Origin of the sequence: Burkholderia sp. MSMB1072 (assembly GCF_001524725.1) — a bacterium.
Classification (GTDB): domain Bacteria; phylum Pseudomonadota; class Gammaproteobacteria; order Burkholderiales; family Burkholderiaceae; genus Burkholderia.
Genome location: NZ_LOYC01000006.1, coordinates 1 through 56,651, shown reverse-complemented (window position 1 = coordinate 56,651; position 56,651 = coordinate 1). Strand labels below are relative to the sequence as shown.

Below are 56,651 nucleotides of genomic sequence, written 5' to 3'. Positions count from 1 at the left end.
TCGAGCTGCTGGATCTGCCGGCTCAGCGGCGGTTGCGCGATATGCAGCCGTTCCGCCGCCCGCGTGAAATTCCGCTCTTCGGCCACCGCGACGAAGTAGCGGAGGTGTCTCAACTCCATGTTCGATGCCTCCCGGCGAGCGATCCGGCGCCCAACCCCGGCCGGATGATGTCGCCACGATACCGCAGGCACGGCCGATCGCCACGTGCGCCGCCCAAAGCAAAACGGGAAGCCTGCGCGCTTCCCGTCGTTTCATCGCCGCCTTGCGGCGGCGGCGCGACCGCGCATCACACCTCGGTCGCGTACAGCGCGTCGCGCTGCTCGTGGCTCAGCGAGTCGAGCGGCACGTCGGGCAGTCGATAGCAGATCATCGTGCCGTACAGCTCGGCCAGGCAGTTGCTGCCGGCGTCGAGCGCGTAGCCGTCCTCGCCGTCCGGCGCCGGCGGGTACACTTCGCGCCACGCGTTGATCGCGGCTTCGATTCGCACGATGGAAACGGGTCCGGCCTTCCGCTCGGCGGGTGATGCACTCATGAATTCCTCTGGGTTGCGCGCTCCGCGGGCCGTGCCGGCCCGGATGGAGCGATGAAAACGCCGGTCGCTCGCCGGCCGCCGCGCCGCGCGCGCCGGATGCCGATCCGCGCCGCGCCTGTCGCGCCGGCCGGGCCGCGGCCCGGTAGGGTCGGGCAATATAACCGGCTTTGACCCCGTGCAGGCAAAAGCCGGGCAAAAAAAACGGGAAGCGCGCGGCTTCCCGTTTCGTCGTCCGCCGCGCGGCCGCTGCCGCGCCGGCGCGTCAGCCCGCGGTTTCGCGGTTCGCCACCGGCTGCCGCTGCGCGCCGCGATTCGCGGCGACCCACGGCGCGATCTCCATGTCCTCGTAGCGCACGAACCGGCTCTTCTTCAGGAACCGGTAGCCGAGCCACACGACGACGAACAGCGGAATGCCGACGTAGGTCGCGGCCACGCCGGCCCAGTCGATCCGGTTCGCGAGGAACGCCTGGTAATCCTGGCCGAGCGCGATCACGAGGCACAGCACGAACGCGAACAGCGGGCCGAACGGAAACCACTTCGACTGGTACGGCAACTGGTCGAGCGCATAACCCTGCTTCACGTAACCCTTGCGGAAGCGGTAGTGGCTGACCGCGATGCCGAGCCACGCGATGAAGCCCGTCATCCCCGACGTGTTCAACAGCCACAGGTACACGGTCTTGTCGCCGTACAGCGACGTGAAGAAGCACAGCGCGCCGACGGCGGTGGTCGCATACAGCGCATTGCGCGGCACGCCGCCCGGCGACAGCTTCGCGAACACCTTCGGCGCGCGGCCTTCGGTGGCGAGGTTGTAGAGCATCCGCGTCGACGCGTACATGCCCGAGTTGCCGGCCGACAGCACGGCCGTCAGGATGACCGCGTTCATCACGCCGGCCGCGAACGCGAGGCCCGCGTGGCGGAACACGAGCGTAAACGGGCTCACGCCGATGTCGGTCACGTCCGTCTTCAGCAGGTTCGGGTCGGTATACGGAATCAGCACGCCGATCACGAAGATCGCGAACACGTAGAACAGGAGGATCCGCCAGAACACCTGGCGCACCGCGCGCGGAATCGTCGTGCGCGGGTTTTCCGATTCGCCGGCCGCGACGCCGATCAGTTCGGTGCCCTGGAAAGAGAAACCCGCGATCATCGCGACGCCCATCAGCGCCGGCAAGCCGCCGGCGAACGGCGCGTCGCCGATCGTCAGGTTGCCCCAGCCGTTGGCCGGCGCGCCCTTCAGAATGCCGAAGATCATCAGCAGGCCGACGCCGATGAACGCGACCACGGTGACGACCTTGATCAGCGCGAACCAGTACTCGGCTTCGCCGAAACCGCGCACGGTGAGCGCATTGAGCAGGAACATCACGGCGAGGAACGCCGCGCTCCACCACACGCCCGGCACGTCCGGAAACCAGTAGTGCATCACGAGCTGCGCGGCGACGAGCTCCACCGCGATCGTCACCGCCCAGTTGTACCAGTAGTTCCAGCCGAGCGCGAAGCCGAAGCCTTCGTCCACGTATTTCGCGCCGTAGGTCGCGAACGAGCCCGACACCGGCATGAACGCGGCCATCTCGCCGAGGCTCGTCATCAGGAAGTAGACCATCAGGCCGATCAGCATGTACGCGACCATCGCGCCGCCGGGGCCGGCCTGCGAGATCGAGGCGCCGGACGCGACGAACAGGCCCGTGCCGATCGAGCCGCCGATGGCGATCATCGTCAGGTGGCGCGCCTTCAGCGCGCGATGAAGCTTGGGTGGGTTCGCGGGCGAACCGGATGGGTCGGAATTCGGAATGGCGGACATAAACGAGACGAACGTTGAGCGGGCCGGCATCCGTGGCCGGCGCATGCGGAATCGGAGCGCGGTGCGCGTCCTGCGATGCATTCGATGCGGCCCCGATACGCGTTGCGCGGCGGGCGCCTGCGGCGAAGCGCGGATTCTACCTGATTCGACAGGCGGACAGCCAAGGTCGCCCCGAGCGCCGCCACGCCGGAGATTTCGCGGAATCGACGGGTTGGCCGCTTCGGCCGCCGCATGCCGTCGCCCAAAAACCGATTACGTCCGGGTCATTCGATTTTTCATTTCTCGTCGGCGGCACCCGATCCTGTCCCGATCCGCCAAATACCGCGTCAATACGCAAAATCGACCGATCGACGCGCCATTAATCAGACGAAAAAGCCGATACTGGTCATTGATTCAAATCAAATTGCCCGCGCACAAAGCGGTAATGATGCGTAACCGTTTCGAATCGCCGTCTTCGCATGCATGTTTTGCATGTGCCCACGAAATTCAGGAATTCGCGGGATAATGACGATTAATTCGAAATAATCAGCGTACGGAATCGCCAACCACGCGAGTACCCGCCGCCCGCCACCCCCGAGGATGAAGTCATTCCCGCTGCCCGCCACGCTGCGCCGCCATACCGCGTCGATCGTGGCACGCATTCTGTCGCCCCGCGGCGTACTCGTGGCGGGTATCGTCCTGCTGATGTTCAGTTGGGGACTTTCCACGTCGCTCTTGATCGAGGCACGGCGCGACGCGTATGACCATGCGGTCGAAAATGCGCGCAACCTGATGCTGCTGATCGAACGCGATATTGCGCGCAATATCGAACTCTACGATTTGTCGCTGCAAAACGTCGTCGACGGCGTGGCCGATCCGGAATTGACGACATTGCCGCCGCGCCAACGCCACCGGCTGCTGTTCGACCGCGCGGCGACCGGCGCCTATCTCGGCTCGATTTTCGTGATGGATGCGCACGGCAATATCGCGATCGATTCCAGTGCATCGCCCGCACGGCAAGGCAATTTCGCCGACCGCGACTATTTCACCGTGCATCGCGACCGGCTCGTCCCCGGCCTCTACATCAGCCGGCCGTACGCGTCGCGGCTGCGCGGCGGCGCGCTGACGATCGCGCTGAGCCGCCGGATCACCCGGCCCGACGGCAGGTTCGGCGGCGTCGTCGTCGGCACGCTCAGCATCGACTACTTCCGCGCGCTGCTCGACGGCCTCGCGGTCGGCCGGCACGGCAGCGCGGCGATCGTCGAGGACAACGGCACGCTCGTGTCGCGCCTGCCGTACGACACGCGGGTGGTCGGCCTCGATCTGCACGACTCGCCGCTGTTCATCGACGCGCAGCGCAGCCGCAACGGCGAGCTGGCCGGCGTCGGCGCCATCGACGGCGTACGGCGCATCTATGTGTACAAGCATCTCGCCGGGCTGCCGCTGATCGTCGACGTCGCGCCCGCCGAGATCGACATCTACGCGTCGTGGTACCACCGCGCGGTCTGGACCGTCGTGCTGATGGGCCTGTTCACGGCGTTCATCGCGTGGGGCTCGCTCGCCCTGTCGCGCGAGCTGAAGCGCCGGCAGGACGCCGAATCGAAGCTGTACCGGCTCGCGCACACCGATTCGCTGACAGGCCTCGACAACCGCGGCACGTTCGACACGGTACTCGCGAAGGAGGCGCAGCGCGCGTCGCGCAGCGGCCGCCCGTTGTCCGTACTGTTCGTCGACGTCGATCACTTCAAGGCGTTCAACGACTACTACGGCCACCCGGCCGGCGACGACGTGCTGCGCCAGGTCGCGCAGTCGCTGTCGCGCTGCCTGCGCCGCGACGGCGATCACGTCGCGCGCTACGGCGGCGAGGAATTCGTCGTCACGCTGCCCGACACCGACGCGCCGGGCGCGGCGACCGTCGCGGAAGGCATCCGGCGCGCGATCGCGGGGCTCGACATCGAACACGTGAAAAGTCCGTACGGACGCGTCACGGCCAGCATCGGCACGGCCACCGCCGCCGACGGCCGGATGAACGCCGCGACGCTGCTGCGGCGCGCCGACGAAGCGCTGTACCGCGCGAAGTCAGGCGGCCGCAACCGCGTGCTGGACGCGCAGTCGAGCGCAGCCGACGCGTGACGCGCCGCGATGCGCCTTGATGCACCTTGATTCGCCTCGATACGACCAGCCGCGTGATCCGATGCGGCCGCCTGCCGCCCCGCTCGGCGGCCGCGCCGTGGACAGCCCGCGCGCGTTCGGCTAGCGTTACGTCAGCTGCGCATGCGGCGCGGCGCCGGCCCGCGCGAGCCGCCGTGCGCGTTCCGGCCACCCTCAGCTCCGCCATGACCGCCCCGCTCCCCACCCGCCTGCCACCGCTCGTGCGCCACGCGCTTCGCCCGCTGCTCGACCCGTATCGCCGCTACCGGCATGCGAAGCTGATCCATGCGGCGCGCGTCGCGCTCGCGATTCTCGTGTCGATCGCGCTGTCCACGGGGTTGAACGTGCCGCATGGCGAATGGTCGACAATCACCGTGCTGATCGTCGTCGGCGGGCTGCAGCACCACGGCAACATCCGCAAGAAGGCGGCCGAGCGCGCGCTCGGCACATCGATCGGCGCACTGGCGGGGCTCGGGCTGATCCTCCTCTACTCGTTCCTGCACGCGCCGTTCGCGATCTACCTGCTGATGGCCGTCGGGTGCGGCGTCTGCGCGTATCACGCGATCGGCAAGGCCGGCTACATCGCGCTGCTGTCGGCGATCACGATGGTGATCGTCGCCGGGCACGGCGACAACGAGATCGTCGACGGCCTGTGGCGCGCGGTGAACGTGCTGGCCGGCATCGCGATCGCGCTCGCGTTCTCGTTCGCGCTGCCGCTCTACGCGACCTATTCGTGGCGCTACAAGCTCGCCGACGCGCTGCGCGCGTGCGCGGCCGTGCATGCGCGGCTCGCGGGCGACCGCCACGTGAGCGACGACGCGCACCTGAAGGAAATGGCCGCGCTGAGCGCGCTGCTCGTGCAGTTGCGCTCGCTGATGCCGTCGGTGGCGAAGGAATGCGAGACGTCGATGGCGCAACTCGAGGCGATCCAGCGCAGCCTGCGCCTGTGCATCGGCTATCTGGAGATCCTGTCGAGCGCGCTGCCGGCCCACGACGACGCGGCGGCCCGCGAATACATGCGCGTCGAGATGAAGACGGTGAACCGGCGCATCCGCGACACGCTGGTCGGCGCGAGCCGCGCGCTCAAGTTCGGCACGCCGAGCCGGCTCGCGCCGCGCCGCCGGCCGGCCGACGCGCCGCACGACGCGGTGCCGCCGCAGTTGTCCGGCTACGTGTCGATCACGGCCAAGCTGGCCGGCGAAGTCGACCAGTTGCGGGAGCGGCTGCTCGATACCGCGCGGTCGTGGAATATCTGAAGCCCCGGTTTTACACGCCAGCCTTTCATATGCCTTTCATTGCGGCAAGGCGACGCGCTGGCAACCGCGCCCCGGCTCGACGGCCGATCCGGCCCTGGAAATCCGGCCGGCCCTTGGCTCGTCCGCACGTGTTTCGGCGGCGCGACGACGCCGTTCCGCAGACGGTTCTCCAGCCGGTTAACCGCCCGTCAGGCCCGCCGCGACGGGCGCGACGACGGTGCCGCACCAAAATCAACCCTTGCCCCATCTTCCCGGACAGCCGATACTCGCATATTCCGCGAAATACGATCCCACCGGCTTCAATCCACGGTAATTCCTATGAGCACGATTCTCGAAAGCCTCCCGACCGGCCAGAAGGTCGGTATCGCCTTCTCCGGCGGCCTGGACACCAGCGCCGCGCTGCACTGGATGAAACTGAAGGGCGCCGTCCCGTACGCATACACGGCGAACCTCGGCCAGCCCGACGAAGACGATTACGACGCGATCCCGAAACGCGCGATCGAATACGGCGCAGCCGGCGCCCGCCTGATCGACTGCCGTGCGCAGCTCGTCGCCGAAGGCATCGCGGCGCTGCAAAGCGGCGCGTTCCACATCACGACCGCCGGCGTCACGTACTTCAACACGACGCCGATCGGCCGCGCCGTGACGGGCACGATGCTCGTCGCCGCGATGAAGGAAGACGGCGTCAACATCTGGGGCGACGGCAGCACGTACAAGGGCAACGACATCGAGCGCTTCTACCGCTACGGCCTGCTCGTGAATCCGGATCTGAAGATCTACAAGCCCTGGCTCGACCAGACGTTCATCGACGAGCTCGGCGGCCGCGCCGAAATGTCCGAATTCATGAACCAGGCCGGCTTCGCGTACAAGATGTCGGCCGAGAAGGCGTATTCGACCGATTCGAACCTGCTCGGCGCGACGCACGAGGCGAAGGATCTGGAAAGCCTCGAAAGCGGCATCAAGATCGTGAACCCGATCATGGGCGTCGCGTTCTGGCGCGACGACGTGAAGATCGCCGCCGAGGAAGTGACGGTGCGCTTCGAAGCCGGCCAGCCGGTCGCGCTGAACGGCGTCGAGTTCAAGGATCAGGTCGAGCTGCTGCTCGAGGCGAACCGCATCGGCGGCCGCCACGGCCTCGGCATGAGCGACCAGATCGAGAACCGCATCATCGAGGCGAAGAGCCGCGGCATCTACGAAGCTCCGGGCCTCGCGCTGCTGTACATCGCGTACGAGCGTCTCGTCACCGGCATCCACAACGAAGACACGATCGAGCAGTACCGCGAAAACGGCCGCCGCCTCGGCCGCCTGCTGTACCAGGGCCGCTGGTTCGACCCGCAGGCGATCATGCTGCGCGAAACCGCGCAACGCTGGGTCGCACGCGCGATCACCGGCGAAGTGAAGATCGAACTGCGCCGCGGCAACGACTACTCGATCCTGAGCACGAAGTCGCCGAACCTCACGTATCAGCCGGAGCGCCTGTCGATGGAGAAGGTTGCGTCGACGTTCTCGCCGCGCGACCGGATCGGCCAGCTGACGATGCGCAACCTCGACATCACCGATACGCGCGACAAGCTGCGCGTGTACTCGCAAGTCGGGCTGCTGACGCCGGGCGAAGCGTCGGCACTGCCGCAGATCAAGGGCGACGGCGACAAGTAAGTCGCTTCGTTCGACGCCGTGCCGCATCGCTTGCATGCGGCACGGTCGGGCAGGCTGCACATGTGGCGCCTCATTACGCATGCAGCCTGCCGCCTCCCCTCTCCCCCGCCTTTCCGCTTCCTTCCGCATTCGCATCCCGCCGCGTGACGCGTCGACGGCACTGCATCGCCGCGCCGGTCATGGCAAGCTGTCGGCTCGGGAGCAGGATCGGATGGCCAGTACATTCCGCCTCGCAACCGCTTGACGGCTTGCCGGCCCCATACCGCCGTCAGGCCACCGCTACCAGCCCGCCATAACGGTCGCACGCAGCGACGACTGCCTGCGCCGGCCGCCACCCCACTGCCCCCGCCACCGCCAGCCCCGTGTGTTCCTTCACGGCCTGCACGAAACGCTCGGCAATCCAGTCGACGAACGCGCGCACGCCGGGCGATACATGCGGGCGCTTCACGTAGACGGCCGACACGGCGAGCGCATCGGGTTGCCAAAGCGGCAGCACCTCCCGCAATCGCCCGGCCTCGATCAGCGGCTGCGCGGCGACGCGCGTCGGCTGGATCAGCCCGAGGCCGTGCACGCCGCATGCGAGATACGCCTGCTCGTCGTCCACGCCGACGATGCCGTCGAGCCGCACCTTGCGCACGGCGTCGTCCACCGCGAACTCGAGCTCGGCCGGACGCTGGCCGAACACGTGCGACGCGCCTACCGCGCGATGCGCGCCCAGATCGTCGGGCGTGCGCGGCACGCCGAAGCGGTCGAGATACGCGGGGCTCGCGCACGTCACGCGCTCGAGCGAGCCGAGCCGGCGCGCGACGAGCGACGAATCGGGCAGCGCACCGAGTCGGATACTGCAGTCGATCGCGTCGCCGATACGATCGACCGCGCGCCCGGCCACGGCGAGCATCAGTTCGAGATCGGGATGCCGTGCGTTGAATTCGCCGAGCGCCGGCAATACGATCGCGCCCGCCACCGACGCCGGCAACTCGACGCGCAACGGCCCGCTCGGATGCAGCGCGGCGCCGCGGATGCTGGCTTCGAGCTCGTCGACGTCGGCCGTGATGCTGACGCAGCGCCGGTAGTACGCGTCGCCTTCGGGCGTCGCCCGCAACGCGCGCGTCGTGCGCACCAGCAACGGCATGCCGAGCGCCGCTTCGAGCTCCTGCACGGTGCGCGTCGCGGTGGCGCGCGAAATGCCGAGCGCCTGCGCCGCGCGCGTAAAGCTGTTCATTTCGACGATGCGCGTGAAGATGCGCATCGCGCGGATCGGATTGTCCACCCAACACCTCTGCGTGGTTGCGATATACCGCGGCACGCGTTCGCGCACCGTGCCTCCGTGTCGATGTCGACGCAAGCCGCGCGGCTCGCGCCGCCGTCGGGTCAGGCGTTCGCCGCCGCGATGCTGCGCGCCGGTTCGGCGAGCAGCCGTTGCGCGAGCGCCAGCGCGTCGTCGCGGCTCGCCGCCGCATTCAGCGGATACCCCCAGACCTTCTCGAAGGCACCCGAAAAAGCATTGAGCGCCACGCGCCGCGCCGCGTTGGGCTCGATCGCGATCATCCCGGGGATCCATTCGCGCGACAGCGCGCGGTTGGCCTTGCTCCATTTCGCGAGCTGCTTGCGTATCTCGTGATCGTTGTCGGCGCGATCGTCGCCGGACGGCGCATCGTCGGTCAGAAGAACGAAGCGTTCGCGGCGCGCGAGCAGCGCGTCGAGTTCGGCAATCAGGCGGGCGGGATCGGTCGGTGGCGAGCCGCTGTAACGCAGCCAGACAAACGGGAATTCAGTCGTGACGATTTGCATGTCGGCCTCCAGATGAGAACGATTCTCATTCTATGGAGCGGGACCTCATGCGTCATTTCTCATCCCGGCCAACTGCTTTTTCAATCCGGCCAAACGTGCGCGGGCGCGAAGTCCGGCCGTTCAGCGCTGCCGGTCGGTCAGGAATTGCGTCGGCGACTTGCCGGTCGCCTTGCGGAACATCGTGACGAAGCTGCTCGCGCTCTCGTAGCCGAGATCGATCGCGATCTGATGCACGCGGCGGCCGGTCGTCAGCATCCGCAGCGACAGCGCGACGTGCAGCCGCCGGCGCCAGTCGCCGAGGCTCATCCCGAGTTCCTTCGTCGCGAGGCGCGTGAGGCTGCGCTCGCTGATGCCCGCGCGCCGGGCGAGTTCGGGCAGCGGCGACTTGTCGGCCGGATCGTCGAGCAGATGGTCGATCAGCTTGCGCAGCCGGCGATCGGCCGGCATCGGCAGGTACAAGTCCTCGACCGGCGCCGCGACGAGTTCGTCGAGCAGCGTCGCCACCAGCCGCCCTTGCGGCCCGTCGACGTCGTACAGGTTCGGGAAGCTGGCCGCCTTCAGCAGCAACTCGCGCAACAACGGCGACATGGCCAGCGTGCAGCAGCGCGTGGGCAGGTCGAGCGCCGCGTCGGGTTCGACCAGGACCGCGTAGAAGGTCGCGCCGGCCGAGCCGCGCGCCGCATGCGGGACGTCGCCCGGAATCCAGACCGTGCATTGCGGCGGCGCGCTCCACACGCCGCCGTCGATCTCGCAATAGACGACGCCGCTCAGCGTGTAGAGCAGTTGGGCCTGACGATGGCTGTGCCGCTCCAGCCGCCATTCGGGCTCGACGACCGAGCCGCCGAACACCACGAGCGGACGCGGCACGTGATAGACGTCGGCGTCCGCGGCGGGATCGGTAATCGGTGGAAGGTCGCGCATGGAACGACGGGCTGTGGAAAAGGCCGGACGCCGACGCGTCCTTTCGTGCTTATACCAGAAAGGCGCCGGCGCAGCCGTGCCGTTCGACGAGGCGTCTGCGGCCGCGCGACGAACCGAATACAATGCGGCGATCCCCCGTCGCTGCGCCAACCTGCCGAAGCCGCCATGTTCGACCTGACCACGCTGACCACCTTCACGGCCGTCGTCCTGGGCCTGTTCCTGATTCCCGGCCCCGCCGTGCTGCTCGTGCTGAGCCGCACCGTGCAGGGCGGGCGCAAGACCGGCATCCTGACCGGCCTCGGCGTCGCGAGCGGCGACTTCGTGCATACGCTGTTCGCGGCCGTCGGGCTGTCCGCGCTGCTGATGACGTCGGCGCTCGCGTTCAACGTCGTGAAGCTGGCCGGCGCAGCGTACCTGATCTATCTCGGCGTGCGCGCGCTGCTGGAGAAAGCTGCCGATCCGTCGCTGCCGCAAGTATCGCCGGTCACGCCGCTCAAGGCGTACCTGCAGGCGATTCCCGCCGAAGTGCTGAATCCGAAGACGGCGCTGTTCTTTCTCGCGTTCATGCCGCAGTTCGTGCATCCGGAGCGCGGCTCGACGTTCGTGCAATTCGCGGTGCTCGGGCTGATCTTCGTCGTGCTCAGCTCGCTCTATACGACGCTGATCGCGTGCTCGATCCGCCCGCTCGGCCGCATCGTGAAGCGGCTCACGTGGCTCACGCGCTGGCAGGGCAAGATCATCGGTTCGATCTTCATCGCGCTCGGGCTGCGCGTGGCCGTGCAGCAGCGCTGATGCGCGCGGCCGCATGACGCGCGCCGGCGCGGACCTGCTCTACACCGACCCGCGCCTCGTCGCGGTATACGACCTGTTCAACGCCGGCGATCGGGACTTCGCGTTCTACGCCGCCGAGATCGGCGCCGCCCCGCAACGCATCCTCGATCTCGGCTGCGGCACCGGCACGTTCGCACGACGGCTCGCGGCGGCCGGGCATGACGTCGTCGCGATCGATCCCGCTTCGGCGATGATCGATTACGCGCGACGCCAGCCGGGCGCCGATGCCGTCCGTTGGTTCGCGTGCGCGCTCGACGGCCTGCCGCCCGGTGCGCCGTTCGATGCGGTCGTGATGACCGGGCACGCGTTCCAGTGCCTGCTGACCGACGACGACATCGACGCGACGCTGCGCGGCGTGCGGCGCGTACTCGCCGACGGTGGCCGCTTCCTGTTCGAGACCCGCAACCCGCGCACCGAACCGTGGCGGGCATGGACGCCCGCGCAGTCGGCGCGCAGCGTCGAATCGCACGCATTCGGCATCGTCGATCTCCATCACGCGGTGCGGGCGATCGACGGCGCGATCGTGACGTTCGACACGCACTACCGCTTCCGTCGCGACGATACGGTGCTGACGAATACGAGCCGGCTGCGTTTCATCGCGCACGCCGAATTGGAGGCGCGCGTGGCGGCGGCCGGTTTCGCGTCGGCCGACTGGTGCGGCGACTGGGACCACGCTCCGTTCGACGAAGCGACCAGCGCGGAGATCATCGCGATCTGCCGCGCGTGAGCGCGGGTGCGTCGATTGCGCCGGCGGTGGGCAGCGTGTTCATCGCATACGCATCCCGGATCGTGCGGCGCGACCGTCGGACGCGGCGCGGCCGGCAGTCGACGAAACGAACGGCGCGGTGCCTGCCGGCATCGCGCCGCTTGCGCGTCGATCGGCCACGTGCTGCGTGCCCGCACACCGTTTCGTCACATCGTTCCTCCCCATTGCAGCGGTATACTGGATGCCGTTCGCGCCACTGCACTCGACCTGCACCGCTTGCTGACGATGCGCTTGCAGTCCGGCATCATCCGCCCGCCTCCTCCCAGTCGATCCGAACCGCCATGTCGCACCGTTTTTCGCTCGCCGTCGCCGCCCTCCTCGCCGCTTCCCCGATCGTCACGCACGCCCGTCCGCTGTCGCGGCCGCCGGTCGAACGCGAGTTCAAAAGCTGGTCGGTCGTCTGCGACAACGGCAATCGCTGCATCGCGGAAAGTCACGCCGACGATATCGAGGATGCACGCGCCGGCCTGATCCTGCGCGTGACGCGCGACGCCGGCCCGGACGCGCAACCGTCGCTCGACCTTTACGCATCGGCGCCGATCGACTTGCGCACGGCCCGCGTCGACGGCCGACCGTTCGATGCGATGCCGGCGCAATGGCATACGTTCGGCGACAAGACCGACGACGAAGCCCGCCCGTTCCGGATCCGGACCAACGATCCGGCCACGGTGGCCGCGTGGCTGGCCGCGGCGCGTAATGCCCAACTGCTGAGCCTCGGCGATCCGGCATCGGCGCCCACCGCGCGTACGCCGTTGTCGGGATTGAATGCCGCGTTGCTGCTGATCGACGATACGCAGGGCCGCGTCGGCACGGTCACGGCGCTGTCGCGCCCCGGCGCCCGGCCTGCGTCGTCGGTGCCGGCCGCGCCCGCGTTGCCGCCCGCGGTCACGCCCGCGCCGCCGGCCGACTCGACCCTGTCGAGCGCCGAACAGCGGCCGCTCGTCGACGCCGTCTTCGCGAAATTCGGCGCCGACGTGAAGCAATGTGCGGCCGAGGTCGAAGACGAAATGTCGGCGAGCGACCGCAGGAAAGCGTCGCGCGCCGTCGCGATTTCGTCCGACGAGGCGCTCGTCGCGATCCCGTGCCAGACCAGCAGCCTGTATAACCACACCGACCTGTGGTATCGCGTGCGCCGCACCGCGCCGTACATGCCGGCCGCGATGAATTTCGGCGAGAACGCGAGCGCGGGCCTCGATTCGGCGTCGTTCGCGAACGAGCTGACCGACGCCAGTTACGATTCCGCCCGCGCGACGCTGTCGAGCACGGTCAGATTGCGCAGCGCCGGCGATTGCGGCTCGACCGCATCGTGGGTCTTCGACGGCCGGCGCTTCGTGCTCGACGGCCTCGCCACGCACAGCACCTGCAACGGCCTGTTCGAGGCTCGATGGCCGCGCCTGTATCGCCGGGCCGACGCGGCCGGCAGCCCGCACTGACGCGTCACGTCACGCGGCACCGACGATCGAGATCGAGAATCCGTCCCAGCCCTTCTGCCCGACCGTCTGCACGGCGGTCGTCATGAGTGCGGGCTCGGCCGCGAGGCGCGCGAACCCGTCGCGCACGCCGACCACGTCCGGCTCGCGATTGCCCGGATCGGCGACGCGCCCGTTTCGCACGACGTTGTCGACGACGATCACCGTGCCGGGCCGCGACAGCTTCAGCGCCGCGTCGAGATAAACGGCGTTGTTGTCCTTGTCCGCATCGATGAAGACGAAATCGAACGGCGCCTCACCGGCTTCGACGAGCCGCGCCAGGCTGTCCTTCGCACTGCCGACCACCACCGACACGACCGCCGCCAAGCCGGCGCGCGCGATGTTCTGCGTCGCGACCTTCGCGTGTGCCGGGTTCAGCTCGAGCGTCACGAGCGAGCCGCCCGGCGGCAACGCGCGCGCCAGCCAGATCGTGCTGTAGCCGCCGAGCGTGCCGACTTCGAGAATCCGCCGCGCGCCGCGGATCGTCGCGAGCAGTTGCAACAGCTTGCCCTGATTCGGCGCGACGTTGATCGCGGGCAGCCCGGCCGCGTCGCTCGCCGCCAGCGCGGCATCGAGCGCAGCGTCGGACGGCACGAGCGTCGCCGACAAATACGCATCCACCTGGTTCCATCGATCCTGATCCATCGCGCACCTCTCGTCTGCGGAAAAAAACATTCTATGCGCCGCGCCCGATAAGCAACACACCATTCGTTCTAAGGGCAGCCGCGCACGTGCTCCTATAATCGCCGGACGGCAGGACCCTCGACCTTCACAACAACAAACGGAGCACCCATGACCGATCAGGCCAATTCGAACTGGCGCCTCGAAACCATCGCCGTGCATGGCGGTTATCGTCCCGACCCGACCACGCGCGCGGTCGCCGTCCCGATCTACCAGACCGTTGCGTACGCATTCGACGACACGCAGCACGGCGCCGACCTGTTCGACCTGAAGGTCCAGGGCAACATCTACACGCGGATCATGAATCCGACGACGGACGTGCTCGAGCAGCGGATCGCCGCGCTCGAGGGCGGCATCGGCGCCCTCGCGCTCGCATCGGGACAAGCCGCCGTCACGTATGCGATCCAGACGATCGCCGAAGCAGGCGACAACATCGTGTCCGCGAGTTCGCTGTACGGCGGTACCTACAACCTGTTCGCGCATACGCTGCCGCAATACGGGATCGCCACGCGCTTCGCCGATCCGCGCGATCCTGCATCGTTCGCACCGCTGATCGATGCGCGCACGAAGGCGATCTTCGCGGAATCGGTCGGCAACCCGCTCGGCAACGTCACCGACATCGCCGCGCTCGCGGAGGTCGCGCATCGCCACGGCATCCCGTTGATCGTCGACAACACGGTGCCGTCGCCATACCTGCTGCGCCCGTTCGAACACGGCGCGGACATCGTCGTGCACTCGCTGACGAAATATCTCGGCGGGCATGGCACGAGCCTCGGCGGCGCGATCGTCGATTCGGGCAAGTTCCCGTGGGCCGAGCACGCGGACCGCTTCAAGCGGCTCAACGAGCCGGACGTCAGCTATCACGGCGTCGTCTATACCGATGCGTTCGGGCCGGCAGCCTATATCGGCCGCGCCCGCGTGGTGCCGCTGCGCAACATGGGCGCGGCGATCTCGCCGTTCAATGCGTTCCAGATCCTGCAGGGGATCGAGACGCTCGCGCTGCGCGTCGAGCGGATCAGCGACAACGCGCTGAAGATCGCGCAACACCTCGCGCGCCACGAGCACGTCGAATGGGTGAACTACGCGGGCCTGCCCGATCACCCCGACCATCCGCTCGTCGCGCGCTACCTGTCGGGCCGTGCGCCGGGCATCCTGACGTTCGGCGTGAAGGGCGGACGCGACGGCGGCGCGAAGTTCCAGGATGCGCTGAAGCTGTTCACGCGGCTCGTCAACATCGGCGATACGAAGTCGCTCGCGACGCACCCGGCATCGACCACGCACCGTCAACTGTCGCCGGCCGAACTCGCGAAGGCCGGCGTGAAGGAAGAAACGGTGCGGCTGTCGATCGGCATCGAGCATATCGACGACCTGCTCGCCGATCTCGACCAGGCGCTCGCGCAGCTTTGACCGGAACGGGCGGGCCGGATTGCAGGTGCGCCCCGCATCAAACCGCTTGACCCTGGAGCGGCTTCAAGGTGTTCAATCTCCGGTTGATGCCGGAGCGACGCCCGGCGCGTACGATCGTGCCACGCAGCCTCCGCTGCGACACGCCAACCGCCGAGAGGCCTCATGACACCGACCGCGAAGCTTGCGCTGCTCACGTTACCGCCCGTGCTGGCGGCCTGTCTCGGCGCCCTCGCGGCCGCGTGGCGCGCGCCCGGCCCGAAAACGTCGAGCGTGATCCAGCATTTCACCGGCGGCATCGTGTTCGCGGCCGCCGCGCTCGAACTGCTGCCGCAAGACCGTGCGCATGCGCTGTTTCCAGTCGTCGTCGGCTTCGTGCTCGGGATCGCGCTGATGCTGGCGATTCGCGCGCTGTCGGGTGCGATCGAGACGCGCTTCGAGGACGCGCGCTTGCCCGTGAGCCTGATCGTCGTCACGGCGATCGACCTCGTCGTCGACGGCCTTGTGCTCGGCATCGCCTTTTCCGCGAGCGACGCAAGCGGCATCATCCTTGCCGTCGCGCTGACGCTCGAGGTGCTGTTCCTCGCGCTGTCGGTCAGCGCGGCGCTGGCCGCGGCCGGCACCGGCCGCACGCCGTCGATCGTCGTGCCGGTCGCGCTCGCGGCGCTGCTGAGCCTCGCGGCCGTTGCAGGCAATGCGGCGTTCGCGGGACTGCCGGCGAATATCTATGCGGCGCTTCTGGGGCTGGGCACCGTCGCGCTGTTGTACCTCGTCGTCGAAGAACTGCTGGTCGAAGCGCACGAGGTACCCGAAACGCCGTTCGCGACGGCCTCGTTCTTCATCGGCTTCATCGCGTTCTTCCTGATCGAGGGATCCGTGAAGGCCGGGTAGGCCGCGCGCGACGGCGTGACGGTGTGACGGCTACCACGTCGTCGCGCCGGTCGGCCAGGTATCGACGATGCGCGTGCCGTTGACCGGCGTGACACCCTCGCTGCGCAGCGCGGTCCACAGGTCGATCGCATGTTCGCGCGATTTTCGGGTGCCGTCGTCGGTCAGCACGTTCAACGCGATCACTTCGTCGCGTGTCGTCAGTTGCAATTGCTCCTTCAGCTTGCGCGACTGATGCGACACGGTACGAACGTCGCCGAGCACGATCCGTTTCGCCGCGACGGTCGACGCGTCGCCGGCATCGGCCGGCACGAACGTCAGCCAGCCAGCGGCGACTTCGCATTGTCCGCGCGCGAACGTCGCGGTCCACGCGCCAGCCGGCACGGCCGCCAACTCGCAGCGCATCCGCTCGCTCGCGCGGCGACCGACGTCGTGCGCCGGCGCGTGCGACAGCGCACGTTCCGGCCAGCCTGCCGCCATCGCGGCCGTCGACATCAGGTACGCGGCCAGCACGATCCCTTTCGCGACATTGCGCATCGCACTCTCCTTTCCGTGCATGAACGATCAAAGCCCCGCGAAGCGGTTGTCGTGCGCATCGACCAGCGGCGACTTCTCGCCGCGATGAACGGCCGCGCGATGAATCTCCCGATTGCGAGCGACGGCGGCCGGGCTCGCCGGATAGTCGTGAGTCGGGCTCGGGATCACGCCGTCGTGACGCGCGCGCACCAGCTCCTGAATCACGTCCTGACGGCGCTTCGGCTGCGCGGCCACGGCCTGCGAGAAGGCCACGATCGACAGTGCGGCAACGGTGACGGCGATCGTCGGGCGTGGAATGTTCATCTGGATAGCTCCTTATTGGAATGCCGTGACGGGAGCGCTCACTTTGATCCTGCGGCGGTGCGGATTCGTGATCGCTTCATGACGGTTTCGTCACCGTTCCGCCACGCGCGCCACGTGACGAAAATTTCATGTTCCGATCAGGTTCGCGATGGGCCGTGCCGCTACGATCGGAACGGTAGCGGGCCCTGCCCGTTCCCATCCACGCAGCGGGTCGCTGCCGTACGGCACGATCGCGCATTAGGCCCGGGCTCGTCGAGTGCCGGGCCGTTTTTTACGCGTGTCCGACGATTCACCGCGCGGATTGGCGCTGCGGGAACAGGCATGGATGCGTTTTCACATACAGGTTCGGATTGCCGCAGCGGTGCCCCGCATAGTCGATCTGCTCGCCAGGCATCGTGCCGGCCGGCACCGGCTTGCGCGTGGCGGCCGGCGCAGTTGCCGTGGTACTGGAGCGTGTCGACGATGCGCAGCCCGCGAACGACGGAACGGTCAGGACCGCGATCAAGGCGAGACGAATGGCAGGACGGTGCAATTTTCGATCCGGAATGAGGCTTGAACGGCGCCGCCCGCTATCGGTACTGCAGTGGCGACCGGCACGAACGCCGCCGGCTCGGTCGGCCAACGGCAGACTTCATGTTCCGCTTCCCGCTCATCGCACCGATGACGCGAACATGACGGTTGCGTCATGTCGAACGAGTCCGCACGGCGCACTGGCGCGCGCCGCAATCTGACGCATTTTTCATCTCGCGATCACGATCGCGCACGGCCGCTTTCGCATACTGGGTCCATGGTTCGCCACCCGGCGGCCGCGATCAAGGAGAGCATCGATGAAAACCGCAAAACTCGCAGCATGGTTCGTCACCGCCACGCTGTCGCTCGGCATGGCCACGCAGGCCGCGCTCGCCCAAACGCAAACGCAAACGCAAGGCAAGTCCCGCTCGCAGGTCGTCAACGAACTGAAGCAGGCGCAGCACGACGGGGTCGTGCCGACGAGCAAGACGCAGTACCCGCCGACCGGCGAGATCGTTGCACGCAACAAGGAACTGCACGGAATTTCGGTGCATGGCGGCGAGAAGAAGCCGCAGACCGACAATCACGACGACCTGACCGCGAAGCAATGACGCCCAGCCCCACGGCCGCAGGCAACGCGCCGCGCGCGGCTGCCTTGCGGCGAACGCGCGGGCGTGTGCGCCCGCGCCGTCAGGTGCCGATGGCGGCCGGCCGTTCAGGCGCGGCCGGCCGTCGCGGAAAGCGCAGCCAGAAGGTCGTGCGGCGACCCGGCTCGCTGTCGACGCCGCATTCGCCGCCGTGATTGTCCATGATCGACCGGACGATCGCGAGGCCGAGCCCCGTGCCCGACGCCGAATCGTGCCGCGACGGATCGACGCGATAGAAGCGCTCGAAAATCCGCCCGACGTGCTCCGCCGCGATGCCGGGCCCCGTGTCCGACACGGCGATCGTCGTCGCGCCGCCCTGCTCGACGCAATCGATCGTCACGACGCTGCCGCGCGGCGCATAGGTCAGCGCATTCGACAGCAGGTTGCTCAACGCGCGCTGGTACAGCGTCAGATCCGCATCGACCCATGCATGGCCGTCGACCTTCACCGTCACGCCCTCGTCTTCCGCAAGCGGCTCGTAGTAGCCGGCCACCCGCCGGGCCTCCTCCGCCGCATTCAGGCGCCGCACATCGATCGACGTGCCGGCCTGCTCCGAACGCGCGAGAAACAGCATGTCCTCGATCATCCGCGACAGCCGCTGGTATTCGTCGATGCTCGACTCGATCACGCTCCGGTATTCGTCCGCGCTGCGCGGTTGCGACAGCACGACCTGCGCGGCCGCCTGCAGGTTCGTCAGCGGCGTGCGCATGTCGTGCGCAAGATTCGACGAGAACTGGCTCAGCCGCGTGAACGATTCGTTCAGCCGCGCAAGCATCCCGTTGAACGCATGCTCGAGTTCCTTCAGCTCGCCTGACGTATCGAGTTCCGGCAGCGGATGCGCGAGCCGGCTCGTCGACATCTGCTCGGCGCGCGCCGCGAATCGTCGCAGCGGGCTCAGCCCGAGCGCCGCGACGCCGTATGCGATCGCGGCCGCGAGCACCACGCCGAACACCTCGATCACGACGATCGTATAAGCGTGCGTGCGCAACAGCAGCACGTCGGCGCTGCGGTCGTATTGCACGGCGACGCGCACCACGGGCGCCCCGGCGCCGGCGAGCGGCACGCCCGTCAGCAGATACCGGTGCCGCACGCCGGGCGCGGCGATGCCGACCGGCACGCGCCCGGCGTTCGTCGACAGCAGCGGCGCATACGGGCGGAAGCCCGGCGTGCCGACGAGGCGCGCACCGCCGGCATCGAAGATCGCGAGATCCATGTTCGGATGCCCGTGCAACTGGTCGATCCAGATATCGGCGTTGCGCGCGACGTCGGCCGTCGTGCGCGCCTCGGCCAGATGCGCCCCCAGTGCGGCGGAAATGCCGGCCATCTGCTCGGCCGCCGTGGCTTCGACGCGGTTGCTCAGCGCCTCGTACAGTGCGACGCCGCTCGACGCGAGGATCACCGACGTCGACAGGATGATCAGCGCGGTCAGGCGGCCGCGCAGCGTGCGCGGCAGCAGGCGCGCAATCATGCGGCCGCGCCGCCGCGCGTTTCGAGCACGTAGCCCATCCCGCGCACCGTGTGGATCAGCTTCGGTTCGTACGCGTCGTCGATCTTCGAGCGCAGCCGGCGAATCGCCGAATCGACGACGTTCGTGTCGCTGTTGAAGTTCATGTCCCACACCTGCGACGCGATGGTCGCGCGCGGCAGGATCTCGCCTTCGCGGCGCATCAGCAGCCACAGCAGCGCGAACTCCTTCGCGGTCAGCAGGATCGTGTCGCCCTGCCGCGTGGCCTTGCGGCGCGTCAGGTCGAGTTCGAGATCGGCCACGCGCAGCGTGTTCGAGTCGCGCGGCTGGCCGCGCCGCAGGATCGACTTGATGCGCGCGGTCAGCTCGACGAAATCGAACGGCTTCGCGAGATAGTCGTCCGCGCCGAGTTCGAGCCCCTTCACGCGATCGCCGACGTCGTCGCGCGCGGTGAGGAACAGCACGGGCGTCGACTTGCTGCGCCGCAGGTTCTGCAGCAGCGTCCAGCCGTCCTGCCCGGGCAGCATCACGTCGAGTACGAGCAGGTCGTACTCCTCCGTTTCGGCCTGGTGCTGGCCCGTGATGCCGTCCTCGACCCAGTCGACGACGTAGCCGGCCTCGGTCAGGCCCTTGCGCAGATATGCGCCCGTCTTCGGTTCATCCTCGACAATCAGAATTCGCATCACGCATTACCCTTGAAGAAACCCAGCCGGCGCAGCACGCGCGCACAGACGCCGCCGCGCAACGCCGTGCGCCACGACACCGCATGGCTGACACGGTACAGCACCGGCAGCACCAGCAGCGTCAACGCCGTGGACGACAGGATACCGCCGATCACGACCGTTGCGAGCGGGCGCTGCACCTCGGCGCCGGTGCCGGTCGCGAACGCCATCGGCAGGAAGCCGAGCGATGCGACCAGCGCGGTCATCAGCACGGGCCGCAGCCGCGTGAGCGCGCCGTCGCGCACGGCCGCGTCGAGCGGCATCCCTTCGTCGCGCAGGTTGCGGATGAACGAGATCATCACGAGCCCGTTGAGCACGGCCACGCCGGACAGCGCGATGAAACCGACCGCCGCCGTGATCGACAGCGGAATCCCGCGCAGCCACAGCGACACGACGCCGCCGCTCAACGCGAACGGAATGCCGGTGAACACCAGCAGCCCGTCCTTCACGTTGTTGAACATCACGAACAGCAACACGAACACCATGAACAGCGCGAGCGGCACGACGAGCTTCAGGCGCTCGCTCGCGCTTTGCAGCTGCTCGAATTGCCCGCCCCACGACACCCAGTACCCGGCCGGCACACGCACGTCCTGCTGCAACTGCTCGCGCGCATCGGCGACGAACGAGCCGACGTCGCGGCCGCGCACGTTCGCGCTGACCACCACCCGCCGCTTGCCGTCCTCGCGGCTGATCTGGTTCGGGCCCGGCGCCACGTCGATCGTCGCGAGCTCCGCGAGCGGCACGTACGGCGCCGCCGCGAGCGGCGCGCTGGCGCCCGCGGCCGGCGCGGGCAGCGCGATCGGCAGCCGCTTGATCGCCTCGATGTCGGAGCGCAGCTCGTCGGGCAACCGCACGACGATGTCGAAGCGGCGGTCGCCCTGGAACAGCGTGCCGGCCTTCCGCCCGCCGACGGCCGCGGCCACCGAATCCTGCAGGTCGGCGACGCTCACGCCGTAGCGCGCGAGCTTGTCGCGGTCGAGGTTGACGGTCAGCACCGGCAGGCCCGTGGTCTGCTCGACCTTCACCTCCGACGCGCCCGGCACCTTCTGCAGTGCAGCCGCGATCTGCTCGCCCGTCCGGTTCAACACGGCCATGTCGTCGCCGAAGAGCTTCACGGCGACGTCGCTGCGCACACCCGAGATCAGCTCGTTGAAGCGCAGCTGGATCGGCTGCGAAAACTCGTACGCGTTGCCCGGCAGCTCGGCGAGCGCGTCCTCGATCTCGCGCACGAGCCGGTCGCGCGGCTTCTTCGGATCGGGCCACGTGTCGGCCAGCTTCAGCATGATGTAGCCGTCCGACAGGTTCGGCGGCATCGGGTCGGCCGCGATCTCGGCCGTGCCGGTGCGTGCGAACACGCGCTCGATCTCGGGGAAGCGTGCCTTCAGCGTCTTCTCGATCGACTTCTGCATCTCGACCGACTGCGACAGGCTCGTGCCGGGAATCCGCAGCGCGGACACGGCCAGGTCGCCCTCGTTCAGGCTCGGGATGAACTCGCTGCCGAGGCGCGTCGCCAGCCCCAGCGTGACCAGCACGATCGCGCCCGCCCCGGTCATCACGCGCGCCGGGCGCGTCATGAACGCGGCGAGCACCGGTTCGTACGCGCGCCGCGCCCAGCCCATCAGCCGGTTTTCCTTCTCCTCGACCCGCTCGCCGATGAACAACGCGACGGCCGCCGGGATGAACGTGACGGTCAGCACCATCGCGGCGGCGAGCGCCATCACGACGGTCGTCGCCATCGGGTGGAACATCTTGCCTTCAACGCCGGTCAGCGCGAAGATCGGCAGGTACACCACCATGATGATCAGTTGCCCGAAGATCAGCGCGCGGCGCGCCTCCTGCGAAGCGCCGAACACTTCGGCAAAACGCTCGGCGCGCGTGAGCGGCCGCCCGGCCGCCGCCTGCGCATGCGCGAGCCGCCGCACGCAGTTCTCGACGATCACCACCGCGCCGTCGACGATGATCCCGAAGTCGAGCGCGCCGAGGCTCATCAGGTTGGCGCTCACCTTCGCGTTGACCATCCCGGTGAAGGTCATCAGCATCGACAGCGGAATCACGAGCGCGGTGATCAGCGCCGCGCGGATGTTGCCGAGGAACAGGAACAGCACGGCTATCACGAGCACCGCGCCTTCGAGCAGGTTCTTCTTCACCGTCGCGACGGCCTTCTCGACGAGCACCGTGCGGTCGTACACCGGAATCGCCCTCACGCCGGCCGGCAGCGTGCGGTTCACGTCCTCCATCTTCGCGGCGACGGCCTTCGACACCGTCCGGCTGTTCTCGCCCATCAGCATGAACACCGTGCCGAGCACGACTTCCTCGCCGTTCGACGTCGCGGCGCCGGTGCGCAGTTCGCGGCCGATGTCGACCGCGCCGACGTCCTTCATCCGCACCGGCACGCCGCCGACGTTGGTCAGCACGATGTTCGCGATGTCGTCGACGGTGCGCGCCTGGCCCGGTACGCGCACGAGATACTGCTCGCCGCGCTTTTCGATGTAGCCGGCGCCGACGTTGTCGTTGTTGCGCTCCAGCGCGCGCACGACGTCGGCGAGCGTCAGCCCGTACGACATCAGCTTCGCCGGGTTCGGTGCGACGCGGTACTCCTTCACGTAGCCGCCGATCGAGTTGACCTCGGTCACGCCGCGCACGTTGCGCAACTGCGGCCGCACGGCCCAGTCCTGCAGCTCGCGCAGGTCGGCCGCCGTATAGCGCGTGCCGTCGGGCTTGCGCGCGCCGGCGTCGGCCTCGACGGTCCACAGGTAGATCTCGCCGAGGCCCGTCGACGTCGGCCCCATCGCGGGCGCGATGCCGGCCGGCAGCTTGTCCTTCGCTTCCTGAATGCGCTCGTTGACGAGCTGCCGCGCGAAGTAGATGTCGGTGCCGTCCTTGAAGATCACGGTGACCTGCGACAGCCCGTAGCGCGAGATCGAGCGCGTCTGCTCCAGCGCCGGCAGCCCGGCCATCGCGGTCTCGACCGGATAGGTGATGCGCTGCTCGGCCTCGAGCGGCGAGTAGCCGGGCGCGGACGTGTTGATCTGCACCTGCACGTTGGTGATGTCGGGCACCGCGTCGATCGGCAGGCGCTGGTAGCTGAACACGCCCAGCGCGGCCACGGCCGCGATCGCCAGCATCACGAGCCAGCGGTGCGCAATCGCAAAGCGGATCAGGCGCTCAAACATGTCGGGATTCCTTGAAGCGGAGCACGGACGTCCTCACCGGACGGGCCGAGCGGCCGGTCGACCGGCCGCTCGGAAAGCAAGCCGCATGAAGAGCCGCCAGCCTCGCCACGGCGCATGCGTATTGCCGCTCATTCATGTTCCGCGCTCCCCTTGCCGAGTTCCGCCTTCAGCACGAAGCTGTTCGACGCCGCGTATTCCTGGCCAGGCTGGAGCCCCTTCAGCACTTCCGTCGCGCGTTCGTCGCGCCGCCCCGTCTCGACGGCTTGCGCGACGAAGCCTTTCGGCGAGCGCACGAACACCGACGGCGCGCCGTCGACGTCCTGCAGCGCGTCGCTCGCGACCGCGAGCGGCACGCCCTGCGCACCCGCATCGACCGACACGTTCACGAACATCCCCGGGCGCCACACGCGGTCCGGGTTCGGCAGCACGACGCGCGCCGGCGCGGTGCGCGTCTGCTCGCCGAGCAGCGACCCCACGTACGCGATCGGGCCGCTCGAACGCGATTCGAACGCGGTCGCGATCACCGTCGCGTCGCGGCCGACGCGTACGTCGTCGAGCCGCTGCGCGGGCACCGCCATCTCGGCCCATACGGTGGACAGGTCGGAAATCACGAACATGCTCGCGTCGGCGGCGATCGCCTCGCCGGGCGTCGCATGTTTCTCGACGATCGTGCCCGCGAACGGCGCGCGCAGTTCGTAACGGTTCAGCGCGCCCGCGCCGACTGGCGCGTTCAGCGCGGCGAGCTTCTGCCGCGCGTTCTGCACGGCGATCTCGGCCTCGCGCAACTGCACCTGGGCCTGCTGGTAATCCTGCTCGGCCGAAATCCGTTCCTGCCACAGCGTGCGTTCGCGCTCGTAGGTCGCGCGCGCCCCCGCCAGACGGCGCTCGGCCGTCAGCAACTCGCTGCGGCGGTCGGCCAGATCGGTGCTCGCGATCACCGCGAGCACCTGCCCCTTCGCGACGTTCTGCCCGAGCGACGCCGACACCTGCTCGACGATGCCGGCCACGCGCGGCACCACGTGCGCGGTGCGATCCTCGTTGAACTTGATCTCGCCCGGCAACTGGAACGGCGTCGCGATCTGCGCGGGGCCGGCCTTCGCAAGCGCGATCCTCGACGTCGCGAGTTGCGCGTCGCTCAGCGCGATCGCACCGTCGGCGCGCGCGAACGGGAACGATGCCGCATCGTTGCCAGCCTTCACGTCGATCGTCGCATCGAACACGTGCGGCTTCGCGATCGACTGCGCCGACACGAACTTCCGGCCGGCCACGTCGAACCGCAACGGTTCGCGCGTACGGTCGTACCGCACCAGCGTGCCGGACACGGTCACGCCGTCGATCGCAGGCTTGCCGTCGACGAATGGATAGACGACGAGCCGCGCGTCGCCGGGCTTTTCCGTCATCACGATCTCGACCGACAGCTTGCCGCGCTCGAGCACGACACCGCCGCGCGCGCCGGCGCCCTCGGCCGGTTGCGCGGCATCGGCGGCCGTCGGCGCCGATGCGCCGCCGCCGCCCCGCGCGACGGCGAGCGCGCCGATCACGATCCCTGCGCCGCCGAGCACGGCGGCCGCCATAACGAAGATTCTGCTGCGTGACATGATGATCCTTCCGGTGAGAGCGGCGCTTAGCGCGCGACGGCCGCGAGCGGCGTGCCGACGAGCCGGCCGATATCGGCGCGAGCCGCATGGGCGCCGGCGAGCGCACGGACGTATTGCGACTGCCCCAGGAACAGCGTGCGCTGCGCGTCGAGCACGTCGAGGAAGCTGAACTTCCCGAGCTCGTAGCCGCGCGACATCGCGTCGAGCGCAAGACGCGCGGCCGGCAGGATGTCGGATTTCAGCCGCTGCGCTTCCTGCTCGGCGGCCTCGAAATTCGCGTACGCCTGCGCGAGCTCCAGCCGCAGGCGCGTGCGTTCGCGATCGAGATCGGCGTTCGCGCGCTCGGCCTTGTGCGTCGCCTCGAGCAGCGCACCCCGGTTCGTGTTGAACAGCGGAATCGGAATCGATATGCCGACCACGGCCTGATTGTCGGGCACGCCGCCCGTGGTCACGCGCTTCACGCCCGCGCTAACCGTCACGTCCGGAACGCGGCGCGCGCGTTCGAGCGACACGGCCGCATTCGCGCGCAGCAGCTCGGCGCGCGCGACCCGCGCGAGCGGTGCGTCGTCGAGCTGCGCGGTCAACGCGGACAGCGGCTCGACCGGCGGCACGTTTTCCAGGTCGCCGCGCACCGCGAGCCGGTCGCTGCGCGCTTCGCCCATCACGGCGTTCAGCTTCTCGCGCGCAACCTCGACACGGCCGCGCGCGGTCACCACTTCGATCTGCACGCCGGCCGCCGCGACCTGCGCCTTGGTCGCCTCGACCGGCGACACCTTGCCGGCCTGCGCGCGGCGCGCCGCGAGATCCGCGGAGCGCGCGGCGATCGCGGCCGATTCCTCGGTCACCTGTAGCTGGCGCTGTGCGGCGAGCAGCCCGTAGAACGCGGCGATCACGTCGGCGCGCACCGCGGCGCCCTGCTCGTCGAGCGAGGCGCTCGCCGCCTCGCGGCCGTACGACGCGACGTCGAGCCGCGCGCGGCGCTTGCCGCCCAGTTCGATGGCCTGGCCGATCATCGCGGTGGACGTGCGTTCGGCGCGGCTGAAGCCTTCCTGCAGGAACGACACTTCGGGATTCGGGCGCGCGCCGGCCTGCATCAACGCGCCGGCCGATGCATCGACGTCCGCGCGCGCGCCGCGCAGCGCCGGATTGTTCCGCGCCGCGACCGCGAGCGCATCGGACAGCGTCAATGACGGCGCAGGAAGCGCGCCGGATGGCGGTGCGCCGATCGGCGTCGCGCTGCCGGCTGCGGTCGTGGCCGGCCCCGGCGTCGGCGACGGCTGTGCATGAGCCGTCGCGGCCATCGCGAAGACGATGGCCGCGGCGAGGTTGAGCTTGAGCATGTTCGGTTCTGCGGTAACGGTTCGCGACCGATGCTACGGACCGGCCGCAGTGCGAACATGAGGCGAAGATGATATTTTCGTCATGTCGGGTGCAGCGGCACGCAGGCGTGCGACCGCCCTGCGGGAACGGCATGCCGCGTCGAAGATCGGGAGGACGGGTTGAACTTACGGCGCGACGCGTGCGCGGCAGGCCCGCGCACTCGGATCAGGCGAGCCCTTGCTTCGCGCGCCGCCGCTGCACGAGCCAGTCGAGCAGTTGCTGCCCGTCGCGTTCGCCGAACCAGCGCGCGTGCCCGATCAGGTAGCCGTCGTACGCGATGTCGACGATCGCCGGCGCATCGATGATGCAGCCGAAATACGCGACTTCCGACAGCGCGAACTCCGTATGCACGATCGGCAGCAGCGCGACCAGCGCCGCATACGCGTCGTCGCTCAACGGTTCGAGCGATTCGTAGCCGTCGAGCAGCGCGTCGATCTGGTCGTATTCGACGCGCCGCGCATCGGCCTGCGCCATCCAGTCGACCGTATTGCGCTCGATCGCGAGCGCGAGGTCCATGACCGCGCAGGTGCGGTCAGACAAGCCGAAATCGAGCACGGTCCGGACCTGCGCGCCGGGCCCCGCCTCGGTCCACAGCAGGTTCGACGCGTGCCAGTCGCCGTGCGTCCACAGCGGCGGCAACGCCGGCAGCAGCGGCACGAGGCGCGCGTGATACGGGCCGATCGCGTCGGCCACGTCGCCACGCCAGTCGCGCGAGCCGAGCGCACGCACGAGCAGCGGCTGCGCGTCGACCCAGCGCTCGAGCGCGCCCGCCAGATCGGCGCACGACAGCACGCGAAAGCTCGACAGCAGCGTGCGCACGGGCCGCGCGGGCGCATCGTAGCCGGCCGACGCGCGATGCAGCTCGGCCAGCGCGCGGCCGGCCGCATACGCATGCGATGGATGCGTGAACGGCTGCCACGACATCACGCCGCGATACGGATCGACGCCGGGTGCGAGCACGTGCACCTCGTACGTCCATTCGCCGGACGCGAACGCGGTCGCACCGTTGCGATCGGCCAGCACGTCCACCACCGGCATCCCGCGCGCGCGCAGATGCGCGATGAAGCGATGCTCTTCCTCGAGCCCGGCGACATCGCGCAGGCTCGCGTGATGACGCTTGACGAACAACCCGCGCCCGTCGGCCATCCGCACCAGCACGGCTGCCGCGAACTGCCGCGGGCTGTGCCACGTCAGCCTCACCGGTTCGCCCGCGCCGTCGATCCGCGCGAGCACGGCCGCCACTTCGTCGTGCGTGATCAGCGGCCAGTCGCGTTCGGCCTGCTCGCCATCGACGCCGAATTGCGGCGGCGCGACGTCGCGCGACAGGGGGCCGTCCGGCTCGAGGGGGAATGACATGAACGGCGTTGCTCCGTAGTTGAATCCGTGCGCGGATCAGCGCGGGCCGCCGGCGGCCGCGCGCAATGCGGCGGCCGTCAGGCTCCAGTCGCGCCAGCCGACGACGGCCAGCCCGATGAACAGCGCATAGAGTCCGGCCGTCAGATACAGTTCCTTGAACACGAACATCCCGACGTACACGACGTTCACGACGATCCACAGTCCCCACGACGCGATGTAGCGCCGTGCGGTCCAGTATTGCGCGACGAGGCTGAACGCGGTCAGCGACGCATCGACGAACGGCAGCGCCGCATCGGTCCAGCGCGCCATCATCCCGCCGAGCAGCGCGCTGCCGACGACGGCCGCGATCAGGTCGGGCAGCATCTGCCGGGGCCGCACGCCGGTCACGGGTGCGACATCGCCGGCCGGCGCCGCCTCGCCGTCGGCACCGCCGGCGGCCTCGCGCGCGCGCTGCGCGAGCCAGCGCTGCCAGCCGTACACCTGCAGCACCGCGAACGCGCCCTGCAGCAGCATGTCGGAATACAGCTTCGCGTCGAAGAAGATCCAGCCGTACAGCGCGACCGATGCGAGGCCGACCGGCCAGCACAGCATGCGCCGTTTCGCGGTCAGCCAGATCGCGAGCGTGCTGACGATCACGCCGGCGATTTCGAGTGGGGACATCGTCTGTGCTCTCCTGGTGGGCTGCCGGGGCCGCGCGTCACGCGGCCGATTCCGGTCGGTCAGAAATCATAGGTCAACGACACGCGCGCGGTGCGCGGCGCACCCGGGAACAGGTACGCATCGCCCTGCTGCTCGCCTGCGTCGCGCCAGTAGAACTTGTTAAACAGATTGTCCACCGATACGCGCAACACCGTGCGATGGCCGCCGATCTTCGTCGTATAACGCGCGCCGAGATTGAACACGAACCACGACGGCACGCGCGCGGTGCCTTCCTCGTTCGCGTTGCGCGCCGCGCTGTATTCCACGCCGCCGAGCACGTTCAGGCCCGCGATGCCCGGCACCGCGTAGTCCGCATACAGCGACGCGCGCAGCGCGGGCACGTTGATGATCTGGTGTCCTTCGTAGGCCGGCGACCCCGAATCGACCGCGCGGGCGCGAATCGCCGCGACGCTGGCCGTCAGCCCCAGCCGCTCGGTCACGCGCCCGGCGGCGCCGAGCTCGATTCCCTGGTGCCGCTGCGTGCCGCGCTGCACGAACGTGTAGGTCGTGCCGGATGCGTCGGGATCGGCGAACTGGAACGGCTTGCTGATCGAGAACACGGCGGCCGTGAGGCTCAGCCGGTCGAGCCAGTCGTATTTCGCGCCGACCTCGAACTGGTGCGATTCGACGGGCGGCAGGAACGCATACGCGTTGGTCGCGCGCACGGGCGCCTGATCGCCGAGCGACAGCGCCTTGCTGTACGACGCATACAGCGACAGCACGTCCACCGGCTTGTAGACGAGCGCGACCTGCGGCAGGAACACCGAGCGGTCGGTATGTGTCGTATCGCCGTCGAGGCTGCTCCAGCTGCGCTGGCGCAGCAGCACTTCCTTGCCGCCCGCGAGCACCTGCCAGTGCTCGCCGATGCCGATGCGGTCGAGCCCGAACACGCCGTACTGCCACGCATCGAGGCGCGGATACGACGGCCCGGGCGAATTCGGCGACGGCGAGAAGGTCAGGTCCGGCCCGTAGACGTTCTCGCTGCCCACGTAGTCGTACACGGCGTCGGCCATGTGCACGACGCGGCGCTGCACGCTCACACCGAGCGTCAGCTCGTGCCGCAGCGGCCCCGTCGCGAACCTGCCCGTCGTGACCGCGCGCAGATCGTCGTTGCGCCGGTATTCGCCGGGGCTGCGGAAGTCGTATACGTCGTAGTCGCCGTTCGCGCCGAAGAAGAACGGCGACGTCGCGCCGGCCGCGCAGCTTGCCGCGTACGAGCAGCCGTACGCGAACGCGCTGTTGTCGTCGATCATCGTGCGGCTACGGCCGGCGGCGACGTAGGCCTTCCAGTCGTCGTTGAACCGGTAGTCGAAGCGTGCGTTCAGGTTCAGCGCATCGGTCGTCACCGGTTTCGCCCACGGCTGCGTGCCGAGCGCCTTCGACGTCGTCTTGACCGACGGCACGACGGTGCCGCCGAGCAACTGGTAGCCGGGCGCGGAGCGCTGGATCCACTGCTGGAATTCGGCGTTGAGCTGCAGGCTCGCGCGCGGGCCGATGTCCCAGTCGGCGGCGATCGAGCCGAACGTGCGCCGCCCGTTCGTGCCGTCGATATAGGAGTGCATGTTCTCCTTCGCCGCATTGATCCGGAACCCGAACTGATGGTCGGGGCCGAAGCGGCGGCCGAGATCGACGGCCGCCGACGTCGAGCCGCGGCTGTCGACGCCGCCCGTCACGCTCGCGACGTTCGCGGAGCGCTTGGTCACGAAGTTGATCACGCCGCCCGGCGCGACGACGCCGCCATCGATGCCCGCGAGCCCTTTCAGGATCTCGACGCGCTCCTTGTTCTCGAGCGGCACGTTCTGCTCGCCGGACACCGTCAGCCCGTCGATCCGGATCGCGCTCGCGAGATCGACCGGAAAGCCGCGGATCGCGAAGCCTTCGAAATAACCCACCGGCGCATAGTCGTTGACGACCGACGCATCGTTGCGCACGACGTCGCTCAAGCGCTTCGCCTGCTGATCGTCGATCAGCGCGCGCGTGACGACGCTCACCGACGCCGGCGTGTCGCGCAGCGGCGCGTCGTCGAACCCCGCGACCGACGCTTCGCGCGCCCGCAGCGGGTGGCCGCGCTCGCCGCTCACCGTGATCGCGGGCAGCGTCGCGCTGCCGGTCGCGTCGGCGCCCGGCGCGGGCGGGTCGCCCGGTGCCGCGGCAGCCTGCACCGCGAAAAGCGTGACGCCGAGACCGACACCGAGCCCGACCTTCGTGCGCCGCCGTTCGGGCGCCGCTGTTGTTCTATTCACCGTCATTGTTCTGGATGGAAAACTCGCCACTCGACCCTGTCGAAACCCGTTGGAAGCTGCGAAGCGTGCACCCGCCGCCGCGCCCGTCGCCGGACGCGTGCGTCGACGCGGTATTCATCGGACGAACCGGACCATGCGGCGCGCAAGCGGGCCGGCCGGTCGGAACAGCGCAGGATGGGGCATCGGATTCGGATGACGCGCCGGAAACGATGCAGCGGCCGACGGGTCCGCCGGGTGCCTGTCGGCCGGCCGGCTGCCTCGCGCGATCGTGTCATGCGGGGGACGCTTCGAACGCCCCGGTGCGAGCGGCGGGCACTCGCGCCGGCCGTTCGTCGGAACGGCGGCCTGCCCGGCGCGCGACATCGCGGCGTGGCGCGCATTTTACCCCGGGCGGGGCACAGGGCCGAGGAATCAGGCGGAACGGGAAACGGAGAAGGCGGCAACCGGAATCGCGGTTCGGGCGGCACGACGGCGGCGAAGATGCGGGCGCGATTCGCGTCGCGCGTGCCGGCCCCGACGCCGCGTCGTCGTGCGCCGGGCGGAACGTGCCTGGAACCGGCGCGGGAATGGGCGCCTGCTACCGGTTCGTCAGCCGTTCGCTTTAGCCCCCCTGCATCGTCACCTCCATGCCGAGCAGTTTCACGACGGGCTCGTTCATCAAATCGGTCGACGCTATCGTCGACCCGGACGGCATCCGAAAAAAAGCAGCAGTCGCGCGCACTTTTCGCGCGGCAAGCCGTCCGCGGTCACATGTCGCAAGCGCGTCAGCAATCGAGCACGAGCGGCTCCGTGGCCCCTTGCGCGGGCCGCGCGACGCACGGCAGCGCGCAGCCGGGTGCGACCGGCGCATCGGGCGTCTGCGCGTAGTCGACCGCGCCCGACAGCACGCGCGTCGCGCAAGTGCCGCACGAACCGGCGCGGCATTCGGACGGCACGGCCACGCGCTGTCCTTCCGCGAATTCGAGCAGCGTGCCGTCGGCAGGCGTCCACGCGGCTTCGCGCCCCGTGCGCCGGAACACCACCGGCACGCTTGCCGCCATGGGCGCGGCGGCCGTGCGGGTCGCACTGCGCGAAACGCTCGACGGCCCGAACGCCTCGAAACGGATGCGCTCGTCCGGCACGTTCAGTGCGCGCAGCCCGTCGTACAGGTCGCGCATGAATGCCGACGGCCCGCACAGGTAGAAGTCGTAGTCGTCGAACGACAGGATCCGCTTCAGTTGCCCGACGTCGATGCGGCCTGCCCGCGCGGCCGCCCCTTCGTGAGGACGACTGTCGAACCAGTGAAGCGACACGCGTGCATCGGCGGCCGCGATGCGCGCCAGTTCCGCGGCAAACGGCCGGTCGGCCGCTTCGCGCGCGCCGTGCACGAACACGACGCGGCGCGACGGCGTGTGGTCGGCCAGCGCCCGGCGCAGCATCGCGACCATCGGCGTGATGCCGATGCCGGCCGACACGAGCACGGCCGGGCGCGGGCTCGCGAGATCGAACGCGAAGCGGCCGCGCGGCATCTGCGCGTCGAGCGTCATGCCTGCCCGCGCATGATCGTGCAGCCACGCCGATACGCGCCCCTCGCGCTTCACGGTGATCCGGTAATGCGTGCCGCCCGGTGCATCGGACAGCGTGTAGCTGCGCATCGACGGCGCGTCGCTGCCCGGCAGCGCGACGCGTAGCGTCAGGTGTTGACCGGCTTCGTACGCAGGCAATGCGCCGCCATCCGCCGGCTCGAAATGGAACGACCGAATCGCGCGCGCCTCGTCGACGATCTTCGCGATGCGCAGCGGCCGCCATGCGGGCGCCGAGGCCGGCGCAGCCGCGGACGGCGCGGGCGCGGCCGCGGCCGGTGCCGCCGCGCCGCCCGACGACGACGCCATCGCCGCGAACTGCGGCGCGCGCTCGACCGCCGACCACCGGAACGGCAGTACCGCCCGCATGCGTCGCACTTCCCGCACATGGAAGCGCACGACGCGTTGCGCACCGTCGAACGACGCGACGACCGGCCCGTCCCACACGATCTCCGCGTGCGCGGCGACATACAGCACGTCGCCGCCGTCGAAATCGACGAACAGCAGCCCCGCGCGCGGATCGTGCTGCAGGTTGCCGAGCGTGTTGAAGAACCGGTTGCCGCTGAAATCGGGCGTCGTCAGCGTGCGTGCATCGTCGACGCGCACGAAGCCCGGCATCCCGCCGCGATGCGACACGTCCGCGCCGCGCGCCGCGCCCGCGTCGGGAGACGTGTTCGCGCTCGCGACGAAGAACGTGTCGGCCTGCGCGAGCAGCGCGCGGTCCGCATCGCTCAGCGCATCCGACACGTCGGGCGCGACGGATGCGTCGACGTCCCGCGCAATGAAGGTCGGCTTGCGGCCCTGGATGTACTTCGCGCAATTGCCGAAGCTCTGCTCGACCGCGATCGTCAGCACATCGCCGTCCGCCGCGCGCACGACGCCGTTCACGCGATTGCGCCGCCGCGTATCGAATTCGATCCCGAGCCCGCCGAGCGGCGCACCCGCCCGCCACGCGCCGGCCAGCGGGTCGCCTGGCAGCGCGCGCGCCGCAATGCGCAGCGTGCGGGCGTCCGGCGACGTGACGAAACCCGGTGCGCCGACCCGCAGCGTCGCCCATGGCTGGCCCTGCGCATCGACGCCGCCGAGCACGAAGAACGGCAGTTGCGCGAAAAAGGTCCGGTGCTGGTCCGGCATGAACCGCCGGATGCCGCGCCGGCCGGCCGCGCCCGCCGCGTCCGTCACGCCCGCGCGCTGCTGCACGGCAAGCTCGCCCGCGTGAAACGGCGTGACCTCGAGTTCCCAGCCCGGTACGACGGCGCTCGGCGTATTCATTGCGTTCTCCTGAACAGGCACGGTGGCCGCGAGCGTCAAGCGGCGAGCAGGCCCGCGCGCGTCGTCGGCATCGCGACGAAGCCCGGCAACGCCTCGATACGCGCCAGCCACGCGCGCACGTGCGGATACGGTTCGAGCGACACGCCGCCTTCCGGTGCGTGCGCGATGTACGTGTACGCGGCGATGTCCGCGATCGTCGGCTGCGCGCCGGCCGCGAACGGCTTGCCGGCCAGCTCGCGATCGATCACGTCGAGCACCTTCGCGGCCGTACGCTTGGCCGCTTCCGGGTCGAGCTGCGCGCCGAACACGGTCACGAGCCGCGCGGCGGCCGGGCCCGACGCGATCGGGCCGGCCGCGTACGACAGCCAGCGCTGCACGACGGCCGCGCCGACCGGATCGTCGGGCAGCCAGTGCGCGTCGCCGTAGCGCTTCGCGAGATACACGAGGATCGCGTTCGAATCGGCGATCACGGTGCCGCCGTCGTCGATCACCGGCACCTGCCCGAGCGGATTGAGCGCGAGAAACGCCGGTTCGCGCTGCGCGCCGGCCGCGAGATCGACGTCGATGGTCGTGGACGGCAGCCCGAGCAGCGACAGGAACAACCGGACACGGTGCGCGTGCCCGGACAACAGGAACGAATAAACGCGGATCGGCGAAGCAGGCTTGCTGGCGGCAGACATGGAAACACTCCGGAATCTCGCGCCGCCGGGGATCGGCGACGAACGGCCCCAGCGTAGCGCTCGCGGTTCGTCGCCAGAAGACGGATAATTGCTGAAACATTATCCGCTTCCATAGGACAATCGACGATGGCCGATTTGCGCGACGTGAACCTGAACCGGCTGGCGATCTTCGTCGCGGTGGTCGATGCCGGCTCGCTGACGGCCGCGGCCGAGCGGCTCGGCCTCGCGAAGACGGTCGTCAGCACGCACATGCAGCGCCTCGAATCCGAGGTCGGCGCGAACCTGCTGGTGCGCACGACGCGGCGGCTGAGCGTGACCGATGCCGGGCGCGTGTTCTACGACGCGTGCCGCGACATCGTGCGCGCCGCCGAAGCCGCGCTCGACACGGTGTCGTCCGACGCCGGGCCGCTGCGCGGCACGCTGCGCGTGAGCGTGCCGATCGATTATGGTGCGCTGGTCGTCGCGCCGGCCGTCGTCGCGCTGCGCGACCGGCATCCGGCGCTCGCCGTCGAACTCGTCGCGAACGACCGCGTCGTCGATCTCGTCGCGGACAACCTCGACGTCGCGATCCGCATCGGCCGCCTCGCCGATTCGAACCATCGCGCGGTGCAGCTCGGCACCTACGAGAAATGGCTGGTCGCGAGCCCGGCGTTCGTTGCCCGCCACGGGCTGCCGCGCGATCCGGATGCGCTCGCCGCGCTGCCGTTCGTGATGTTGTCGTCGCTGCCGCGCCCGCATACGCTCGACCTCGACGACGCGCGCGGCGGCCACGCATCGGTGCGCTGCGTCGCGCCGGTGGTGTCGAACACCGCGACCGCGTGCCGCGCGATCGTGCTCGCGGGCGGCGGTTTCGGGCTGCTGACGGATTTCTCGACCGCGGACGACGTCGCGGCCGGCCGGCTCGTGCGGCTGCTGCCAGGTTGGCGCACGGCGCCGGCCGGGATTCATGCGGTGTATCCGTCCACGCGGCTGCCGTCGCCGAAGGTGCGGGCGTTCATCGATGCGATGAAGGCGCGGCTCGGGCAAACGCCGGTCGCGCCGCCCGCGCGTGCGCCGCGACCGAAGCGCGCGGAGGACTGAGCGGTTAGCCGTCCGTCACATGAATTTCAGGTAGCACTGTTTCTTGGCGACCTCCTCGCGCTTGAATCCTTTATCGCTCATGCACGAAGCAAACTCGTCCGGAAACGGATTCAGATTGAAGATCCTGTCCTGGATGCTGGCGGGGATACCCTGGTCCAGTTGGGCTTGCGCTTCCGCGCAGGTCGCCTTCGCGAAGGAGAGCGTGACGGGTTCCCCGCTGATGCGATTGCGGATTTTTTCATACGCCCCGTCCTTGCAGGCCGCCACTGTGTCCTTCAGGTGCTGTGTATAGAGGGCATCGCGGCAGACGTCGCCTGCCCGGTCCGCATCCCTGAACAGCGCCGCGACCGTTTGCGATTTCCACTCGGTTTCGTAGCGCGTGGTTTCGCTCAACGGCCAGCAGCCGCAGCCCGTCAGCATCAGGACGGAAACAACCGCTCCCGCCGACGTCGCGCGGCGCCACCATCGGTTCCGTACTTGCATGAGTTCCTTGTTATTGATCGACAACCATCCCGTATCGCGGGCGACCGGCCCCAGTCCCGCGCACCTATCCCGCCGCCCCCAACGTCCCCAGCAACACCTTCCTGCAACTCGCGATCATCTGCGCCTCCGGATCGCGATAGCCGGTGAGCAGCCATGCGGCGCCGACGTTCGTCATCGCGCCCACCAGCGCAAGCCCTATCAGCCGCTGCTCGGTGCGCTCCGCTGGCGTCACGGCTTCGCGCGGCACGCCGATCGCCATGATCAGCTTGCCGAAGTCGATCAGCATGCGCTGATACGTCATGTCGGTATCCGCACTCACGCCCATCACCTCGAGCAGCAGCACGCGCGCCGCGCACGGGTCGCGCAGGAACGCGAAGAATGCGGCGAGCCCCGCGTCGACGCGCTCGCGCAGATCGCCGCCGCGCGCGGCGACCGCCTGCGCGACCGCGTCGTGCAGTTGCTGCGCGTGATGCAGATAGGTGCAGCGCAACAGATCCTCGGTGCTGTCGAACGCCGCATAGAAATAGCGATCGTTCAGCTTCGCTTCCTGGCAGATCGACCGCACGGTCGCCTTGCGAAACCCCACCGTGCCGAACACGCGCGTCGCCGCGCGGATCAACGTGTCGCGCCGCTCGGCGGCTCGTACCTCGGGCGCCACGCCGCCATACGCCCGGCCTCTTTTTTCCGTTTCGAGTGCTTTCTCCATTCCGCTATTTGACATCAGGACACCCGAAAACTAAAGTGGTGACGACAAACACCACAATAGACGCGCCGCCGGTGCAGCGCAAGCGGAACGGGAGGAACGACGGATGAAGGGGTTTTCCGGCAAGGTCGCCGCGATCACGGGCGCCGGTTCGGGCATGGGCCGCAGCCTCGCGATCGAGCTCGCGCGGCGCGGCTGCGAGGTCGCGCTCGCCGACGTCGACGAAGCCGGGCTCGCCGGCACGGCGGCCGCGTGCGCGTGGCACGGCGTGCGCGTGAGCACGCGCCGGGTCGACGTCGCCGACCGCGACGCGATGTTCGCGTGGGCCGATTTCGTGCGCGCCGAGCACGGCAAGGTCAATCTGATCTTCAACAACGCGGGCGTATCGCTGGCCGCCAGCGCCGAAACCGCCCGCCTCGCCGATCTCGAATGGATCGTCGGCATCAATTTCTGGGGTGTCGTGCACGGCACGCAGGCGTTCCTGCCGCATCTGCGCGCATCGGGCGACGGGCACGTCGTCAACACCTCGAGCCTGTTCGGGCTCGTCGCGATGCCGACGCAAAGCGCGTACAACGCGACCAAGTTCGCGGTGCGCGGCTTCACCGAGGCGCTGCGGATGGAACTCGAACTCGACGGCGCGCCGGTGAGCGCGACCTGCGTGCATCCAGGCGGCGTCGCGACGAGCATCGTCGACGCAGGCCGCGTCGATGCCAGCATCCACGCACTGACGGGGCAGGACGAAGCGACCCATCGCCGCCAGGCCAACCGCCTGATCAACGCGACGACGGCCGACGAGGCCGCGCGGCAGATCCTCGCGGGCGTCGAGCGCAATGCGCGCCGCGTGCTGGTCGGCGCCGACGCGCGCCGGCTCGACAGGATCGCGCGGCTGCTCGGCGCCGGTTATCAGTGGCTGATGCTGCGCCACGTGCGTCGCGCCCGCGCACGCAATCTTCGCCCGAAGGAAGCCTCCGCGGGAGAACGCGCCTACGCGCCGGCCGCGCGCCCCACCACACCGACGAAGGACCCCGCATGAGCTCGACGACGACCGACCGGCGCGCCGCGCCGCCCGCTCCCGACGCCCGCCGCGACCGGCGTGACGGCAACGACCTCGACGTGCTGATCGTCGGCGCCGGGCTGTCAGGCATCGGCGCCGCGTATCACCTGAAGCAGCGCTGCCCGCATGCGAGCGTGGCGATCGTCGAGGCGCGCGACGCGATCGGCGGCACCTGGGACCTGTTCCGCTATCCGGGCGTTCGTTCGGATTCCGACATGTTCACGCTCGGCTACAGCTTCCGCCCGTGGCACAGCGACAAGGCGATCTCCGACGGGCAGACGATCCTCGATTACATTCGCGACACCGCGCGCACGTATGGCATCGACGAGACGATCCGCTACGGCCAGAAGGTCGTCGCGGCCGACTGGGATTCGAACCGCGCGCGCTGGACGGTGCGCATCGAACGCACGCGGGACGGCGCAACGGACACGCTCGTCCATACCTGCCGCTTCCTGTTCATGTGCAGCGGATACTACGACTACGACGCCGGCTACCTGCCCGACTGGGCAGGCATGGACACGTTCGAGGGCACGCTCGTGCATCCGCAGCACTGGCCGAAGGATCTGTCGTACGCGAACCGGCGCGTGGTCGTGATCGGCAGCGGCGCAACGGCCGTCACGCTCGTGCCATCGATGGCGGCCGATGCGCGACACGTGACGATGCTGCAGCGCTCGCCGACCTACATCGTGTCGCTGCCCGCGCGCGACAGGATCGCGAACGCGCTGCGCCGCGTGCTGCCGTCGCGGCTCGCGCACCGGCTCGTGCGCGTGAAGAACGTCCTGCTGACGATGTACCTGTACAACGTGTCGCGCCGCAAGCCCGACCGGACGAAACGGTTCATCATCCGCGCGGCGAGCAAGCAGCTCGGCCCCGACTTCGACGTCGCGAAGCACCTGACGCCGCGCTACATGCCGTGGGATCAGCGCGTGTGCCTCGTGCCGAACGGCGACCTGTTCAAGGCGATTCGCGCGGGCCGTGCATCGATCGTCACCGACGAGATCGAGCGCTTCACGCCGACCGGCCTCGAGCTGAAGAGCGGCCAGCAGCTCGACGCGGACGTGATCGTCACCGCGACCGGGCTGAAGGTGAAGATGCTCGGCGGTGCGCGGATCACGGTCGACGGCCGCGCGGTCGATTTGTCGGAGACGGTGTCGTACAAGGGGATGATGTACAGCGACGTGCCGAACCTCGCGTCGTCGTTCGGCTACACGAATGCGTCGTGGACGCTGAAGGCCGAGCTGATCGCGCGCTACGTGTGCCGGCTGCTCAATCACATGCGCGCGAACGGGTACGACACGTGCGTGCCGCGGCTCGGCGCAGGCGATCTCGGCGACGTGCCGGCCGTCAACCTGAGCTCGGGTTACATCCAGCGTGCGGCCGGCATCCTGCCGAAGCAGGGGCACCGCAAGCCGTGGAAATTCCACCAGAACTACGTGCTCGATCTCGCGTCGCTGAAGTTCAGCCCGCTCGCCGATTCCGCGATGCATTTCGAACGCCGCGCCCAAACCGGCCAGGCAGCCGCCGCACCGGCTGCCGAACCCGCACTCGAAACCCGCTGAGGCCGACATGACCCCTACGCTCCATCTGATCCAGAACGTGCTGCTCGGCGTCGTCGCGGTGCTTGCCGCGCTCGCGCTGTTTACCGGTTACGTGGCCCGTCGCGTGACGCGCGCGTTTCCGCCCGAAGGCCGCTTCGTCGACATCGACGGCGACCGCATCCACTACGTCGAATACGGCAACGGCCCGCCGATCGTGTTCGTCCACGGGCTGGCGGGGCAATGGCGCAATTTCGCGTACCTGCCGCTCACGCGGCTCGCGCAGCGGCATCGCGTGATCCTGATCGACCGGCCGGGCGCCGGCCGCTCGCTGCGCGGCGCGGCCTCGCAGGCGAACGTGTTCGCGCAGGCTCGCACGGTCGCCGCGTTCATCGACGCGCTGAAGCTCGACAAGCCGGTGCTGGTCGGCCACTCGCTCGGCGGCGCGATCGCGCTCGCGGTCGGCCTCAATCATGCGGACCGCGTGAGCCGGCTCGCGCTGATCGCGCCGCTGTCGCACGAGCAGACCGAGCCGCCTGCGCCGTTCAAGCCGCTGATGCTGCCGTCGCCGCTCGTGCGCCGTTTCGTGTCGTGGACCTTCGCGATCCCGCTGACGATCCTGACGGGTCGCAACGCCGTGCGTCAGGTGTTCGCGCCGGAGGACGTGCCGCGCGACTTCCCGGTCAAGGGCGGCGGCCTGCTTGGGATGCGCCCGCACGTGTTCTACGCGACGGCGACGGACCTGCTGTCGGCGCCCGTCGACCTGCCCGCGATGGAGCGTCGCTATGCGGAGCTCGCGCTGCCGGTCGACGTGCTGTACGGCCGCGCCGATCCGATCCTGAACTGGCGCGCGCACGGCGAAGCGCTCGCGAGGAAATCGGCGCGCGTGCGGCTGAAGGTCGTGGAGGGCGGGCATATGCTGCCGGTCACGCTTCCCGACGCGACGGCCGACTGGCTGCTCGAAGTCGCCGCCGCGCCGGTCGATGCCGCCGCGCAGCCAGTACGCATCGCGTAGATCGCGGCTACGAAGCGGGCCGGCTTCCGTGCCGGGCAGCCGGAGCCGGCGCCGCGACGGAATCAGGCTTCGTCATCGGGTATCGACAACCCGAGATCCGAGAGCACCTCGCGCGCGCTGCGGAACGCCTCGACCGCGGCCGGCGCGCCGGCGTACAGCGCGCTGTGCAGCAATACCTCGCGGATCTCGACGAGGCTCGCGCCGTTGTTGAGCGCACCGCGAATATGCCCCTTCAGCTCCGTGCCGCGGCCGAGCGCCGCCAGCATCGCGCACGTGCACAGGCTGCGCGTCTTCAGGTCGATCCCGCCCCGCTGCCACGTGCTGCCCCACGCATGTTCGTTCAGCCAGTCCTGCAGCGGACGCGAAAATCCGTCGAGGTCGCGCATCGCGCGCTCGACGAACGCCTCGCCCATCACGTCGATCCGCCGCGCCTTGCCGTATTCCCTGTCCTGTTCGCTCATGTCCGTGTCCTGGTTGGAGTCGGGGCCGCTGCGGCGTCGCCGGCAGCCGGGAGATGTCCTGCCATGTTCGTGCGCGCGGCGGGGTTTCGTCAAAGACGCGGCGCTCGGTTCGCGGCCGCTCGCGTCACGGACGGCCGAACGCTACGTAACATCCGGCCGCGCGTTACGGCGCCTTACGGGAACATCGCAGCCGCGACGTTTGCGCACCGCGCGTGCCTGTCGCGCGAAACCGTCATTCCTCCGTTTAAATCGCATCGATATTCCCGATTCTCGCAACAAATCGCGACACCGTTTCGCGAAACCTGTCATGGCGCGGAATTTGCAGTGAAGACCTCGACACACTTCCAATGTCGAGGCCAACATGCACACTCTTTTCAAGAAGACGACGGTAACGATGGCCGTCTCGTCACTGCTCGCGCTGTACGGCTGCGGCTCGGTCGACGGACCGACGACCCCGCCGACGATCAAGCCGAGCACGTCCGGGACGAGCGGCACGTCGGGGACTTCCGGCACGTCGGGCGGCGGTTCGTCAGGGACGTCGGGTGGCGGTAGCTCGGGGTCGTCGGGGACTTCTGGTACGTCGGGGACTTCCGGTACTTCGGGGACTTCCGGTACCTCGGGCACTTCCGGTACTTCGGGCACTTCCGGTACTTCGGGCACTTCCGGTACCTCGGGTACTTCGGGCACTTCGGGTACGTCAGGCACTTCCGGCACCTCGGGCACCTCCGGTACGTCAGGCACGTCCGGTACCTCGGGTACGTCCGGTACCTCGGGTACGTCCGGTACCTCGGGTACGTCCGGTACCTCGGGTACGTCCGGTACCTCGGGCACTTCCGGTACCTCGGGTACGTCCGGTACCTCGGGCACGTCCGGTACCTCGGGTACGTCCGGTACCTCGGGTACGTCCGGTACCTCGGGCACGTCCGGTACCTCGGGTACTTCCGGTACCTCGGGCACGTCCGGTACCTCGGGTACGTCCGGTACGTCGGGCACTTCCGGTACGTCGGGCACTTCCGGTACCTCGGGCACGTCCGGTACGTCGGGCACCTCGGGTACGTCGGGCACCTCGGGTACGTCCGGCACCTCAGGTACTTCCGGCACCTCGGGCACCTCGGGCACCTCGGGCACCTCGGGCACCTCCGGCACCTCCGGTACTTCCGGCACCTCGGGCACCTCCGGTACGTCGGGCACCTCCGGCACCGGCGTCACCCCCCTCGGCAACGTCCTGCAGAAATCCGGCAATCTCGTGACGGCGCTCGGCACGACGGTCGTGAACGGCGGCGCTCAGATCGGCGGCGTGCAGATTCCCGGCACGAACCCGACGACGGCCACCAGTATCGGCAACGCGGTCGGCAGCCTCGGCAACGGCGTGCAATCGCTCGGCAACGGCGTCGCGGCCGGCCTCGGTTCGATCGGCGTGTCGGCGAACCCGCTCGGACCGACGCTGACGTCGACCACCGGCCTGCTGACCGGCGCCGGCGGTGCGGTCAACAACCTCGGCAATGCGGTGACGAGCCTCGGCACCGGCCCGCTGTCGCCGCTCGCGCCGGCGACGACCCTGGTCGGCAGTCTCGTCAACACGGTCGGCACCGCGGTCAATTCGACGGCATCGGCGCTGAACACGGCGCTGAACAGCTCGCCGGTCCAGCAGCTCGAAACGCAGCTCGGCAAGGTGATCAACCCGATCACGAATACGCTCACCGGCGGCGTCACGACGCCGGGCGTCACGCAGACGCTCGGTGGCGTCACGCTGCTCGGCACGCCGCTCAACGGCCTGCTGAGCACGCTCGGCAACGGCATCGCGCTCGCCGGCACGAAGGTCGGCGGCGCGACCGACAACCCGGTCGGCACGAGCCTCGGCGGCGCGCTGGGGCAACTCGGCAACACGGTGACGGCGACGGGCGGCCTCGTCAACGCCGGCAACGCGGGCAGTTCCAGCAGCGGCACGGGCGGCAGCAATCCGCTCGCCCCGATCACGGGCCTGCTCGGCACGTTGACGGGCGGCCTCGGCGGCGGCAGCTCGAGCGGTTCGGGCGGCACCAGCGGAACGAGCGGCACCAGCGGCGGCCCGCTCGCGCCGATCACCGGCCTGCTCGGAACGGTGACGGGCGCGCTCGGCGGCATCGGTTCGAGCGGCACCAGCGGCACGGGCGGAACGAGCGGGACCGGCGGCACCAGCGGCACCGGTGGCGCAGGCCTCGGCGGCCTACTGGCGCCGGTCACCAATCTCGTCAACGCGCTGACGCCGCTCGGCGCGAGCCTCACCGGCACCGTCACGACGCCGGGCGGCAACCTGTCCGGCACGCTCGGCGGGGTGCTGACGAGCGGCCCGGTCGGCACGCTCACGGGTGCGCTGGGTACGCCGACCGGTTCGGCCGGCGCCACCGGCACGGTCGGCTCCGGCGGCGCAGCCGGCACCGTGACGACGCCGGGCGGCAGCGGCTCCGTGGTGACCGGCCTGACCGGCAGCACGAGCGGCGGCGCCGCCGCCGGCACCGGCAACCTGCTGTCGCCGGTGACCAACCTGCTCGGCGGTCTGCTGGGCGGCGGCACCAAGAAGTAAGCGTCAACGCATCACGTATCAGAACGACAGGCCAATGGCCGGGCGCGCATCCATAAACAGCCCGGCCGACGGCCGGCGTCACCCGCCCAGCGGGGGCGCCGGCCCTCATCCCCACGAGGATCCGATCATGAACTCCACGCTCGACGGCGTCGTCGCTGCTCCGGACCACCCACCCCGCTCCGCCACGCCGTTGCGTGCCGGCCTCCTCGGCATCACGGCCGGACTCTTCGCGCTGTGGATCACGCGCGACCACCCGGCCCTCGACGCGGCCACCCGCGCGGTCATCGCGAGCCTCGCGATCATCGGCACGATCGCGCTGCACGAACTCTTCGTCTCGCGCGTCTACCTGCGTCCGAGCGCGGGGCTGTCGCGGCAGGCCGTCCGGCCGCTCGGCATCGCGCGCGTGGCGACGCGGCTCGGCGCGCTCGCGTCGGTCTACGCGGGCATCGGCGCGATCTACTGGCTGCTGCCCGAATACCACGGCGCGTTCTACCTGCCGTTCTGGTCGCTGCTGCGCTCGCTCGCGCCGTACGTGATCGTCGCCGCGCCGTTCTACTTCGCGTGGATGGACCGCCACCAGCGCGAGACCGACGACGCGTACCTGCTGTGGGGCCGCTTCCTGTTCCGCCGCGAGCAGCCCGCGAGCTGGAAGCCGGTGCGCGAGATGCTGGCCGGCTGGGGCGTGAAGGCGTTCTTCCTGCCGCTGATGACCGTCTACCTGTCGAAGGACGCCGATCACCTGAGCGCGTCGCTCGCGAACGCGATGCATGCGCCGATGACGATCGCGACCTTCGTGTTCATGTATGACCTGTCGTTCACGATGGACCTGATGTTCGGCACCGTCGGCTACCTGTGCACGTTCCGCATCCTCGACAGCCACGTGCGCACCGTCGAGCCGACGACGCTCGGCTGGGTGGCCGCGCTGATCTGCTATCAGCCGTTCTGGTCGCTGATCTCGAACAACTACATCCGCTACGAAGGCTCGGTGTTCTGGGACAACTGGCTGCTGTCGGCGCCGACGCTGCGCGTGATCTGGGGCGCGACGATCATCCTGCTGCTGCTGACCTACGCGCTGTGCACGATCTCGTTCGGGCTGCGGTTCTCGAACCTCACCAACCGCGGGATCATCACGTCGGGCCCGTACCGCTTCACGAAGCATCCGGCCTACATCACGAAGAACCTGTCGTACTGGATGGTATCGGTGCCGTTCGTCGAGCCGCTCGGCTGGCAGGTTGGGCTCATGCACTGCGCGGGGCTCGTCGCGGTCAACCTGATCTACTACACGCGTGCGAAGACGGAAGAGCGTCACCTGATGCGCGATCCCGACTATCGCGCGTATGCCGAATGGATCGCACGGCACGGGCTGTTCGCGCGGATCAGGCAGGCGTTCGGCGCGCGGCAGGCGGTGTGACGGGGCGACCGGGAGCGGCCTCCATGCCGCTCCCGTCCCTCGCATGGGCGTCGGCCTGCCTGTCGCGGGCTTCGCACCCGCAACGACACTTTTCCACGCATGCCCTCCAGCGCTCGACGATGCGCTTTCGCGTATAACTCCCGAACGTGTCGGCACGCCCCATGCGGCCAATTGTCGCGAAACGCCGCGATTCTCCGCTTTTCGTCGCCTTTCTCCGTCAGTCCGATTGCCCGACTCCGACGCGTCGCGTATGGTGCTGGCCGTCCGCGCACGATCCGTCGCCGGACACCCGACCGTCGTCCCGCACGACGGCCGTGCGGGCCGTGCCCGCCGCTCACCGTCTCCGCGACGCCGCCCGCCGGCGCCGCGCATTCATGAGGAAAGAGGCGTGATCCACAAAGTCCTGATCCTGTTCGCACTCTGCATCGCGGGCCTCGCCGCGATCGCCGCCGGTTTCCAGCACATCCCCAGCTGATTCGCGGCCCCGGCTCGCTTCGCCGAGCCCGGGGGCCGCACCCGCTTCCGTTCCCTTTTGCGATGAACCTCTTTCCCGAACCGCCCGGGACGGGCGGCTTTTGCCATGCGTATCGACGTACAGCATTCCCAGCACGACATCGACGACGAACTCGACACCCTTTATGAACGTCTCCACCAGCAGGGCCATCGCCTGCACGGGCTGCCGGCCGTCGCACTCGGCCGCTCGGGCCTGATCGTCCGCCACCGCGAAGCGGACGGCGAATACTTCCTGTATGTCGAGGATCCGGCCGCGCGCCAGCTCGCCGGCTATACGGTGTTCAACCGCCTGCCCGAACTGCCGCGCCGCGCCGACCGCTACCTGCGCGCGCCGCATACGCGGCTGCGCGGCTCGGCGCAACGCAAGGGCCTTGCGACGACGCTGTATCGCTGGGGGCTCGATGCGGGCCTGTGCCTGATCAGCGGCGCGCGCCAGTCGGTCGGCGCCGCGCAGCTGTGGACGGCGCTCGCGCAGGATTACCGGCATGGCTTCGTCGATGTCGAAGGCCGCGCGCTGCGCTATCTCGGCGAAACCGTTGCCGACGACGTGCACGGTGCGCTGCATACGCGGCGGCTGTTGCTCGGGCGCGGGTGGGGAATCGGCGAATTCGCGCAGGCGGCCGGGATGGCCGGCGTGGCATCCGGCACGATGCGATGGCCGGTACCGTCGGACCCGCGCGGCCATGCAGGCGCCTGATCGGGACAATGGTCGTCACGATTTGCCAGCGACACGCGCCGCACGTACCGGAAGACGATCGCCCCGACGACCGTGCAGCCGTCGCGGCCAGCCATCGTGCATGGTCGCGCGAGTGCGTTACTGATTTGCGCGCTGAAGCGCCCGGCGACCGCGTTCGAGAATCTGCCAATCCTGCTCGGCCGCCGATCGTTCGCCGGGGAACCTGCGCGCATATTGCAAAAGCAGGTCGGCCCAGCGCGCATCCTGCTCGATCGCATCGAGATTTCGCTGCTGCTCCGGCATTCTCGATTGCAACAGGACAGCAGCAGCAAGTTGGCTGCCGACAAATTCCGCCGTCGTGGCCATTCCCCAGTTTCGTTTCGGCCCGCAAAATGCGAACGACGCCGCAAGACGCTCGGATTTGACGAACGCATCCTGGTTTACCTGTTGCTGAATCATCCGGGTCGCTTCTGCGATCTCCATTTTCAAATGTGCCGGATCGCAGACCGGTTGGTTCGCGGAAGCCGCGATCCTGTCGAGCGCAGTCTGCACGTTTCGATCGTCGGATGGGCGCGCGACATCGTCATACGTGGACGAACGACCGGCACACGCGCTGGTCAGCGCGGTGGCCGCAACGAGGATCAGAGCATTCCAGCGCTTCATGAGCGAATCATTCCGCAAAAAGATTTTCGGGCCGACGAAAAGCAGACCGTGATTGTAGTGCGTGCGATCGGAGCGGCCGGCGAGCGCGCGCACGGTGCGATAATGCGTCCGCCCCCACGTATCGCATTCCCGGACCCTCGCCGATGGCCATCGCTCCCCGCCGCCACATCGACATCGTCGCGCTGTGCGGCAGCCTGCGTGCGCAGTCGTACAACGCGGCACTCCTCGACGCAGCCGCGCTCGTCGCCCCGCCCGGCATGCGCATCGCACGCTTCGATCGTCTCGGCGAATTCCCGCTGTTCAATCCCGATGCCGAACACCCGACGCCCGCCGCGGTGCGCGATCTGATCGACCGCCTGAACGCGGCCGACGGCGTGCTGATCGCCAGCCCGGAATACGCGCACGGCGTAACCGGCGTGATGAAGAACGCGCTGGACTGGGTCGTGGGATGCGAGGCCGTCGTGTACAAGTCCGTGGCCGTATTGAACGCGTCGCCGCGCGCGACGCATGCGGATGCGGCGCTGCGCGAAACGCTGTCGGTGATGTCGGCGCGCATCGTCGAGCCCGCGTCGATCGCGCTGCCGATCCTCGGGAGCCGGCTCGACGCGGCGGGCATCGCCGCGCATCCGCCGTTCGCGTCGGCGCTCGTCGGCGCATTGCACGCGCTGCGCACGGCGATCGACGACACGAGCGCCGGCCGGTAGGCGATCCGCACGCCGAACGCGTGCGGCGTGGCGTTATCGCACTTTCGCGCGCGTCGTCTTCTTCGCGGGCCGGGCCGCTTTCGCGCGCGGTGCTTCCTTCTCGGGCTGTGCGCCGCCGCCGACGAGATCCTCGAGCCATGCGAGCGCATCGACGTACGACAGGAACTGCTGCAGGTAGTCCGGCGACAGCTCGCGCATCGTCGCGAGCGAGCGGTGCACGAGGCTGTTCGAATTGAGCGGCCCCGCGTTGCGCGGCACCTGGTCGAGCGACTGGCGGTATTGCTGTTCCGTGCGGACTTTCGACCACGTCGCGCGGAAGTAGTCGACGAGTTCGGGATCGAGCCCGCGCCGGTCGGCCTGCGCATCGCGCGCGAGCCCTTCGACGAGCGCGGCAAGCGCGCCGCGCGCGGGCGCCTCCGCAGCGGCTTCCCACCTCTCGCGCGGGGTGTCGGCGTCATTGCCGCGCGCGACGATCTCCGCGAACCCTTCGATCAGCGTCGCCAGCCGCGCATCGACCAGCGTGCGGGCAGCGCCGTCGAGCACGGCCGCGCGCCGTTCGAGCGCGTCGATCCGGTGAAAGCGCACGGGATCGAGCCGGTCGGCGCCCTGCTCGCGCCATGCGTCGAGCGTCGCGCGCACGTGCGTCGCGTCGCCCGTCACTTTGCCTTTCCTCCGTTCGACGCCGACTTGCGCGGCACCGGCGCGATTTCCACGCGGCGGTTCTTCGCGCGGCCTTCGTCGTCTGCATTGGAGCTGACCGGCTGTTCGGAACCGAACGCGGCCGCGAACACCGACGAGGCCGGCACGCCGGCATCGATCAGCGCGCGCGTGACCGTCAACGCGCGTTTGGCCGACAGTTCCCAGTTGTCCGCGAACAGGCGGTTGCCGGCGTGCACCTGCTGGTCGTCCGCGAAGCCGCTGACCATCAGGATCTCGTCGCGCGTCTTCAGGTACGTGGCCAGCGGGCTGGCCAGCGTCTTCAGCAGGTCGCGGCCCGCGGGCTGCAACTGGTCGGAGTTCAGCGCGAACAGCACGTTGCCGCTGATGCCGATGCGTCCGTTCACGAGCGTCACGCGGCCGGCCGCGAGCGGCCCGGCGAGGGCCTGTTCGAGCGACTTGCGCTGCTGCGCCTCGAGCTGGCGTGCACGCACCGCTTCCTCGAGCTTCGCCGTGAGCTGAAGCTGCATGCCGATCACGCCGACGAGGATCAGCACGAACGCGCCGAGCAGCACCGACATCAGGTCGGCGAACGCGGGCCACACCGGCGCCGATTGCGCGCCGCCGTCGATTTCGTCGTGCATGCGTTACGCTCCGACGGGCGCCCGCCGGCCGGCGAGCTGCTGCAGGTCTTCGACGATCTGCTTCTGCGACATCACGCTCAGGTCGATCACCTCGCGCGCCTGCGCGACGTAGTACTCGAGCTGTTCGTCGCTGCGCGCGAGCGATTTCTCGAGCGCGGCCTCGATGCGCTGCAGATGGGTCAGCAACTTGTCGTTCGATTCGCCGAACACCTGCACGGCCATCCCGAATGCGTCGCCGAGGCTCGCCACTTCGACGGCGCCGGCCGTGACCTGTGCGGCCACCGAATCGAGCTTGCGCGTCTCGGCGTCGACGGTGTCGTTGAAGCGCGCGCCGACGCGATCGAGCAGATCGGCCGACGTGCTGACGAGCGCGTCGATCGCGGCGCGCTGTTCGGTCGACGCGTGGTTGACCGCGCCGAGCAGCGTCTCCAGCGTCGCGAGCAGGCGGCTGCGTTCCTCGAGCGTCGCGGTGTCGCGCACCATGCTGTCGGACAGGCGCTGGCGCAGCTCGGCGACGACGTCGGCCGCGGCCTTCGGCGCCTCCGACGCGGCCTGCACGAGGCGCGAGATTTCGTTGATCGTGTCGCTCGCGTGAACCTGCGCCTGCGCAGTGATGTCGTTCGCGGTGCGGGCCAGCGTGTCGCAAATGTCCTGCTGGCGCGCCGCGGCCTGCGCGCTCGTCTGCGCCCATTCGTCGCGCAGCGCGGCCGCCATCGCCGCGAGCGAATCGCTCCAGGCTGCGAGGCGCTCTTCGTCGCGTGCGGCCAGTTGCGATTGCAGGCCAGCGTGCGATTCGCGAATCGTCGCCAGCAGATCGTTCGAGCGCTGCTCGAACGTCGACGCCTGTGCGGCCAGGTCGCGCGTCGTTTGCGCGAGTGCATCGCAGATTTCCTGCTGACGGCCCGCGCTGTGCACGCCCGCACGCTGCCATTCTTCGCCGAGCTTCGCGGCCATCGCGGCCAGCGAATCGTTCCAGGCGGACAGACGCTCTTCATCGCGCGCAGCCAGTTGCGATTGCAGGCCGGTGTGCGAATCGCGAATCGTCGTCAGCAGATCGTTCGAGCGTTGCTCGAACGTCGAAGCCTGCGCGGCGAGGTCGCGCGTCGTTTGCGCGAGCGCGTCGCAGATTTCCTGCTGACGGCCCGCGCTGTGCACGCCCGCACGCTGCCATTCGTCGCCCAGCTTCGCGGCCATCGCCGCGAGCGAATCGTTCCAGGCGGACAGACGTTCTTCGTCGCGCGCAGCCAGTTGCGATTGCAGACCGGTATGCGATTCGCGAATCGTCGTCAGCAGATCGTCCGAGCGTTGTTCGAACGTCGATGCCTGCGCGGCGAGGTCGCGCGTCGTTTGCGCGAGCGCGTCGCAGATTTCCTGCTGACGGCCCGCGCTGTGCACGCCCGCACGCTGCCATTCGTCGCCCAGCTTCGCGGCCATCGCCGCGAGCGAATCGTTCCAGGCAGCGAGGCGCTCTTCGTCGCGCGCCGCCAGTTGCGTCTGCAAACCCGCGTGCGACTCGCGCATCGCGGCGAGCGTCGCGGCCGAATGGCGTTCGAACGTCGCGGCGGCTTCGCCCAGCGCGCGCGCATGCTGGCCGGCCAGCGTCTCGCCGGCCTGCTCCTGGCGCGACAGCGCCTCGCGCCATGCGTCCGACAGGCGGCCTTCGGTCGATTCGAGGCGCGTCGCGACGCCGTCGAGCAAATCCGACGAACGCTGCGCGAACGTGTCGGCGAACTGACCGAGCGTCGTCTCCAACCGCTGCGCGACGGCATCGCTCGCGCGGCGCTGTTCGTCGAGCGCGCGGTTCCATACGGCCGTCACGTTGCCGGCGGTCTTCTCGAAGCCGTCCGTCAGCCCGTCGAGCTGACGCTGCACCGCGCCCGTCACGGTGTCGCGCAGCGCGGCCATCTCCTGCGCGAGCCCCGTCATCGTCGCGGCGACGACCGGCTGCAGCGCCGCACCGGCCACGCGCGCACTTTCGGCGGCGCTTTCCTTCAGCGCGTCGCCGACGTTCGACGCAAGGCCCGCGTACGCCCGCTCGGTCCGCTCGAAAAACGCCTGCTGACTTTCGAGCTGGCGATCGTGCAGCGCGACGCTGCGCGCCTCGAGCGTCGTCATCATCGTCTGCAGCCGGTCGACCAGCGCCGGCATCACATCGGCCTGGCGCTGCAGCAGCCGGAACGATTCGTCGCGCTGATGCGCGGACGAATGCACGCGCAACGTCGTCGCGATCTTCGCGTCGAGCTGCTGGGCCGCATCGATCCGCTCGCGGCGCACGAGCGCGGACAACAGCCCGAGCATCGCAGACGTGGCCACACCGGCGATCGACGTGCCGAACGCGAACCCGAGCCCCTTCACCGGCGCGATCAGCGACGCGCGGATCGCATCGAGATCGGTCGCGCTCTCGAGCGCGGCGCCCGTACCCTTCAGCGTGACGACCATCCCGAGCAGCGTGCCGAGCATGCCGAGCAGCACCAGCAGGCCGACGAGATAAGGCGTGAGCGCCGGGCCCGGCAGTGCGACGCGCGCGCCTTCGACCCGTGAGCGCACCGCGCCGCGCAGGCCCGGATGCAACGTATCGAGCCACGTGTCGAGCTTCGCGGGCGGGGCGGTCAGGCTGGCGACCGCGTGCGACAGCGTGGCGGTCGCCTGCCGGTAGCGCAGCAGCTCCCATGCGCCGGCGACGTAGCACGCGCCGATCAGCAGCGTGACGGCCGACGCCAGCGGGTTCGACGCGACATAGCCGGCGCCGATCCAGCCCACTGCGAGCAGACCGGCGACGAAGACAACGAGATCAAGGCGAATTCTGGACATAGCGTGTTGATTAGCAGGTGCGAAGGGCCGCGAGCAGCCCGTCTACCGTTTGAAACCGGACTTCGAGTTCGGCTAGCAGGATGCTTTGCATCTCGTCGCGAAACGTATCGAGCCAGGCGCCGGGCACGATCGCCGCGACGGTCGCGGTGTCGGCCGCCGTGCCTTCTGCGGCAGGCGCGGATGCGTCGGGCGTATCGGAACCGGCGGCCGTCGCGGCCGCGGATTCGGCGTCGGCCAGCGCCTGCCGCTCCGCGTCGCGCAGCCGCGCGAAGCGCGTGCCGAGCAGCGCGGGCACGGCCGACAACAGGCTGCGCTCGCGCGCGCCGAGCACGCGCTCCATGATCGTGTCGAGCGTCGCGAGCCGCGCCATCCCCGACGAGCGCGCGGCGAGCGCGACCCGCAGGCGGCCGCGCAACTGGCCGATCGCCGTTTCCATGTCCTGCTGCAGGGTCAGATAACGCTGGCGGAAGTCCGCGAAATCGGCCGTGTCGGCGGCCGGCGGCGGCGGGTCGCCCGGCCGCCGCCGCGCACGCGGCCGGTGGCCGGCCGTGATCGCCTGCGCGAGGTCGTGGCGCACGCGCGCGCAGTCGCGCTCCGCGTCGTAGCCGCGCACGCCGGTCGCGACGCCCGGCGGGCTCGCGTTCAGCGCGGACGACAGCGTGATCGCGTCGGTCCAGCCGAGCCACTGGCTCAGCCGGTCGGACAACGTTTGCCGGGATTCCGCGACGTCGGCATCGGCCAGGCGCGCGAGCAGCCGGACGAGCGTCGGACCGCTCAACGCCGGGCGCGGAGATGCTTGCACCATGCTGCAAACCGTCAAAAAAGGCAGCAGTTTACACGTCGCCGGGCAATCGACCGCCAGAATCGGGAAAGCAGCGCGGTTCGGCGCGCCGTGCGCCCCGCGCCAACGCCCGTCGCGCAAGGCTCGGCGGGCGGCGGCAACGGGCGGGAGACAGGCTCGGCGGCGGCCGGTGGGCGGCCGCGCCATCGGGACGCCACGCGTTCGCGACACGCCGACGCGCGCTCGGGCGAGTGGCCCGGGCGGCCAGGGCGATTCCCGCCGCTAACCGGCGACGGCCATGGCCGGCCGCTGCCACGCGCTGATGAAGCAGCGCTCAGATCCCCGCTTTCGGTGCATTCAGGATCAGCCGCAGCCCGAGCAGCGCGATCGCGCCGGCCGCGATGCGGTCGACCCATTTCTTCGCACGCAGGTAGAGTTCACGCGGCCGACGCGTCGAGAAGCACAGCGCGACGAGCGTGTACCAGCCGAATTCGACCGCGAACACGAGCGGCGGCAGCACGAGGTAACACCACAACGGCGGATGCTGCGGAAGCAGCGCCGCGAAGATGCTGCCGTACCAGATCGCCGTCTTCGGGTTGCTGAGCTGGGTCGTGAGGCCGGTCCAGAACGACTTGCGCGCGCTGCCGCCGGCCATCGCCCGCGGATCGTCCATCGCGATCGGCCGATCGGCGCCGCGCCAGATCTTCGACGCCATGTAGATCAGGTAAACGCCGCCCGCGACCTTGAGGCCCACATACAGCCATTCGACGGCCTGCAGCAGCGTATAGAGCCCGGCCAGCGCGACGCCGCCGAACACGATGCCGCCGATGCCCATGCCGAGCGCGGTGGCGAGCCCGTCGCGACGCGACAGCCCGATCGAATTGCGGGCCACCAGCACGAAGCTCGGGCCCGGAATCATCGCGCCGAGAAACAGCGCAGCCAGGATGGCGAATACGGCAGCCGATGCGGTCATCGACGTCTCCTTGGTCAGCGACGCCGCTGCGCCGGCGCCTGCGTGTCGTTTCCGACGATGGGGCCGTCGATTCTGGCACGCTTCGCGCGTGGCCGGAAGCGGCTGTGCGCTGCTATGCTGGCCCTCTTTCCCGTCATTCCGCGCCGCCCATGATCGAGACCCGCGTCGCCCGCCATCCCGACGATGCCGCCGCCGTCGAAGCGATCTTTCGCGCGTACGTCGCGCGGCCAACGGTCGGCCTCCGATTCGACGACGACGCGCCCGGCAATCCGGCGCCCGGCGCCGCGTTTCCCGGGCGCGATTCGTAACGCCGCGCGACCGCCCCCTTTTCCCGTTTCAACCGGACCGCCCGCCATGCGCGCTCTTCGCCTTTCTGCCCTGCTGCTCCCGCTCCTCGCCGCACTTTCGTTCGGCGCTCGCGCCGGCGGCCTGCCGAAGTCGATCGCCGCGCAACTGCCGCCCGGCTACCAGCCGCTGCTCGCGCAAGCCGGCCCCGATCTCGACACCGGGCGGCACAGTTTTCTCGTCGTCGTGCATCGCGCGGTCGATACGCGCGAGCAGCCGTCGCCGCGCCCGCTGCTGATCTACGAGGAACAGGCCGACCACACCTACCGGCTCGCCACGCGCAACGACCAGGTCGTGCTGCGCGCGAACGAAGGCGGCCAGTGCGATCCGTTCGATCCTGAAGACGCGGCCGACAACGGCCTTTCGGTGAAGGGCCGCTATTTCACCGTGCAGAATGTCGTCGCGTGCGGGCAGCACTGGACGGACTACGTCACGTTCCGCTACGACCCGCGCACGCATGGCTGGCTGTTTTCGAGCCAGATCGTCACCGAATCGTTTCCGCTCGACGACAAGCCCGACCACGTCACCGTCACGCGCGCCGACGCGCACCGTCCGGTGCCGTTCGGGCAATGGAAACGCAAGGACTAGCCTCTCGGTACGCGCCCACGCCGCGGCGGCGCCGATTTTCAATCCGGCGCGTCGCTCGCGACGCCCGGCCAACGGGTCTACCATAGGCGCTCGTCGCCCATGGGCGATCGCCGGCACGGCATGCGGCTTGCGCCTGCCCCTTTCCTCGTTGCCCCCGCACAGGAGGACGTCATGACGCAACACTTCGATGCGATCGTCATCGGCACCGGCCAGGCCGGGCCGCCGCTCGCCGCGCGGCTCGCCGGCGCCGGCATGAAAGTCGCGATCGTCGAGCGCGGCCGCTTCGGCGGCACCTGCGTGAACACCGGCTGCATCCCGACCAAGACGCTGATCGCGAGCGCGTACGCCGCGCAGCTCGCCCGGCGCGCCGGCGAATACGGCGTGTCGGTCGGCGGCCCCGTCACCGTCGACATGAAAGCGGTGAAGGCCCGCAAGGACCAGATCTCCGGCCGCTCGAACCACGGCGTCGAGCAATGGGTGCGCGGCCTCGACAACACGACCGTCTTTCAGGGTCATGCCCGATTCGAACGCGCGAACGCGGTGCGCGTGGGCGATGAAGTACTCGAGGCCGGACGCATCTTCATCAACGTCGGCGGACGCGCGCAGGTGCCCGCGATGCCGGGCCTCGACTCGGTGCCGTACCTGACCAACTCGACGATGATGGACGTCGACTTCCTGCCCGACCATCTCGTGATCGTCGGCGGCAGCTACGTCGGGCTCGAATTCGGCCAGATGTACCGCCGCTTCGGCTCGAAGGTCACGATCGTCGAGAAGGGCTCGCGCCTGATCCAGCGCGAGGACGAAGACGTGTCGCAGGCCGTGCGCGAAATCCTCGAGAACGAAGGAATCGACGTGCAGCTCGACGCGAACTGCCTGAGCGCGCGCCGCGACGGCGACGGCATCGTGGTCGGCCTCGACTGCGCGGACGGCGGCCGCGAGGTCGCGGGCTCGCACTTGCTGCTCGCGGTCGGGCGCGTGCCGAACACCGACGATCTGGGGCTCGACCGCGCAGGCATCGACACCGACGCGCGCGGCTACATCACCGTCGACGACCAGTTGCGCACCAACGTGCCCGGCATCTGGGCGCTCGGCGACTGCAACGGGCGCGGCGCGTTCACGCACACCGCGTACAACGACTACGAGATCGTCGCGGCCAACCTGCTCGACGACGATCCGCGCAGGGTGTCCGACCGCATCGCGGCCTACGCGATGTACATCGATCCGCCGCTCGGCCGCGTCGGCATGACGCTCGCGCAAGCGAAGCAGACGGGCCGCCGGCTGCTGGTCGGCACGCGCCCGATGACACGCGTCGGCCGGGCGGTCGAGAAAGGCGAAAGCCAGGGCTTCATGAAGGTGATCGTCGACGCGGACAGCCACGCGATCCTCGGCGCGTCGATCCTCGGTGTGACCGGCGACGAAGTCGTGCACGGGATCCTCGACGTGATGACCGCCGGCGCGCCGTACACGACGATCAGCCGTGCGATGCATATCCACCCGACCGTGTCGGAGCTCGTGCCGACGCTGCTGCAGGATCTGCATCCGGTCGAATGACGCACGGCAGGCGGGCGGTCGCGCACCGCGCTGCGGCGGTATGCGAAGATGGCCGCTCGCCACGTCATCCGGAAATGCCATGGACCGCCTGCAAGCGATGCAGATCTACGTACAGATCGTCGAACGTGGCAACTTCACGCAGGCCGCCGACGCGCTGCAACTGCATCGGCCGGCCGTCACGAAAGCCGTGCAGCAGCTCGAACAGGAGCTCGGCGTCCGGCTGCTGAACCGCAGCACGCGCCGCGTCAGCGTGACGGCCGAGGGCGAGGCGTTCCATGCGCGTTGCGTGCAGCTGCTCGGCAGCATCGACGACGCGTTCGCGTCGTTCCCCAGGCAGCGCGCGGTGCCGAAGGGCCGGCTGCGGATCGACATCGCGCTCGCGCTCGCGAAGACGGTCGTGATCCCGGCGCTGCCCGACTTCCAGCAACGCTATCCGCAGATCGAGCTCGTGCTCGGCACGAGCGACCAGCCGGCCGACCTGATCGGCGAAGGCATCGACTGCGCGGTGCGGGTCGGGACGCTGAAGGATTCGAGCATGGTGGCGCGCACCGTCGGCGCGGTGCAGATGGCCACGTGCGCGTCGCCGGCCTATATCGCACGCCATGGTTTGCCGCGCACGCTCGACGAGCTGCGTACGCATCGCGCGGTCAACTTCTTCACCGGCCGCAATCGCCGCGTGCTCGAGTGGACGTTCCGCCCGCACGGCGAAACCGTCGCGGTGAAACTCGCGAGCGGCGTGCTCACCGACAACTCGGAAGCGCTGCTGTCGTGCGGGCTCGCCGGCCTCGGCATCGTGCATGCGTTGCGGCCCGCGCTGCAGCCGAGCATCGATTCGGGTCGGTTGATCGAGCTGCTGCCCGGCGTGCCGGCCGTGCCGAAGCCGGTGTCGGTGCTGTACCCGAACCGCGCGCATCTGCCCGACAAGGTGCGCGCGTTCATCGACTGGCTGACCGAACTGTTCGCGCGACGCTATCCGGCATAACACGGGTTCGCGCCGATTGTTATTCGTCGAATAACAATCAATGATCGGGCCGCGCGTTTATCCGGCGCGGGCGCCCGCCTACGATGCTGCTTCATCGACACCCGTTCATCGAAGGAGAATGAAATGAACGCGTCCCACCCACGCACGTGAGGGTAAAGAGGGGTGGATCCTCACGGGCCAACGGCATC

Annotated in this window: 52 protein-coding genes (1 of these 52 running past the window's edge); 21 read left to right on the top strand and 31 right to left on the bottom strand. The window is 69.2% G+C overall.

What is annotated here, in order from left to right:
- The 4 genes from WS89_RS01820 to WS89_RS34410 all read right to left on the bottom strand — a co-directional run.
- Positions 1-119, bottom strand: partial view of a LysR family transcriptional regulator gene (locus WS89_RS01820; protein WP_059789316.1) — the start only. It extends 799 nt beyond the left edge of the window; the window shows 119 of its 918 coding nt (coding positions 1-119); the start codon lies at positions 117-119; the stop codon falls past the left edge of the window.
- 167 nt (positions 120-286) lie between these two features.
- Entirely contained in the window at positions 287-532 is a 246-nt protein-coding gene (locus WS89_RS01815) for a DUF3717 domain-containing protein (RefSeq protein ID WP_034205373.1), read from the bottom strand.
- 262 nt (positions 533-794) lie between these two features.
- A complete protein-coding gene (locus tag WS89_RS01810) occupies positions 795-2,330 on the bottom strand; it encodes an amino acid permease (RefSeq protein ID WP_059504144.1) in 1,536 nt (511 codons plus the stop codon).
- A 398-nt stretch (positions 2,331-2,728) separates the two neighbouring features.
- Entirely contained in the window at positions 2,729-2,971 is a 243-nt protein-coding gene (locus WS89_RS34410) for a hypothetical protein (protein WP_218921290.1), read from the bottom strand.
- Here WS89_RS34410 and WS89_RS01805 point away from each other — a divergent pair.
- The 3 genes from WS89_RS01805 (at position 2,910) to argG (ending at position 7,372) form a co-directional block, all read left to right on the top strand.
- Positions 2,910-4,442 carry a GGDEF domain-containing protein gene (locus tag WS89_RS01805; RefSeq protein ID WP_059789315.1) on the top strand — a complete coding sequence of 511 codons (1,533 nt, stop codon included), beginning with the start codon at positions 2,910-2,912 and terminating at the stop codon, positions 4,440-4,442. The genes WS89_RS34410 and WS89_RS01805 overlap by 62 nt on opposite strands.
- Positions 4,443-4,645: 203 nt before the next feature.
- Positions 4,646-5,716: an FUSC family protein gene (locus WS89_RS01800; protein WP_059504148.1), complete on the top strand. Its 1,071-nt coding sequence runs from the start codon at positions 4,646-4,648 to the stop codon at positions 5,714-5,716.
- Between the two features lie 318 nt (positions 5,717-6,034).
- The gene (argG, locus tag WS89_RS01795) at positions 6,035-7,372 is read left to right on the top strand and encodes an argininosuccinate synthase (RefSeq protein ID WP_006496064.1); all 1,338 of its coding nucleotides are present in this window, start codon (positions 6,035-6,037) and stop codon (positions 7,370-7,372) included.
- A gap of 268 nt (positions 7,373-7,640) precedes the next feature.
- Here argG and WS89_RS01790 read toward each other — a convergent pair whose 3' ends face one another.
- From WS89_RS01790 to WS89_RS01780, 3 genes are all read right to left on the bottom strand, one after another.
- Positions 7,641-8,642: a LysR family transcriptional regulator gene (locus WS89_RS01790; protein ID WP_059789314.1), complete on the bottom strand. Its 1,002-nt coding sequence runs from the start codon at positions 8,640-8,642 to the stop codon at positions 7,641-7,643.
- A 101-nt stretch (positions 8,643-8,743) separates the two neighbouring features.
- Entirely contained in the window at positions 8,744-9,163 is a 420-nt protein-coding gene (locus WS89_RS01785; protein WP_059504152.1) for a hypothetical protein, read from the bottom strand.
- A gap of 120 nt (positions 9,164-9,283) precedes the next feature.
- Positions 9,284-10,084 carry an AraC family transcriptional regulator gene (locus WS89_RS01780; protein WP_059504154.1) on the bottom strand — a complete coding sequence of 267 codons (801 nt, stop codon included), beginning with the start codon at positions 10,082-10,084 and terminating at the stop codon, positions 9,284-9,286.
- Between the two features lie 165 nt (positions 10,085-10,249).
- Here WS89_RS01780 and WS89_RS01775 point away from each other — a divergent pair, with 165 nt between their 5' ends.
- The 3 genes from WS89_RS01775 (at position 10,250) to WS89_RS01765 (ending at position 13,114) form a co-directional block, all read left to right on the top strand.
- Positions 10,250-10,876 carry a LysE family translocator gene (locus WS89_RS01775; RefSeq protein ID WP_059504156.1) on the top strand — a complete coding sequence of 209 codons (627 nt, stop codon included), beginning with the start codon at positions 10,250-10,252 and terminating at the stop codon, positions 10,874-10,876.
- A gap of 13 nt (positions 10,877-10,889) precedes the next feature.
- The gene (locus WS89_RS01770; protein WP_059789313.1) at positions 10,890-11,642 is read left to right on the top strand and encodes a class I SAM-dependent methyltransferase; all 753 of its coding nucleotides are present in this window, start codon (positions 10,890-10,892) and stop codon (positions 11,640-11,642) included.
- Between the two features lie 320 nt (positions 11,643-11,962).
- Complete coding sequence (locus WS89_RS01765; protein ID WP_179949832.1) at positions 11,963-13,114, top strand: DUF1176 domain-containing protein; 1,152 nt, start codon at positions 11,963-11,965, stop codon at positions 13,112-13,114.
- A gap of 9 nt (positions 13,115-13,123) precedes the next feature.
- On the opposite strand, the gene WS89_RS01760 is transcribed toward WS89_RS01765, so the two are convergent.
- The gene (locus WS89_RS01760) at positions 13,124-13,795 is read right to left on the bottom strand and encodes an O-methyltransferase (protein ID WP_059504163.1); all 672 of its coding nucleotides are present in this window, start codon (positions 13,793-13,795) and stop codon (positions 13,124-13,126) included.
- A gap of 147 nt (positions 13,796-13,942) precedes the next feature.
- On the opposite strand from WS89_RS01760, the gene WS89_RS01755 reads away from it, so the two are divergent.
- Both WS89_RS01755 and WS89_RS01750 read left to right on the top strand, forming a co-directional pair.
- Complete coding sequence (locus WS89_RS01755; protein ID WP_059504164.1) at positions 13,943-15,238, top strand: O-acetylhomoserine aminocarboxypropyltransferase/cysteine synthase family protein; 1,296 nt, start codon at positions 13,943-13,945, stop codon at positions 15,236-15,238.
- Positions 15,239-15,400: 162 nt separating this feature from the next.
- Positions 15,401-16,126, top strand: a complete 726-nt coding sequence (locus tag WS89_RS01750; RefSeq protein ID WP_059789311.1) for a hypothetical protein — start codon at positions 15,401-15,403, stop codon at positions 16,124-16,126.
- A gap of 30 nt (positions 16,127-16,156) precedes the next feature.
- Here the strand turns inward: WS89_RS01750 and WS89_RS01745 are convergent, their stop codons facing one another.
- From WS89_RS01745 to WS89_RS01735, 3 genes are all read right to left on the bottom strand, one after another.
- Complete coding sequence (locus WS89_RS01745) at positions 16,157-16,660, bottom strand: hypothetical protein (RefSeq protein WP_059504167.1); 504 nt, start codon at positions 16,658-16,660, stop codon at positions 16,157-16,159.
- Positions 16,661-16,687: 27 nt separating this feature from the next.
- Positions 16,688-16,963, bottom strand: a complete 276-nt coding sequence (locus tag WS89_RS01740) for a DUF4148 domain-containing protein (protein ID WP_059789310.1) — start codon at positions 16,961-16,963, stop codon at positions 16,688-16,690.
- A 289-nt stretch (positions 16,964-17,252) separates the two neighbouring features.
- On the bottom strand, positions 17,253-17,495 hold the full coding sequence (locus WS89_RS01735) for a hypothetical protein (RefSeq protein ID WP_257128095.1): 243 nt from the start codon (positions 17,493-17,495) through the stop codon (positions 17,253-17,255).
- Between the two features lie 295 nt (positions 17,496-17,790).
- Between WS89_RS01735 and WS89_RS01730 the strand changes: the two genes are divergently transcribed.
- A complete protein-coding gene (locus WS89_RS01730) occupies positions 17,791-18,084 on the top strand; it encodes a DUF4148 domain-containing protein (protein ID WP_059789309.1) in 294 nt (97 codons plus the stop codon).
- 79 nt (positions 18,085-18,163) lie between these two features.
- On the opposite strand, the gene WS89_RS01725 is transcribed toward WS89_RS01730, so the two are convergent.
- From WS89_RS01725 to WS89_RS01680, 10 genes are all read right to left on the bottom strand, one after another.
- Entirely contained in the window at positions 18,164-19,588 is a 1,425-nt protein-coding gene (locus WS89_RS01725; protein ID WP_059789308.1) for a heavy metal sensor histidine kinase, read from the bottom strand.
- Positions 19,585-20,268 carry a heavy metal response regulator transcription factor IrlR gene (gene irlR / locus WS89_RS01720; protein WP_034205392.1) on the bottom strand — a complete coding sequence of 228 codons (684 nt, stop codon included), beginning with the start codon at positions 20,266-20,268 and terminating at the stop codon, positions 19,585-19,587. The genes WS89_RS01725 and irlR overlap by 4 nt, the downstream gene beginning before the upstream one ends.
- Complete coding sequence (locus WS89_RS01715) at positions 20,268-23,480, bottom strand: efflux RND transporter permease subunit (protein WP_059789307.1); 3,213 nt, start codon at positions 23,478-23,480, stop codon at positions 20,268-20,270. Before WS89_RS01715 ends, irlR begins: the two co-directional genes overlap by 1 nt.
- Positions 23,481-23,608: 128 nt before the next feature.
- Positions 23,609-25,054 (bottom strand): efflux RND transporter periplasmic adaptor subunit, encoded by a 1,446-nt coding sequence (locus tag WS89_RS01710; protein WP_156440499.1) that lies wholly within the window; start codon positions 25,052-25,054, stop codon positions 23,609-23,611.
- Positions 25,055-25,104: 50 nt separating this feature from the next.
- The gene (locus WS89_RS01705; protein WP_059789305.1) at positions 25,105-26,418 is read right to left on the bottom strand and encodes a TolC family protein; all 1,314 of its coding nucleotides are present in this window, start codon (positions 26,416-26,418) and stop codon (positions 25,105-25,107) included.
- Positions 26,419-26,623: 205 nt separating this feature from the next.
- Complete coding sequence (locus tag WS89_RS01700; RefSeq protein ID WP_059789304.1) at positions 26,624-27,814, bottom strand: phosphotransferase enzyme family protein; 1,191 nt, start codon at positions 27,812-27,814, stop codon at positions 26,624-26,626.
- Positions 27,815-27,850: 36 nt separating this feature from the next.
- Positions 27,851-28,474, bottom strand: coding sequence for a nicotinamide riboside transporter PnuC (gene pnuC, locus WS89_RS01695; protein ID WP_059789303.1), 624 nt, complete (start codon positions 28,472-28,474; stop codon positions 27,851-27,853).
- Between the two features lie 59 nt (positions 28,475-28,533).
- Positions 28,534-30,762 carry a TonB-dependent siderophore receptor gene (locus WS89_RS01690; protein ID WP_059789302.1) on the bottom strand — a complete coding sequence of 743 codons (2,229 nt, stop codon included), beginning with the start codon at positions 30,760-30,762 and terminating at the stop codon, positions 28,534-28,536.
- A gap of 758 nt (positions 30,763-31,520) precedes the next feature.
- Positions 31,521-33,590, bottom strand: a complete 2,070-nt coding sequence (locus WS89_RS01685) for a pyridoxamine 5'-phosphate oxidase family protein (protein ID WP_059789301.1) — start codon at positions 33,588-33,590, stop codon at positions 31,521-31,523.
- A 35-nt stretch (positions 33,591-33,625) separates the two neighbouring features.
- Positions 33,626-34,270 carry a glutathione S-transferase family protein gene (locus WS89_RS01680; RefSeq protein WP_059789300.1) on the bottom strand — a complete coding sequence of 215 codons (645 nt, stop codon included), beginning with the start codon at positions 34,268-34,270 and terminating at the stop codon, positions 33,626-33,628.
- A gap of 126 nt (positions 34,271-34,396) precedes the next feature.
- On the opposite strand from WS89_RS01680, the gene WS89_RS01675 reads away from it, so the two are divergent.
- Positions 34,397-35,350 carry a LysR family transcriptional regulator gene (locus WS89_RS01675; protein ID WP_059789299.1) on the top strand — a complete coding sequence of 318 codons (954 nt, stop codon included), beginning with the start codon at positions 34,397-34,399 and terminating at the stop codon, positions 35,348-35,350.
- Positions 35,351-35,365: 15 nt separating this feature from the next.
- On the opposite strand, the gene WS89_RS01670 is transcribed toward WS89_RS01675, so the two are convergent.
- Positions 35,366-35,857 (bottom strand): hypothetical protein, encoded by a 492-nt coding sequence (locus WS89_RS01670; protein WP_257127357.1) that lies wholly within the window; start codon positions 35,855-35,857, stop codon positions 35,366-35,368.
- Between the two features lie 40 nt (positions 35,858-35,897).
- Positions 35,898-36,554, bottom strand: coding sequence for a TetR/AcrR family transcriptional regulator (locus tag WS89_RS01665; protein WP_059789298.1), 657 nt, complete (start codon positions 36,552-36,554; stop codon positions 35,898-35,900).
- An 88-nt stretch (positions 36,555-36,642) separates the two neighbouring features.
- On the opposite strand from WS89_RS01665, the gene WS89_RS01660 reads away from it, so the two are divergent.
- The 3 genes from WS89_RS01660 to WS89_RS01650 are packed head-to-tail and all read left to right on the top strand — an operon-like array spanning position 36,643 to position 40,140.
- Positions 36,643-37,569, top strand: coding sequence for an SDR family NAD(P)-dependent oxidoreductase (locus WS89_RS01660; protein ID WP_059789297.1), 927 nt, complete (start codon positions 36,643-36,645; stop codon positions 37,567-37,569).
- Complete coding sequence (locus WS89_RS01655) at positions 37,566-39,149, top strand: flavin-containing monooxygenase (protein WP_059789296.1); 1,584 nt, start codon at positions 37,566-37,568, stop codon at positions 39,147-39,149. Before WS89_RS01660 ends, WS89_RS01655 begins: the two co-directional genes overlap by 4 nt.
- Before the next feature lie 7 nt (positions 39,150-39,156).
- Positions 39,157-40,140 (top strand): alpha/beta fold hydrolase, encoded by a 984-nt coding sequence (locus WS89_RS01650; protein WP_059789295.1) that lies wholly within the window; start codon positions 39,157-39,159, stop codon positions 40,138-40,140.
- A gap of 62 nt (positions 40,141-40,202) precedes the next feature.
- On the opposite strand, the gene WS89_RS01645 is transcribed toward WS89_RS01650, so the two are convergent.
- Entirely contained in the window at positions 40,203-40,601 is a 399-nt protein-coding gene (locus WS89_RS01645; RefSeq protein WP_027782376.1) for a carboxymuconolactone decarboxylase family protein, read from the bottom strand.
- A 361-nt stretch (positions 40,602-40,962) separates the two neighbouring features.
- Here WS89_RS01645 and WS89_RS34460 point away from each other — a divergent pair, with 361 nt between their 5' ends.
- The 4 genes from WS89_RS34460 (at position 40,963) to WS89_RS01630 (ending at position 45,785) form a co-directional block, all read left to right on the top strand.
- Positions 40,963-43,164, top strand: coding sequence for a collagen-like triple helix repeat-containing protein (locus WS89_RS34460; RefSeq protein WP_156440498.1), 2,202 nt, complete (start codon positions 40,963-40,965; stop codon positions 43,162-43,164).
- 127 nt (positions 43,165-43,291) lie between these two features.
- On the top strand, positions 43,292-44,575 hold the full coding sequence (locus WS89_RS01635; RefSeq protein WP_059789294.1) for an isoprenylcysteine carboxylmethyltransferase family protein: 1,284 nt from the start codon (positions 43,292-43,294) through the stop codon (positions 44,573-44,575).
- Between the two features lie 250 nt (positions 44,576-44,825).
- Complete coding sequence (locus WS89_RS33550) at positions 44,826-45,050, top strand: hypothetical protein (protein ID WP_156440497.1); 225 nt, start codon at positions 44,826-44,828, stop codon at positions 45,048-45,050.
- 105 nt (positions 45,051-45,155) lie between these two features.
- Positions 45,156-45,785: a hypothetical protein gene (locus WS89_RS01630; protein WP_059789293.1), complete on the top strand. Its 630-nt coding sequence runs from the start codon at positions 45,156-45,158 to the stop codon at positions 45,783-45,785.
- Between the two features lie 117 nt (positions 45,786-45,902).
- Here the strand turns inward: WS89_RS01630 and WS89_RS01625 are convergent, their stop codons facing one another.
- Positions 45,903-46,520 carry a hypothetical protein gene (locus WS89_RS01625; protein ID WP_059789292.1) on the bottom strand — a complete coding sequence of 206 codons (618 nt, stop codon included), beginning with the start codon at positions 46,518-46,520 and terminating at the stop codon, positions 45,903-45,905.
- 50 nt (positions 46,521-46,570) lie between these two features.
- Here WS89_RS01625 and WS89_RS01620 point away from each other — a divergent pair, with 50 nt between their 5' ends.
- The gene (locus WS89_RS01620; RefSeq protein ID WP_059789291.1) at positions 46,571-47,131 is read left to right on the top strand and encodes an NADPH-dependent FMN reductase; all 561 of its coding nucleotides are present in this window, start codon (positions 46,571-46,573) and stop codon (positions 47,129-47,131) included.
- 33 nt (positions 47,132-47,164) lie between these two features.
- Here the strand turns inward: WS89_RS01620 and WS89_RS01615 are convergent, their stop codons facing one another.
- The 6 genes from WS89_RS01615 to WS89_RS33545 form a co-directional block, all read right to left on the bottom strand.
- On the bottom strand, positions 47,165-47,791 hold the full coding sequence (locus WS89_RS01615) for a DUF2894 domain-containing protein (protein ID WP_059789290.1): 627 nt from the start codon (positions 47,789-47,791) through the stop codon (positions 47,165-47,167).
- On the bottom strand, positions 47,788-48,432 hold the full coding sequence (locus tag WS89_RS01610; protein WP_034205413.1) for an OmpA family protein: 645 nt from the start codon (positions 48,430-48,432) through the stop codon (positions 47,788-47,790). Before WS89_RS01610 ends, WS89_RS01615 begins: the two co-directional genes overlap by 4 nt.
- A gap of 3 nt (positions 48,433-48,435) precedes the next feature.
- Complete coding sequence (locus WS89_RS01605) at positions 48,436-51,243, bottom strand: DUF802 domain-containing protein (RefSeq protein ID WP_059789289.1); 2,808 nt, start codon at positions 51,241-51,243, stop codon at positions 48,436-48,438.
- Between the two features lie 10 nt (positions 51,244-51,253).
- A complete protein-coding gene (locus WS89_RS01600; RefSeq protein ID WP_059789288.1) occupies positions 51,254-52,048 on the bottom strand; it encodes a DUF3348 domain-containing protein in 795 nt (264 codons plus the stop codon).
- A gap of 310 nt (positions 52,049-52,358) precedes the next feature.
- Positions 52,359-52,997 carry a LysE family translocator gene (locus WS89_RS01595; RefSeq protein ID WP_059789287.1) on the bottom strand — a complete coding sequence of 213 codons (639 nt, stop codon included), beginning with the start codon at positions 52,995-52,997 and terminating at the stop codon, positions 52,359-52,361.
- A 14-nt stretch (positions 52,998-53,011) separates the two neighbouring features.
- Positions 53,012-53,353 carry a hypothetical protein gene (locus WS89_RS33545; protein ID WP_156440496.1) on the bottom strand — a complete coding sequence of 114 codons (342 nt, stop codon included), beginning with the start codon at positions 53,351-53,353 and terminating at the stop codon, positions 53,012-53,014.
- On the opposite strand from WS89_RS33545, the gene WS89_RS01590 reads away from it, so the two are divergent.
- The 3 genes from WS89_RS01590 (at position 53,352) to WS89_RS01580 (ending at position 56,463) form a co-directional block, all read left to right on the top strand.
- Entirely contained in the window at positions 53,352-53,930 is a 579-nt protein-coding gene (locus WS89_RS01590) for a hypothetical protein (protein WP_059789286.1), read from the top strand. The genes WS89_RS33545 and WS89_RS01590 overlap by 2 nt on opposite strands.
- A 171-nt stretch (positions 53,931-54,101) precedes the next feature.
- Positions 54,102-55,481, top strand: a complete 1,380-nt coding sequence (locus tag WS89_RS01585; RefSeq protein ID WP_059789285.1) for an FAD-containing oxidoreductase — start codon at positions 54,102-54,104, stop codon at positions 55,479-55,481.
- A 79-nt stretch (positions 55,482-55,560) separates the two neighbouring features.
- Positions 55,561-56,463, top strand: a complete 903-nt coding sequence (locus WS89_RS01580) for a LysR family transcriptional regulator (protein ID WP_059789284.1) — start codon at positions 55,561-55,563, stop codon at positions 56,461-56,463.
- Positions 56,464-56,651 lie beyond the last annotated feature (188 nt).

Excerpts from the sequence above, each read along its gene's own strand:
- WS89_RS01815 (WP_034205373.1), bottom strand. The coding sequence starts at position 532 with ATGAGTGCATCACCCGCCGAGCGGAAGGCCGGACCCGTTTCCATCGTG.
- WS89_RS01810 (WP_059504144.1), bottom strand. The coding sequence starts at position 2,330 with ATGTCCGCCATTCCGAATTCCGACCCATCCGGTTCGCCCGCGAACCCA.
- WS89_RS01805 (WP_059789315.1), top strand. The coding sequence starts at position 2,910 with ATGAAGTCATTCCCGCTGCCCGCCACGCTGCGCCGCCATACCGCGTCG.
- WS89_RS34410 (WP_218921290.1), bottom strand. The coding sequence starts at position 2,971 with ATGCGTGCCACGATCGACGCGGTATGGCGGCGCAGCGTGGCGGGCAGC.
- WS89_RS01800 (WP_059504148.1), top strand. The coding sequence starts at position 4,646 with ATGACCGCCCCGCTCCCCACCCGCCTGCCACCGCTCGTGCGCCACGCG.
- argG (WP_006496064.1), top strand. The coding sequence starts at position 6,035 with ATGAGCACGATTCTCGAAAGCCTCCCGACCGGCCAGAAGGTCGGTATC.
- WS89_RS01785 (WP_059504152.1), bottom strand. The coding sequence starts at position 9,163 with ATGCAAATCGTCACGACTGAATTCCCGTTTGTCTGGCTGCGTTACAGC.
- WS89_RS01780 (WP_059504154.1), bottom strand. The coding sequence starts at position 10,084 with ATGCGCGACCTTCCACCGATTACCGATCCCGCCGCGGACGCCGACGTC.
- WS89_RS01775 (WP_059504156.1), top strand. The coding sequence starts at position 10,250 with ATGTTCGACCTGACCACGCTGACCACCTTCACGGCCGTCGTCCTGGGC.
- WS89_RS01770 (WP_059789313.1), top strand. The coding sequence starts at position 10,890 with ATGACGCGCGCCGGCGCGGACCTGCTCTACACCGACCCGCGCCTCGTC.
- WS89_RS01765 (WP_179949832.1), top strand. The coding sequence starts at position 11,963 with ATGTCGCACCGTTTTTCGCTCGCCGTCGCCGCCCTCCTCGCCGCTTCC.
- WS89_RS01760 (WP_059504163.1), bottom strand. The coding sequence starts at position 13,795 with ATGGATCAGGATCGATGGAACCAGGTGGATGCGTATTTGTCGGCGACG.
- WS89_RS01755 (WP_059504164.1), top strand. The coding sequence starts at position 13,943 with ATGACCGATCAGGCCAATTCGAACTGGCGCCTCGAAACCATCGCCGTG.
- WS89_RS01750 (WP_059789311.1), top strand. The coding sequence starts at position 15,401 with ATGACACCGACCGCGAAGCTTGCGCTGCTCACGTTACCGCCCGTGCTG.
- WS89_RS01745 (WP_059504167.1), bottom strand. The coding sequence starts at position 16,660 with ATGCGCAATGTCGCGAAAGGGATCGTGCTGGCCGCGTACCTGATGTCG.
- WS89_RS01740 (WP_059789310.1), bottom strand. The coding sequence starts at position 16,963 with ATGAACATTCCACGCCCGACGATCGCCGTCACCGTTGCCGCACTGTCG.
- WS89_RS01730 (WP_059789309.1), top strand. The coding sequence starts at position 17,791 with ATGAAAACCGCAAAACTCGCAGCATGGTTCGTCACCGCCACGCTGTCG.
- WS89_RS01725 (WP_059789308.1), bottom strand. The coding sequence starts at position 19,588 with ATGATTGCGCGCCTGCTGCCGCGCACGCTGCGCGGCCGCCTGACCGCG.
- irlR (WP_034205392.1), bottom strand. The coding sequence starts at position 20,268 with ATGCGAATTCTGATTGTCGAGGATGAACCGAAGACGGGCGCATATCTG.
- WS89_RS01715 (WP_059789307.1), bottom strand. The coding sequence starts at position 23,480 with ATGTTTGAGCGCCTGATCCGCTTTGCGATTGCGCACCGCTGGCTCGTG.
- WS89_RS01710 (WP_156440499.1), bottom strand. The coding sequence starts at position 25,054 with ATGGCGGCCGCCGTGCTCGGCGGCGCAGGGATCGTGATCGGCGCGCTC.
- WS89_RS01705 (WP_059789305.1), bottom strand. The coding sequence starts at position 26,418 with ATGCTCAAGCTCAACCTCGCCGCGGCCATCGTCTTCGCGATGGCCGCG.
- WS89_RS01700 (WP_059789304.1), bottom strand. The coding sequence starts at position 27,814 with ATGTCATTCCCCCTCGAGCCGGACGGCCCCCTGTCGCGCGACGTCGCG.
- pnuC (WP_059789303.1), bottom strand. The coding sequence starts at position 28,474 with ATGTCCCCACTCGAAATCGCCGGCGTGATCGTCAGCACGCTCGCGATC.
- WS89_RS01690 (WP_059789302.1), bottom strand. The coding sequence starts at position 30,762 with ATGACGGTGAATAGAACAACAGCGGCGCCCGAACGGCGGCGCACGAAG.
- WS89_RS01685 (WP_059789301.1), bottom strand. The coding sequence starts at position 33,590 with ATGAATACGCCGAGCGCCGTCGTACCGGGCTGGGAACTCGAGGTCACG.
- WS89_RS01680 (WP_059789300.1), bottom strand. The coding sequence starts at position 34,270 with ATGTCTGCCGCCAGCAAGCCTGCTTCGCCGATCCGCGTTTATTCGTTC.
- WS89_RS01675 (WP_059789299.1), top strand. The coding sequence starts at position 34,397 with ATGGCCGATTTGCGCGACGTGAACCTGAACCGGCTGGCGATCTTCGTC.
- WS89_RS01665 (WP_059789298.1), bottom strand. The coding sequence starts at position 36,554 with ATGTCAAATAGCGGAATGGAGAAAGCACTCGAAACGGAAAAAAGAGGC.
- WS89_RS01660 (WP_059789297.1), top strand. The coding sequence starts at position 36,643 with ATGAAGGGGTTTTCCGGCAAGGTCGCCGCGATCACGGGCGCCGGTTCG.
- WS89_RS01655 (WP_059789296.1), top strand. The coding sequence starts at position 37,566 with ATGAGCTCGACGACGACCGACCGGCGCGCCGCGCCGCCCGCTCCCGAC.
- WS89_RS01650 (WP_059789295.1), top strand. The coding sequence starts at position 39,157 with ATGACCCCTACGCTCCATCTGATCCAGAACGTGCTGCTCGGCGTCGTC.
- WS89_RS01645 (WP_027782376.1), bottom strand. The coding sequence starts at position 40,601 with ATGAGCGAACAGGACAGGGAATACGGCAAGGCGCGGCGGATCGACGTG.
- WS89_RS34460 (WP_156440498.1), top strand. The coding sequence starts at position 40,963 with ATGCACACTCTTTTCAAGAAGACGACGGTAACGATGGCCGTCTCGTCA.
- WS89_RS01635 (WP_059789294.1), top strand. The coding sequence starts at position 43,292 with ATGAACTCCACGCTCGACGGCGTCGTCGCTGCTCCGGACCACCCACCC.
- WS89_RS33550 (WP_156440497.1), top strand. The coding sequence starts at position 44,826 with ATGGTGCTGGCCGTCCGCGCACGATCCGTCGCCGGACACCCGACCGTC.
- WS89_RS01630 (WP_059789293.1), top strand. The coding sequence starts at position 45,156 with ATGCGTATCGACGTACAGCATTCCCAGCACGACATCGACGACGAACTC.
- WS89_RS01620 (WP_059789291.1), top strand. The coding sequence starts at position 46,571 with ATGGCCATCGCTCCCCGCCGCCACATCGACATCGTCGCGCTGTGCGGC.
- WS89_RS01610 (WP_034205413.1), bottom strand. The coding sequence starts at position 48,432 with ATGCACGACGAAATCGACGGCGGCGCGCAATCGGCGCCGGTGTGGCCC.
- WS89_RS01605 (WP_059789289.1), bottom strand. The coding sequence starts at position 51,243 with ATGTCCAGAATTCGCCTTGATCTCGTTGTCTTCGTCGCCGGTCTGCTC.
- WS89_RS01600 (WP_059789288.1), bottom strand. The coding sequence starts at position 52,048 with ATGGTGCAAGCATCTCCGCGCCCGGCGTTGAGCGGTCCGACGCTCGTC.
- WS89_RS01595 (WP_059789287.1), bottom strand. The coding sequence starts at position 52,997 with ATGACCGCATCGGCTGCCGTATTCGCCATCCTGGCTGCGCTGTTTCTC.
- WS89_RS01590 (WP_059789286.1), top strand. The coding sequence starts at position 53,352 with ATGCGCGCTCTTCGCCTTTCTGCCCTGCTGCTCCCGCTCCTCGCCGCA.
- WS89_RS33545 (WP_156440496.1), bottom strand. The coding sequence starts at position 53,353 with ATGGCGGGCGGTCCGGTTGAAACGGGAAAAGGGGGCGGTCGCGCGGCG.
- WS89_RS01585 (WP_059789285.1), top strand. The coding sequence starts at position 54,102 with ATGACGCAACACTTCGATGCGATCGTCATCGGCACCGGCCAGGCCGGG.
- WS89_RS01580 (WP_059789284.1), top strand. The coding sequence starts at position 55,561 with ATGGACCGCCTGCAAGCGATGCAGATCTACGTACAGATCGTCGAACGT.